Genomic DNA, 57,671 nt, shown 5'->3' with positions numbered 1-57,671 from the left:
CGGCTGCCTTGAGCTTGTCACCGGCGGCGTAGAATTCTTCGAGGGTGGTCGGGTTCTTGGTGATACCGGCTTTCTTGAAGACTTGCGGGTTGATCCACAGCCAGTTGACGCGGTGAATGTTCACCGGAACGGCCACGTAATCACCGTCGTACTTCACGGTATCGGAGACTTTCTTGTCGAGCAGGCTGTCCCACTTCTCTTCTTTGGCGACGTCCTTGAGCACGTCAGTGTCGAGCAGACCGGTCGACGCCCATTCCTGGATGTCCGGGCCTTTGATCTGGGCAACGCCTGGAGGGTTGCCAGCGACAGCACGGCTTTTCAGTACGGTCATGGCAGTCGCACCGCCACCACCGGCGACAGCGCCGTCTTTCCAGGTGAAACCGTCTTTTTCGACTTGGGCCTTGAGTACATCAACAGCGGCTTTTTCACCACCGGACGTCCACCAATGCACGACTTCCACCGAACCTTTGGATTCGGCAGCGGACACACTGAGGGGCAGAATTGCGAGCGGGAACAGGGAGGCGACAGAAATGACAGTAGCGAGGCGAGAAATCGCATTCATCTGAGATGTACCTTTCTTGTTGTTATGCGTTGCAAGTCTGGTGCTTGCGCTGCACAGGAGTTTAAACAGGACGTTTCGCTTCGCAGGTAACGAAGGGACGCGCGAATGTCACGACATGGTTACATGACTGATTACATAGCAGCGCTCTGGGACAACTGCGCCAGCGCACTCGCCATACTCGGCGACAAGGGTAGACGAGGGATCAGTACGGCTTGCCAGGCGTGATACAGATCGGGTTTGCCCGGCCAGATATCGGCACTTGGGCGGTTATGTGAGTCGAGTTCGTGGTGCCAACTGCCGTTGCAGCGGTCAATGAAATGGCTTTCACAAAAATCCCAAAACAGCCGATACCAGGTTTCGTACTGCGCCTCGCCCGTGCGTTTGAGCAAGGCACTGGCCGCGGCGCTGGCTTCGGCATGTGTCCAGTGCAGACGATGGCGGACCACGGCTTTGTTGTCCCAGTCGAGGGTGTAAACAATGCCCGGCGCACCATCGACATCCCAACCGTGACGGCAGTTGTTTTCGAACAGTTTCTGCGCGTCGGTCGCCAGCCAGCCGGGAGTGAGCATACCGGCCTGCACCCGCGCGGCCTCAAGATGCAGCAGCAGCCGCGCCCACTCAAAACCGTGGCCTGGGGTGGTGCCGTAAGGGCGAAAACCGTCGGCGCGATTGTCTTGGTTGTACTCGCGCAGCGGTTGCCAGTCGCGGTCAAAGTGCTCGATGACCATGTAGCCATTGGCGCCAGCATGGCCGTGGATCACGCGTTCAACGATGCGCTGGGCGCGCACCAGCCAGCGCGGATCTTCCGTGACGTCGGCCAGCGCGAGGAAAGCTTCGGTGGCGTGCATGTTGCTGTTGGCGCCGCGATAGGCTTCTTCTTCGCTCCAGTCGCGATTGAAGCATTCGCGCATGGCGCCCTCTTCTTCGCTCCAGAAATACGTGTCGATGATGTCGATCGCGTCATCGAGTAAAGCTTGCGCGCCGGGGCGCTGCGCGACCACCGCAGAACTCGCCGCCAGGGCGACGAAGGCGTGCAGATAAGCGTTCTTGCCCGTGTTGCCATCGCGGTGTTCGGCGACCGCGAACCAGCCACCGTGCAGCGCGTCGCGCAACGGCCCGCGCAGGGCCGCGATGCCGTGATCGACCAGCTCGGCGAACCCTGGCAGGCCCTGAATATGGGCCATGGCGAAACTGTGAGTCATGCGTGCGGTGTTCATGGTTTCGGCCTGCGCGTTTGCAGGCAACTGGCCGCGCTCGTCGAGATTGCCAAAACCTTCGGGCAGTTTTGCCGCCTTGGCGAAATCCAGCAGGCGCAGGCCTTCGGCGGCGAGCCATTGCTGATGGGCAGGGGCGTTCAGCCAACTGCTGAAGCCTGGGTGAAAGAGATCCATGGGTGGCCTTTTTTGTTGTTATGACGGCGGGCAGTCTAAACAACGGGCCGGGGCAGGCTTGTAACGAAGGGGACAGGTTTTGTCACCAACCTGTGACATGGATATCGATGTTGAATGGGCCGACGCCTTCGCGAGCAAGCCCGCTCCCACAGGGGACCGCGTTTCTCCAGATGGAATACAGTCACCTGTGTGCGGGCTTGCTCGCGAAGAACGATAACGCGGTCTATCTAGTCGGCACTGCGCGGCAATTGCAACGTCACCCGCAACCCACCCTCACGCAAATTCTGCAACGTCACCTCACCGCCATGGCTATGGGCGATGTTGCGCGCAATCCCCAAGCCCAATCCGTAACCCTGCTGCTGCCCCGCCAAGCGGAAGTGCGGCTCGAACACCTGCTCCAGGCGCTGCTGCGGCACGCCCGGCCCTTCATCGTCGACGTGCAGGACAAACGCATGCTCGTCGTCATCGATGTGCAGATGCGCGTTCTGTCCGTACTTCAACGCGTTGTCGATCAGGTTGCCGATGCAACGCTTGAGCGCCAACGGTTTGCCCGGATACGCCGCCAGCGCTCGTCCGTTCTGGGTCACGCGGCCATTGCCGTTCGGTGCCAGATACGGCTCCACCAGACAATCGAGCACATGATTGAGATCCACCGGTTCGATGTTCTCGTGGATGTCGGTGTCTTTCACGCATTGCAATGCGCCTTTGACCAGCAACTCCAGCTCGTCGAGATCGCGACCGAACTTGGCTTGCAACTGTTCGTCTTCCAGCAACTCGACGCGCAAGCGCAGGCGGGTGATCGGTGTGCGCAGGTCATGGGAAATCGCGCTGAACAACTGGCTGCGTTCGGTCAGATAACGGCTGATGCGCTCGCGCATGGCGTTGAACGCACGGCCCACCTCGACCACTTCACTGCCGCCGCCCTCGGCCACCGGTTCGACATCGGCGCCCAGCGACATCTCCCGCGCGGCCCGCGCCAGGCGCTTGAGCGGTCGGCTTTGCCAATGCACCAGCAAACCGATGAACAACAGCAGAAAACCGCTGGTGAGGACGATGAACCACACTTGCTGCGAGGGCAGGCCTTGCTCTTCAAGACTGGTGTAGGGCTCGGGCAACAAGGAGGCGATATACAGCCATTCGCCCGGCGCCATTTGAATCTGGGTGACCAGCACGGGCGGATTGACCGGCTCCAGCGTCAGCGCGTAATGCGCCCAGGAGCGCGGCAACTCATCGAGTTTGAGCCCCGCGTTGAAAATCCGCAGATCCTCGGGGCTGACGAAACTCACGGAAATGTCGGTGTCCTGTCCCAGCGATTGACGCAGCACTTCATCCACGGCTTTCATCACGGCGGCTTTACGCGGCGTGACCGGCAACACGTCCATGCCCAGCGGTTTGTCGTTGAGCGTCACGACAAAACGGGTGCCGCCCATGCTGCGCAACTGGTCGAGCACCAGCGGCCGATACGCCACCGGCAGCGAACGGAAATAACTGACGCTGGCCGTCATCGAATGCGCCAGGCTGCGGGCGCTGGTGACCAAGCCTTCCAGTTGCGTGGCACGCAGTTGCGATACCCAGATCACACTCGACAACGTCTGGGCGAACAGCATCGCCAGAAGCGTCAGCAACAACATCCGCCCCAACAGCGAACGCGGCACCGGCGCTCTGGCTGCGAGCTTGCGCAGGGACTCAGTGACCATTGCCGGCAACCACATTGGCTGCCAATTGGTAGCCGCTGCCGCGCACCGTGCGGATCAGTCGCGGCGGTTTTTCCGTATCGCGCAGGCGCTGGCGCAAACGGCTGACCGCCATGTCGACGATACGATCGAGGGGCATCAGATCACGGCCACGGGTGGCGTTGCCGATGGTGTCGCGGTCGAGGATTTCCTGCGGGTGATCGAGGAACAGTTTGAGCAAGGCGAAATCGGCGCCGGAGAGAATCACTTCCTCACCGTCGGTGTGGAACAGCCGATGGCTGACCATGTCCAGCCGCCATTCATCGAAGGCCAGCACTTCACTGCCGCTGCGCTCCTGACCGAATTGCGCCCGACGCAGCAAGGCTTTGATCCGTGCTTGCAGCTCACGAGGGCTGAACGGTTTACCAAGGTAATCGTCGGCGCCCAGTTCCAGACCGATCACTCGATCGGCTTCGTCGGAACTGGCGGTGAGCATGATGATCGGCACCTGCGCCTGACGCGGATGCTGACGCACCCAGCGGCACAGGCTGAAACCGTCTTCATCGGGCAGCATGACATCGAGGATCACCAGATCGCTCGGCGCCTCGTTGAGCGCCTGACGAAAACTGGCGCCATCGGCTGTGGCCCGGACCTGAAACCCGGCGCGGGTCAGGTAGGTGTCCAGCAACTCGCGTATCTCCTGGTCGTCATCGACCAACAAAATCGACTTGTTGACTGAGCTCACTTCGAAGGCATCCTTGTTGTTGGAATTGGGGCGGATTATGCCTCAAGCATCGAACGTACAAACACCACAGAACCATTGTGGGAGCAAGCCCGCGCCCACATTTCTGGCCGTGTTTCAGGCCCGAATCGATTGATCGAGGGCCACACCGGCACCGACAAGGCCGGAATACGGCGCTGTCACCAGCCACACCGGAATGCCCTTGAAGTAATCGCTCATGCAACCCTTGTCGGCAAAGCTGTGGGCGAAACCGCTTTGGACAAAGAAATCGGCAAAGCGTGGAATCACGCCGCCAACGATGAATACCCCGCCGCGCGCGCCCGTGGTCAGCACGTTGTTGCCGGCCACACGCCCGAGCCAGCAGCAGAATTGCTCCAGCACTTGCAGGGCAATCGGGTCACCCGCCAATCCTGCAGCGGTGATCGCTTCCGGCGTATCGAGTGTTGGCTCATGCCCATCCACCGCGCAGATCGCCCGGTAAACCCGAGGCAAGCCGCCGCCGCTCAATGCGGTTTCCGCGCTGACGTGGCCGATCTCGTTATGGATGTGCTGCCACAGCTGGGTTTCACGCAGGCTGCTCAACGGCAGATCAACGTGACCGCCCTCGCCCGGCAACGCGGCAAAACGACCGTCACCGAGATCGAGCAAGGTGCCGACGCCAAGGCCTGTGCCTGGGCCGATCACCACGGCCGGACGCAACGGCTCCGGCGTGCCTTCGCACACCACGCGGAATTCGCCGGGCTGCAATCGGGTCATGCCCAACGCCATCGCCGAGAAGTCGTTGATCAGCAGCAGTTGCTCGACCTGCAAGGTCTTGCAGAACGCCGTGCGGCTAAGGCGCCAGTGATTATTGGTGAACTTGAATTCATCGCCACTGACAGGGCCGGCCACCGACAGGCACACCGAACCGATCGAACCCGGCGCCAGACCGAGGCCGCTCAGGTACAGGCTGATTGCCTCTTCCGGGCTGGCATGGTCGGCTGTGGCCAGCACCTGAACCGATGCCAGCTGCTGGTTTTTCCACAACGCAAACCGCGCGTTGGTGCCTCCGATGTCACCGACCAAAGCCAGTTTCAATTAAGCGTCTCCAGGGCAGAAGTGAAGGCGCTGGCGCCCTGCTCCGCCGAGCTGAAGGCCATACGCATGAAGCCGAACAGTTCGCGACCGCTGCCGATGTTGTTGCCCAACAGGCCTTTGGCGGGTTCGCGCGCGGCAAATTCTTCGGCGTCCACTTTGAGTTCCAAAGTACCTTTGACGCCATCGACGCGGATGATATCGCCCTCTTGCACCCGCGCCAAAGCCCCACCGACATAAGCTTCAGGACTGACGTGAATCGCCGCCGGGATTTTCCCCGAGGCGCCGGACATGCGCCCGTCAGTCACCAGCGCGACTTTGAAGCCACGATCCTGCAGCACGCCAAGGAACGGCGTCATCTTGTGCAGTTCCGGCATGCCGTTGGAACGCGGCCCCTGGAAGCGCATCACCGCGACAAAATCCTTCTCCAGCAAACCGGCCTTGAACGCGTCGGCCAGGTCCTGCTGATCCTGGAACACCATGGCCGGTGCTTCGACGATCTGGTTTTCCAGCGCCACGGCGGACACCTTCATCACGCCGCGTCCGAGGTTGCCTTCCATCACCCGCAGACCACCCTCCGAGGAGAAGGCACGGGCCACTGGACGCAGAATATTTTCGTCGAGGCTTTCGATCGGGCCTTCGCGCCAGACCAGTTCGCCGTTATCAAGGAACGGCTCTTTGGTGTACTGGCTCAAGCCATGGCCGAGCACGGTATTGACGTCTTCGTGCAGCAGCCCGGCTTCGAGCAGTTCACGGATCAGGAACGACATGCCGCCCGCCGCCTGGAAGTGGTTGATGTCGGCTTTGCCGTTCGGATAGACGTGGCTGAGGGTTGGCACGACTTCGGAGAGGTCGGCCATGTCTTGCCAGGTCAATTGAATGCCCGCCGCCATGGCGATGGCCGGCATGTGCAGGGTGTGGTTGGTCGAACCGCCGGTGGCGTGCAGGGCGACGATCGAGTTGACCAGCGACTTCTCGTCGACGATTTCGCCGATCGGCATGAAGTTGCCGTTCTGCTTGGTCAGACGCGTGACTTGATGCGCGGCTTCGCGGGTCAGGGCGTCGCGCAGCGGTGTGTTCGGGTTGACGAAGGAGGCGCCTGGCAGGTGCAGGCCCATGACTTCCATCAGCAACTGATTGGTGTTGGCCGTGCCGTAGAAGGTGCAGGTGCCCGGGCTGTGGTAGGACTTCATCTCCGATTCCAGCAGCTCTTCGCGGGTCGCCTTGCCTTCGGCGTACTTCTGCCGGACGTCGGCTTTTTCCTTGTTGGATATGCCCGAGACCATCGGCCCGCCCGGCACAAAGATTGTCGGCAGATGACCGAAACGCAGCGAGCCCATCATCAGGCCCGGCACGATCTTGTCGCAGATGCCGAGCATCAGCGCGCCGTCGAACATGTTGTGCGACAACGCCACCGCCGTGGACATGGCGATCACTTCGCGGCTCGGCAGGCTCAACTCCATGCCCGGCTCGCCTTGGGTCACGCCGTCGCACATCGCCGGTGTACCGCCGGCAAACTGGCCGACCGAGCCGATTTCGCGCAGGGCATTTTTGATTTGTTCCGGAAATACTTCGTACGGCTGATGCGCCGAGAGCATGTCGTTATATGAAGAAACAATGGCGATATTCGCCGAGTTCATCATCCGCAGGCTGTGCTTGTCTTCGCTGCCGCACCCGGCCACGCCGTGGGCGAAGTTGGCGCATTGCAGCTTGCCGCGCATCGGCCCGTCAGTCGCGGCGCCGTGAATCAGTGCAAGGTAAGCCTGACGCGTGGCGCGGCTGCGGGCGATAAGCCGTTCGGTGACCTCAAGGACGCGGGGATGCATGTGTAGAACTCCAGGCTAACGGATGTGGCGACCTGATTGTCTATGCTGATCAAACACCGTTGTTGTTGGAATGACAGACGGTGTTTTTGATCATTCGGACCAGTTGATTCAGGTCACTCGTTGTAGATAAAACAAAATATTGCCACTAAAAAGGCTTGTTTTCTATTTTTATGCGAATAATCTTGTAATTCCAACAACAAAACGACGGCGGCGCTGTTTCATGACTCTTCGAATCGCAATCAATGGTTTTGGCCGCATCGGCCGTAATGTCCTGCGCGCACTGTATACCCAAGGCTACCGACAGGATTTGCAGATCGTCGCCATCAACGATCTGGGCGACAGCTCGATCAACGCGCATCTGCTCAAATACGACACCGTTCATGGCACGTTCGACGCCGAAGTGGCGCATGACAACGAAAGCCTGACCGTCAACGGCGACCGCATTGCCGTCAGTGCCATTCGCAACCCGGCCGAACTGCCATGGGCGGCGGAAAAAATTGACGTGGTGTTCGAATGCACCGGGCTCTTTACCGACCGTGCCAAAGCCGCCGCGCATATTACTGCCGGCGCGCGCAAAGTCATCATTTCGGCCCCGGCCAAAGGCGCCGACGCCACCGTGGTCTATGGTGTGAACCACGACATTCTGCGCCAGTCGCACCAGATCATCTCCAACGCTTCGTGCACCACCAACTGCCTGGCGCCTGTGGCGCAGGTGTTGCACCGCGAGCTGGGAATCGAAAGCGGCCTGATGACCACCATTCACGCCTACACCAACGATCAGAACCTGACCGACGTCTACCACACCGACCCGTACCGCGCTCGCTCGGCCACGCAGAACATGATCCCGAGCAAAACCGGCGCCGCTGAAGCGGTGGGCCTGGTGCTGCCGGAACTGGCCGGCAAACTGACCGGCATGGCCGTGCGTGTACCGGTGATCAATGTGTCGCTGGTGGACCTGACCGTGCAGTTGAAGAAAGAAGCCAGCGCCGAGGAAGTCAACGCGCTGCTCAAGGCTGCCAGCCAGCATTCGAAAATTCTCGGCTACAACACCTTGCCGCTGGTTTCCAGCGACTTCAACCACAACCCGCTGTCGTCGATCTTCGACGCCAACCACACCAAATCCAGCGGCAAACTGCTGAAGGTGCTGGCCTGGTATGACAACGAGTGGGGCTTCTCCAACCGCATGCTGGATAACTGCCTGGCGTTGTGCAACGCGGAGTAAGCCGCACTCCCCATGTGGGAGCGGGCTTGCTCGCGAAAGCGGTGGTTCAATCGATCGATGAGTCACCTGACACGACGCCTTCGCAAGCAAGCCCGCTCCCGCAGGTTGGCGATTTCAATCTGAAATCAAGGCTTGACCATTTGACTGGATGATAAGCATTATCATTCGCCTCAAATGGATCAGGTCCTCCCGTGAGTCAATCGCGCTTCAACCATGTCTTCCTCACCCAGCGCACTTCGTTGCTGCGCACGCTGGAACGGATGGTCAACAATCACAGCACCGCTGAAGACCTGTTGCAGGAAACCTACCTGCGCGTGACGCGGGCGCTGAGCGAACGGGCCATCGACCACCTCGAACCCTTTGTCTTCCAGACCGCGCGCAATCTGGCGCTGGATCATTTGCGTGCGCGCAAGATCCATTCGCGCACCATGGTCGATGACGTGCCGCAGGACGTCGTGCACAGCATCGCCGCCCCTGCCAGCAGCGCCGAAGACGCCGCCCACGCCGAACAATTGCTCGAACGCTTGAACGTGAGTCTCAGTCAATTGAGCCCCCGTCAGCAGCAGATTTTCATCCTCAGCCGTCTGCACGGGCACAGCTATCAGGAAATCGCCGACGAACTGAAGGTGTCGCTCAGCACCGTGCAAAAAGAATTGAAACTGATCATGACCATTTGCATCGGTGTCGCCGAACGCTTGAATGGCGACTGAGGCTGTAGGCTCTTTCCGTAAGCGCCAGGTTCGACTGCACTGAGCTTTGTGCTTTGTTACCCTTGCCCGACTTTTACGCTTCACTAAAAAAACAGCCGTGCGCAGACACTGCCGAGGAAACACCGTGACGGACACCCACCGCTCGCCTTCGCCGGAATCGGCGCGGGACGCTGCAAACGCAATGGACCAGGCACTGGACTGGCTCATCGTGCTCGGCAGCCCGGACGAGGAACAGACCCGGCAATTTCATGCCTGGCTGGCGGCCGATCCGTTGAATGCCGAGGCGTTCGCCAAAGCCCAGGCGATCTGGGATGGCCCGCAGATCGCTCAGTGCGCGCAAACCCTGGCGGCGGCGCCTGCGAAAGTCAGCGTCCTCAGCCGTCTGCGTCCACACTGGAAACCACTGGCCACCGCTGCGGTATTGCTGCTCGGTCTGTTCAGTTTCAGCAATGTGCCCCTGCGCATCCAGGCCGATCACCTGACCGTGGTCGGCGAGCGTCAGCGTCTGCAACTGGAGGACGGCTCGAAAGTCCTGCTCAACACCAATTCGGCATTCTCCAGCACCATCAACGATCAACAGCGCGTCGCGCGGTTGTTCCAGGGCGAGGCGTTTTTCGAGGTTGCCGGCAGCCGCAAGCAACCGCTGGAAATCGACGCAGGCCCGGTCAAGGCCAGCGTGCATGACACCGCCTTCGCCGTGCGTTACCTGGACGGCGTAGCGCAGGTCAACGTGCAACGCGGCGATGTCGATTTGCGCGCTACGCATAACGATGCCCGGGTGCGTTTGTCTGCCGGGGAAAGTATTCGCATCGGCCCCAACGGATTCGACCGCCCGGCCAAACTTGATGCATCGACCGATCTGGCCTGGGTGCAAGGCCGACTGGTGTTCGAGAACTGTCCGCTGAATCAGGTGCTGGCCGAACTGCGCCGCTACTATCCGGGCTGGATCATCAACACCAACGAGCAGTTGGCTGATGTCGCCGTGACTGGCAATTACCGCCTCGACCAGCCACTGGACGTGGTGCGTTCCCTCGCTCACATCACCTCGGCGCGCCTGCAGGAATTCCCGGCGCTGGTGATCCTGAACTAAATGAGAATTATTTTTACTCGATAGCCAAAGCGCGTTCGTCTCGTTATAGCCAATGCAATTGATTCGCATCTTCGGACGCCAATCAGCACCTATAAAGATTCGTGCGACACGGAGCGCTATCGATGTCCTCTCGCCTTACCCGCCAGACTGCTTCCCCTTCCCGCGTGTTGTCGCTGCTGACCGCTGCCATCCTCATGGCCGGCACCGCACCGCTCATGGCTGCCACCGAGCAACCGACACGCAACATGGGTGATTACTCGTTCTCGATTGGCCAGCAACCGCTGGTGTCGGCACTGAATGCCTTCACCGCCGTCACGGGTTGGCAAGTCGGCCTGCCGGCAGAATTGGCTCAGGGCGTGTCGTCGCCGGGCGTGCGTGGCTCGCTGTCACCGGAAAAAGCCCTGGAGCGCCTGTTGGTGGGGACCAACCTGAGCGTTCGCACATTGAGCAAAAACAACGTCGTGCTGGAGATGCGCCGTACCAGCGGCGCACTGAATCTGGATCAAGTGACCATCAGCGCCACCCGTCAGGAACAATCGGTCAAGAGCGTGCCGGCCACCGTCAGTGTGCACACCCGTGAAGAACTGGATCACAACAACGTCAACACCCTCAAGGATCTGGTGCGCTATGAGCCGGGCGTCTCCGTCGGCGGCGCCGGCCAGCGTGGCGGCATCAGCGGTTACAACATCCGCGGCATCGATGGCGACCGCATCCTGACTCAGGTTGACGGTGTCGAAGTACCGGACGGGTTCTTCAACGGCCCGTACGCCAAGACCCAACGCAACTACGTCGACCCGGAAATCGTCAAACGCGTCGAGATCCTCCGTGGCCCGGCCTCGGTGCTGTACGGCAGCAACGCCATCGGCGGCGCGGTCAGCTATTACACCCTCGATGCGGACGACATCATCAAGCCTGGCAAAGACGTCGGCGCCCGCCTTAAAACCGGTTACAGCTCGGCCGATGAGAGCTGGTTGAAGTCCGCCACCGTCGCCGGCCGCGCCGATCAGTTCGACGGTTTGCTGCATTACAGCCAGCGGGACGGCCATCAAACCGATGCCTACGGCAGCAACCACGGCACAGGCCTTGAGCGCACCGCCGCCAACCCGGAAGACGTCAAGGCGAGCAACGTACTGGCCAAGATCGGCTGGAACTACAACGAAGATTCGCGCTTGGGCCTGACCTACGAAAAGTACAAGGACGACCGCGACACCGATCAGAAAAGCGCCTACGGCGGCCCGTACTTCAATGGCGCCCCGACCATCCCCGACAGCCTGCTGCCCGGCGGCATGTACCAGTGGCGCACCGGCAACGACACGATCACTCGCGAGCGTTTCGGCATCGAACACAGCTTCGCCCTCGACAGCCTGCTGGTCGACAACGTGAAGTGGAGCCTGAACCACCAGATCGCCAAGACTGACCAGCGCACCGAAGAGTATTACTACCCGATGACCCGCAAAGTGCTGCGTACTCGCGACACGATCTACGAGGAAAAGCAGTGGGTGTTCGATGCGCAACTGGACAAGGCTTTCGCCCTCGGTGAGACCGATCACGTCCTGACCTACGGCACCACCCTCAAGCAACAGAAAGTCACCGGCTCACGCAGCGGCGACGGCAAGTGCCTGGCCGTGGGGCGTGGCTGCAGCGCAATCGGAGCGACCAGTGCCGCTGACGTACTGAAGAAGGCCAGCGACTTCCCGGACCCGACCATCAACACCTACAGCGTGTTTGCTCAGGATCAGATCAGCTGGAACGACTGGACCTTCCTGCCGGGCCTGCGCTACGACTACACCGAGCTCAAGCCGCACATCACCGAGCAATTCCTCAATACCGTAAACGCCGATCGCCAGGGGACGGTCAGCGACAAGAACAAGACCTGGCATAAGGTCTCGCCCAAATTCGGCCTGACCTACGCCTTTAACGAGCACTACACCTGGTACGGTCAGTACGCCGAGGGCTTGCGCACACCCACCGCGAAAGCGCTGTACGGTCGCTTCGAGAACAACACCACCGGTTACACCGTGGCGCCGAATCCGGGCCTTGAGCCGGAAAAAAGCAAAAGCTATGAAACCGGTCTGCGCGGCAATTTCGAATCCGGCTCGTTCGACGTGGCGGTGTTCTACAACAAGTACCGCGACTTCATTAATGAAGACGCGGTCAAGCCGGGCGACGACGCGTTGACCTTCCAGAGCAACAACATCAAGCACGCGACCATCAAGGGGGCGGAAGTCAAAGGCCGTCTGAACCTGGACTCGTTTGGCGCCCCACAAGGCCTGTACACCCAAGGCTCGATTGCCTATGCCTATGGTCGCAACAACGACAACGGCGAACCGCTCAACAGCGTCAACCCGCTGACCGGCGTGTTCGGCCTGGGTTACGACCAGGACCACTACGGCGGCCTGCTGAGCTGGACCGTGGTGAAGAAAAAGGATCGTGTCGACGACAGCAACTTCAAATCGCCGGATGGCGTCAGCAGCCAGTTCAAATCGCCGGGCTTCGGCATTCTGGATCTGACCGGGTTCTACAAAGTCACCAACGACGTCACCGTCAGCGGCGGCATTTACAACCTGACCGACAAGAAATACTGGCTGTGGGATGACGTGCGCGGTTACGACAGCGTCGGCGAAGCCTCGGTAACGCAACCGGCCAACCTTGATCGACTGACCCAACCGGGCCGCAACTTCGCGATCAATCTGATCTGGGACATCTGACCCGGCCGACCTCACGGCGCGTGTACACGCACCGCGCCGTGATTTTTTTTTACGCGCCAGCGCTGGCCCGTTCGTCTCGTTATCAAGCGCCTCTTCTATCAAGGACAACTCATGACCCCTTCGGGAAAAGCCCTGCGTTCGCAACGCCTGAACCAGATCACTCACGCACCGCACACCAAGCTCGACGCGCTGGTCAAAGCCCACGCACCGTTCGAAACCCGCGCCAACTTCGCCCGTTTTGTCATTGCGCAGTACCTGTTCCAGTCGGAACTGGTTGAGCTGTACAACGATGCCGAACTGACCGCGATCATGGCTGACTTGCCGGCTCGGTGCCGCGCCGAAGCGGCCAAGGCTGACCTGGCGGATCTGCACACCGACGTGCCGGCCCCAGTGGCCGGCGCGCTGAAAAATCCGAGCAAGGCCCGCGCCCTGGGCTGGCTCTTCGTCTGCGAAGGTTCCAAACTCGGCGCGGCGTTTTTGATCAAACGCGCCGAGGCGCTGCAATTGAGCGAAACCTTTGGTGCCCGTCACTTGGGTGAACCGCAAGGTGGACGCGCCGAAGGCTGGAAGCGTTTCGTCAAAACCCTCGACTCATTGGTGTTCACCGCAGAGCAAGAGGCCGACGTGGAGCAAGGCGCAATCGACGCCTTTAACCGCTTCACCGTGCTGCTGGAACGGGCTTATGCGACTGAAGCAGAAATGGCCTGACACTTCCCCTCTGGGAGTTGCATAAGCCTGTAAGATCCCGATCCAGCTTCATAAACCACGCGCTGAGCCCATGCCGCCACCCGCCTCCTCCAAACTCGCCCGCCTGCTGTTCGGCCTCTTGGCCTATGTCAGCCTCGGCATCGGCCTGATCGCCATCGTCGTGCCCGGCCTGCCGACCACCGAGTTCATCCTGCTCGCGGCCTGGGCGGCGACCCGCAGTTCGCCGCGCCTGAGCGCCTGGCTGGAGAACCATCGGCTGTTCGGACCGATCCTGAGCAATTGGCGCAACGGCAAGATCATTGCGCGCAAGGCCAAGGTCAGCGCCACGATCAGCATGCTGCTGTGTGCGACGTTGATGCTGGTGCTGCTCGATCACGGCTGGCCGGTCTATCTGGCCATTGCCGGGATGAGCCTGGGCAACCTGTGGATCTGGTCGCGACCGGAAACCACCCCGTCACCACGCTGAAACTTCCCTGTAATCAAGCCTTTTTTCGGCACATTCTCCTGCGCAAACGTTTAACGATGACCGTTCGTCGACACTGCCCTCATGCGCCCCCGCCTCGCGCCGATGTGCATTGAAAGGCGCTGAATGGATTTGGCGATCAGGGTCACTCCCGCCGTGGCCAACCGCTCATTCATTCGCGAGAACGCCCATGTTCGACTCTCTTTCCATTCGCCTGAAAATCGTCCTGCTCTCTGGTTTGTGCCTGCTCGGTGTGGTCGCGCTGATCGTCGGCATGAACATTTACCAGACCAACCAGAACGACAAACTGCTCAGCCACTCCAGCAGCAAGATGCTCACCGCCAGCGTGGAGAACCTGCTGCAAGCCAAAGCCGCCGAGCAAGCGGTGCGTGTGCAGAAAACCTTCGGCGAAAGCCTGACCGTGATCACGGCGCTTGCCGACCAGATCAAGGACATGCGCGTGATGGCCGCCAAGCGTTCGCTGGAGGCTGGCGCGCTGCGTGAAGAGTTGAACCAGAGCCTGAAAACGGCCTTCGAGCGCAACGACAAAGTGCTCGGCATCTGGCTGGCATTCGAACCCAACGCGCTGGACGGCAAGGACGGCGAGTTCGCCAATGACGCCGCCCGTCAATCCAACGAAGCCGGACGGTTTGCCAGTTACTGGAGCCGCGCCGCCGGCTCGGCGCTGAACACGGTCATGGTCGAAGAAGACATGACCAAAACCACGCTGAGTGTCAGCGGTACGCCGTACAACAGTTGGTACACCTGCCCTCGCGACAACAAGCGTACCTGCCTGCTCGACCCGTATGCCGACACTGTCGGCGGCAAGGAAATGCTCATGACGACCATTTCCGTGCCCTTGATCGTCGACGGCAAAGCCATCGGCGTGGTCGGTGTCGACATCGCCCTCAACGCCCTGCAGGCCGCCGCAGTGGACTCCCAGCGTGACTTGTTCAACAACGCCGGGCACATACTGATTGTCTCGGGCAGCGGTGTGCTGGGGGCCGACAGTGCCGACGCCACCAAGGTCGGCAAGACGATCATCGACACCCTCGGTGCCGATGGCAAAGACGTGCTGCAACTGATCGGCAGCGGCACACCGAAGATTCTCGAACAGGGCGACCTGATCCGTGCGGTGTATCCGGTCGATCCGATCGGCAACTCCCGGGCCTGGGGCGTGGTCATTGATCTGCCCAAACAAGTGTTGCTGGCCGACGCGGTCAAGCTGCAAGCAGTGCTGGATGAGGCGCACACAACCGGCATGATCACGGCGCTGTTGGTGGCCGTTGTGGCCGGCGTGATCGGCCTGCTGCTGATCTGGCTCACCGCTTCGGGCGTCACCCGCCCGATCAACAGCGTCGCCCAGATGCTGAAAAACATTGCCAGCGGCGAAGGCGATCTGACTCAACGTCTGGACTACACCAAGAAGGATGAACTGGGCGAGCTGGTGAACTGGTTCAACCGTTTCCTCGACAAACTGCAACCGACCATCGCTCAGATCAAGCAGAGCATCACCGAAGCCCGTGGCACCGCTGATCAGTCCTCGGAAATTGCCCGCCAGACCAGTGAAGGCATGCAGGTGCAGTTCCGCGAAATCGACCAGGTCGCCACCGCGTCCAACGAAATGAGCGCCACCGCCCACGATGTTGCCAACAGTGCCTCGAACGCGGCCAATGCGGCGAAAGGAGCCGACCAGTCGGCGAAGGACGGTATGTCGATCATCGAACGCAGCACCCGCGATATCAGCCAACTGGCCGACGAAGTCAGCAAAGCGGTGACCGAAGTCGAGGAGTTGGCGGTCAACAGCGAGCAGATCGGCTCGGTGCTGGAAGTGATCCGCAGCATCGCCGAACAGACCAACCTGCTAGCCCTCAACGCTGCCATCGAAGCGGCCCGCGCCGGTGAGAGCGGTCGCGGCTTTGCGGTGGTGGCAGACGAGGTGCGCAACCTGGCCAAACGTACCCAGGACTCGGTGGAAGAAATTCGCGTGGTCATCGAACGCATCCAGACCGGCACCCGTGGCGTGGTCGCGACCATGCATTCAAGCCAGACCCAGGCGCACAACAACGCCGGGCAGATTCGTCAGGCTGTGGATGCGCTGGGCAAGATCAGCGATGCGGTGACCGTGATCAGCGACATGAACCTGCAAATCGCCAGCGCCGCCGAACAGCAAAGCGCCGTGGCCGAAGAGGTCAATCGCAACGTTTCGGCGATCCGTACGGTGACTGAAACCTTGACCGAGCAAGCCACTGAATCGGCGGCAATCAGCAGCCAGCTCAATGCCCTGGCCAGCCAGCAGATGAAGTTGATGGATCAGTTCCGCGTCTGAACATCGCCACGGCCACCTGTGGGAACGGGCTTGCCCGCTCCCACAGGGTCAGCGTTCATCCGTCAGCACTTTCATCTGACCAGACAACGTTTTGCACTATCATCGCCCTCTCGCTCCGGAGGGCCTTCGATGACTGATTTACTCACGTCCATTCAAGCCGCACTCGGCCTGCCGCACACGCCGATTGCCTTCACCGCCAGTGGCGCCCTGCCCTCGGCGTTCGCCGTGACCGACCTGGCCTGCGCCAGCATTGCCGTTGCCGGGCAGGCCATCAGCCAATTGCTCAATCAACAGACGGGCCGTTTGCCGGCCGTTGAAGTCGACCGCCGGTTAGCCTCGTTCTGGTTCGCCACCTCGCTGCGCCCGATTGGCTGGCAAGTGCCGCCGCTGTGGGACCCCATCGCCGGTGACTATGCCACCCGGGACGGCTGGATTCGCCTGCACACCAACGCCCCGCATCATCGTGCTGCCGCTGAGAGCGTGCTGGGTATCTGTGCCGATCGTGCAGCGATGGCCGCAAAAGTCGCGCAATGGAACAGCCAGGATCTGGAGCAAGCAGTCGTTGACGCCAAGGGCTGTGCCGCGCAGATGCGCAACTGGGCGCAGTGGCAACAGCATCCGCAAGGGTTGGCGGTGAATGCCGAGCCGCTCGTCCATTTCATCTGCGATCAGCACCCATGCGGCAAACCCTGGCAGGGCTCGGTGGCGCAACCGTTGGCCGGGATCAAGGTTCTGGACCTGACCCGCGTACTCGCCGGCCCGACCGCCAGCCGGTTCCTCGCCGGTCTCGGCGCCGACGTGCTGCGTATTGATCCACCGACCTGGAACGAACCCGGGGTTGTGCCGGAGGTGACGCTCGGCAAGCGCTGCGCCCGCCTGGATTTGCAGGTGCCGGCGGATCGCGCGGTGTTCGAGACGTTATTGCAGGACGCCGACATTCTGCTGCACGGCTACCGCGCCGATGCGTTGGAGAACCTTGGGTTTGGCGTTGAGCGGCGGCGGCAACTGGCGCCGGGGCTGATCGACGTCGGCCTCAATGCCTATGGCTGGAGCGGCCCGTGGCACAACCGCCGCGGCTTTGACAGCCTGGTGCAAATGAGCAGCGGCATCGCCGAGGCGGGACAGCGCTGGCAGCACGCAGACAAACCGACGCCTTTACCGGTGCAGGCGCTGGATCACGCGACCGGTTATCTGATGGCGGCGAGTACGATCACCTTGCTCAGCGAACGGTTGCGCAGTGGTCGCGCAGGATCGGCACGGTTGTCGCTGGCGCGTACGGCGAAGCTGTTGATCGAGCATGGACGGGGCACCGATGAAGCGCTACGCGCCGAAGATGATCAGGATAAGGGCCTGCTCGTGGAACAGACCCCGTGGGGGCCGGCGCATCGCGTGCAAGTGCCGGTGAAGATCAGCGGCACACCGCTGCAGTGGGCGTTGCCGGCCACCGAACTGGGTTCGCATCAAGCGCAGTGGCGATGAACTTTCGGGCCCCTTCGCGAGCAAGCCCGCGCCCACATTTGACCGAGTTTCTTCTGACGGAACGCGATTGAGTGTGTGTGCGGGCTTGCTCGAGAAGACGGCCGCACCGACACCTGCGATTCAGGGTCAATCTGTGCGGCTCGTCAGCCTCACAACGACAGCACCCCGCTGTACAAGCCGTAAGCCGCCAGCCCCGCGCCAATGATCACGCAGGTGAAAATCCCCTTCTCGACAGGGGTGAACAGCGGCTCGCCCTGTTCATGCTTGGCCTTGGCAAACAGGATCACCCCCGGCGCATACAACAGCGCCGACAGCAGCAGATATTTCACCCCGCCGGCGTACAACAACCACACCGCATAACACAGGGCGATGCCACCGATCAGCAGGTCCTTGGTGCGCTCGGCCGAGGCGTGTTCGTAGGTTTCGCCGCGTCCGCTCAACAGCACGGCGTAGGCGGCCGACCACAGGTACGGCACCAGAATCATCGACGACGCCAGATAAATCAGACGGGTGTAGGTGCCGGCCGAAAACAGCGTGATCAACAGGAAAATCTGGATCATCACGTTGGTCAGCCACAACGCATTGACCGGTACATGGTTGGCGTTTTCCTTTTTCAGGAACGCCGGCATGGTCTTGTCCCGGGCCGTGGCGAAAAGAATTTCGGCACAGAGCAACGCCCACGACAGCAATGCGCCCAGCAACGAGACCGCCAGGCCAATGCTGATCAGCAACGCGCCCCACGGCCCGACGATGTGTTCCAGCACCGCCGCCAGTGACGGGTTCTGCAGGGTCGCCAGTTCCGGCTGGCTCATGATCCCCAGCGACAACACGTTGACCAGCACCAGCAGCGCCAGCACACCGATGAAACCGATCACCGTGGCACGGCCAACGTCGCTGCGTTTCTGCGCCCGCGCCGAGTACACGCTGGCGCCCTCGATGCCGATGAACACGAACACCGTCACCAGCATCATGTTGCGTACCTGATCCATCACCCCGCCGAAACTCGGATTGCTGTGGCCCCAGATATCACGGGTGAAGATGTCAGCCTTGAACGCCAGGGCGGCGATGACGATGAACAGGATCAGCGGCACAATCTTGGCCACCGTGGTCACCTGATTGATGAACGTCGCCTCCTTGATCCCGCGCAGCACCAGAAAATGCACGCCCCACAGCAGCACCGACGCGCAGCCGATAGCGATGGGCGTGTTGCCCTGGCCGAACACCGGAAAGAAGTAGCCGAGGGTGCTGAACAGCAGAACGAAATAACCGACGTTGCCCAGCCACGCGCTGATCCAGTAACCCCACGCCGAGGAAAACCCCATGTAGTCGCCAAATCCGGCCTTGGCATAGGCATAAACGCCTGAGTCCAGTTCGGGCTTGCGATTGGCCAGGGTCTGGAACACGAACGCCAGGGTCAACATGCCGATCGCGGTGATCCCCCAGCCGATCAGAATCGCCCCGGCATCGGCGTGCGCCGCCATGTTCTGCGGCAGGGAAAAAATTCCCCCGCCAATCATCGAACCCACCACCAGGGCGATCAACGCCCCCAGTTGCAGCTTTTGCGTCGGTTGCGACATTTCAATCTTCCTTTTTCCCGGATCGACGGTGGCCGCTCACTCATCACATAGTCGCTATTTAACTAAACGGGTAAAGCGCAATTACGTTTATTGAATAACACCGATTAGCGCCTTTTATAGAAAACGGCCGTGCACTTTCTACGCGCTGATCCGGATTATTCGATTCTGTACTGAAAACAGATGCTGAAATTTGCCAAACCCTGAAAAAGAACTAGCGTCATAGCTCCAAAGAAACAAGGACAATTCTCAATCATATTGATCGAAAGCCTCTGGAACGGGACTTTCCGGCGAAAGCTTTATGCCATCAGTCATTTCGTAAGTCATTCATTAACAATGAAATGTGACCTTCAACTGATCCACGTCAGCAGTTTGAACAGATAACAGAACTACGCTGTGATCTCTTCTCTCCTGCAATGGAGTCATGCAATGTCTGAAACTCCCGGAAAACTACGATTAGGCGCATTGGTTGCCTTGGTAGTCGGATCAATGATCGGTGGCGGGATATTCTCTTTGCCACAAAACATGGCCGCCAGTGCCGACGTCGGTGCGGTGCTGATCGGTTGGGCCATTACCGCTGTCGGCATGCTCACCCTCGCTTTTGTTTTCCAAACCCTCGCCAATCGCAAGCCTGACCTGGACGGCGGCGTGTACGCCTACGCCAAGGCCGGATTCGGCGATTACATGGGGTTCTCGTCGGCCTGGGGTTACTGGATCAGCGCTTGGCTGGGTAACGTCGGCTACTTTGTTTTGCTGTTCAGCACGCTCGGTTACTTTTTTCCGGTGTTTGGCGAGGGCAATACCGTCGCCGCGGTGATCGGCGCGTCCGTGCTGCTGTGGGCGGTGCACTTTCTGGTGCTGCGCGGGATCAAGGAAGCGGCGTTCATCAACCTGGTGACCACCGTCGCCAAGGTGGTGCCACTGCTGCTGTTTGTATTGATCGCCGTCTTCGCGTTCAAACTGGACATCTTCACTGCTGACATTTGGGGCGTGAAAAACCCTGATCTGGGCAGCGTGATGAACCAGGTGCGCAACATGATGCTGGTCACCGTGTGGGTGTTCATCGGCATCGAAGGCGCGAGCATCTTCTCGGCGCGGGCGGAAAAACGTTCCGACGTCGGTAAGGCCACCGTGATCGGCTTCATCACCGTGCTGCTGTTTCTGGTGCTGGTGAACGTGCTGTCGCTGGGCATCATGACTCAGCCGGAACTGGCCAAACTGCAGAACCCGTCGATGGCCGCCGTGCTTGAACATGTGGTCGGTCACTGGGGTGCAGTGCTGATCAGCGTCGGCCTGATCATCTCGCTGCTGGGGGCGCTGCTGTCGTGGGTGCTGCTGTGCGCAGAGATCATGTTCGCCGCCGCCAAAGACCACACCATGCCGGCGTTCCTGCGCAAGGAGAACGCCAACCACGTCCCGGTCAACGCCTTGTGGCTGACCAACGCGATGGTGCAGGTTTTCCTGATCATCACCCTGTTCTCGGCCAGCACTTACCTGTCGCTGATCTACCTCGCCACGTCGATGATTCTGGTGCCCTACCTGTGGTCGGCGGCGTATGCCCTGCTGCTGGCGGTGCGCGGCGAAACCTACCAAGGCTTCGCCGCTGAACGGCGCAAGGATCTGATCATCGGCGCGATCGCCGTGATCTATGCGGTCTGGCTGCTGTATGCCGGCGGGATCAAGTACCTGCTGCTCTCGGCCCTGCTCTACGCCCCCGGCGCGATCCTGTTCGCCAAGGCCAAACTGGAACTCAAACAAGTTGTTTTCACGAACGTCGAGAAGCTGATTTTCGCCTCGGTGGTCGTCGGTGCCCTGGTGGCAGCCTACGGCCTGTATGACGGCTTCCTGACTCTGTAGCACCTGATTGATTTGTTATCTGGAGGATCACTGAAATGACCACGGAAAAAGTTAAGTACGGCGTCCATTCCGAAGCCGGCAAACTGCGCAAAGTCATGGTTTGCTCCCCAGGTCTGGCCCATCAGCGGCTGACCCCGAACAACTGCGATGAACTGCTGTTCGACGACGTGCTGTGGGTCGCCCAGGCCAAACGCGACCACTTCGACTTCGTCACCAAGATGCGTGAACGCGAGATCGACGTGCTGGAAATGCACAACCTGCTGACCGATATCGTCGCCATCCCTGAGGCACTGGACTGGATCCTCGACCGCAAGGTCACCGCCGATTCGGTGGGCCTGGGCCTGATCAGCGAAGTGAAGTCCTGGCTGCACAGCCTCGAACCACGGCACATTGCCCAATACCTGATCGGCGGCGTCTCCGCTGATGACCTGCCGGACAGCTTCGGTGGCAAGACCATTCAGATGTTCCGCGACTTCCTCGGCCACTCCAGCTTCATTCTGCCGCCGCTGCCCAACACCCAGTTCACCCGCGACACCACATGCTGGATCTACGGTGGCGTGACGCTGAACCCGATGTACTGGCCGGCGCGTCGTCAGGAAACCCTGCTGGCCACCGCCATCTACAAATTCCACCCGCAATTCACCAACGCCGATTTCGAGATCTGGTACGGCGACCCGGACAAGGATCACGGCAGCGCGACCCTTGAAGGCGGCGACGTCATGCCGATCGGCAACGGTGTCGTTCTGATCGGCATGGGCGAGCGTTCTTCTCGCCAGGCCATCGGCCAACTGGCGCTGAACCTGTTCAAGAACAAAGCCGTGGAGAAAGTCATCGTGGCCGGCCTGCCGAAGTCCCGCGCAGCGATGCACCTGGACACCGTGTTCAGCTTCTGCGACCGCGACCTGGTGACGATATTCCCGGAAGTGGTCAACCAGATCGTGGCGTTCACTCTGCGACCTGACGAAAGCAAACAGGGCGGCATCGATATCCGCCGCGAAGAATCGAGCTTCCTCGACACCGTGGCCAAAGCCCTCAACCTCAAAGCGCTACGTGTGGTGGAAACCGGCGGCAACAGCTTTGCCGCCGAACGCGAGCAATGGGATGACGGCAACAACGTGGTAGCCGTGGAGCCGGGCGTGGTCATCGGCTATGACCGCAACACCTACACCAACACCCTGCTGCGCAAGGCGGGCGTTGAGGTCATCACCATCAGTGCCGGGGAACTGGGCCGTGGTCGTGGCGGCGGCCACTGCATGACCTGCCCGATCATCCGCGACCCGATCGACTATTAATTTTTTGACTAATGACGACCCGACGCTGTGAACGCGTAGCGAGCGCAGGAAAGACAAGGCGAAGGCGCACAGCCTGCAGTCGCTTTCCCAGTGTCGGGCAAGGAGATCCATCATGGCTTTTAATATGCGCAACCGCAGCTTGCTGAGTTTGATGCACCACACCACTCGCGAGATCAACTACCTGATCGACCTGTCCCGCGACCTCAAACGGGCCAAGTACACCGGCACCGAGCGTCCACACCTGCAAGGCAAGAACATCGCGCTGATCTTCGAAAAAACCTCGACCCGCACCCGCTGCGCATTCGAAGTCGCGGCCCACGACCAGGGTGCCCACGTCACCTACATCGATCCGGTGTCGTCGCAGATCGGCCACAAAGAAAGCATGAAAGACACCGCCCGCGTTCTCGGCCGGATGTTCGACGCCATCGAATACCGTGGCTTTGAGCAGGAAATCGTCGAAGAGCTGGCCAAGTTTGCCGGTGTGCCGGTGTTCAATGGTTTGACCGCCGAATTCCACCCGACGCAAATGATCGCCGACGCGCTGACCATGCGTGAACACAGCGACAAGCCAATGCACGAGATCAGCTACGCCTACCTCGGCGACGCTCGCTACAACATGGGCAACTCGCTGTTGATGATCGGCGCCAAGCTCGGCATGGACGTGCGCATCGCCGCGCCGAAAGCGCTGTGGCCGCACGCTGACTTCATCGCCCAGTGCATGGCGTTCGCCGAAGAAAGCGGCGCACGCATCACCATCACCGAAGACCCGAAAGAAGCGGTCAAGGGCGTCGACTTCATCCACACCGACATCTGGGTGTCGATGGGTGAGCCGGTGGACGCCTGGGACGAGCGCATCGAGCAACTGCTGCCGTACCAGGTCAACCCCCAAATGATGAAAGCCTCCGGCAACCCGCGCGTGAAATTCATGCACTGCCTGCCGGCGTTTCACAACAGCGAAACCAAGGTCGGTAAAGACATCGCCGCGCGCTATCCGCACCTGGCCAATGGCGTTGAAGTGACCGAAGACGTCTTCGAATCCCCGGCCAACATCGCCTTCGAGCAAGCGGAAAACCGCATGCACACCATCAAGGCGATTCTGGTGTCGACGCTGGCTGATCTCTAAGACCCGGCCCGCTCTCACTGAAGAAACCGGCTGTAAATGTGGGAGCGGGCTTGCTCGCGAAGGGGCGATATCAGGCGACATTGATGGAGCCTGACACACCGCCTTCGAGAGCAAGCCCCCTCCCACAAGGGCCCGGTTCCGACAGCAAGATCGAGTCGTTTGCCATTCCTCTGTCTGAGAAGGACTGCACCATGCGTATCGTCGTAGCGTTGGGCGGTAACGCCCTGCTTCGCCGTGGCGAGCCGATGACCGCTGACAATCAGCGCGCCAACATCCGCGTCGCCGCCGAACAAATCGCCAGGATCCATCCCGGCAATCAATTGGTCATCGCCCACGGCAATGGCCCACAAGTCGGCCTGCTGTCGTTGCAAGCGGCGGCCTATACCTCCGTCAGCCCGTACCCGCTGGACGTGCTCGGTGCCGAAACCGAAGGCATGATCGGCTACATCATCGAACAGGAACTCGGCAATCTGCTGGACTTCGAAGTGCCGTTCGCCACCCTGCTGACCCAAGTCGAAGTCGACGCCAACGACCCGGCGTTCCAGAACCCGAGCAAACCCATCGGCCCGGTTTACGACAAGGCTGAAGCGGAAAAACTCGCCGCTGAAAAAGGCTGGGCGATTGCACCGGACGGCGATAAATACCGCCGTGTGGTGGCCAGTCCTCGGCCCAAACGCATCTTCGAGATCCGCCCGATCAAGTGGCTGCTGGAAAAGGGCAGCATCGTGATTTGCGCCGGTGGTGGCGGCATCCCGACCCTCTATGACGAACACCGCAAACTCAAGGGCATCGAGGCGGTGATCGACAAGGATCTATGCTCCTCGCTGTTGGCCGAACAACTGGACGCGGATTTGCTGGTGATCGCCACCGACGTCAACGCCACGTTCATCGACTTCGGCAAACCCAGCCAGAAAGCCATCGCCCAAGCGCATCCGGACGAACTGGAGCGCCTGGGCTTTGCCGCCGGCTCCATGGGGCCCAAGGTACAGGCAGCCTGCGAATTCGCCCGCCATACTGGCAAGGTCGCCGTGATCGGCTCGCTGGCGGACATCGAAGCGATTGTCCAGGGCAATGCGGGTACGCGAGTCAGTACAGCGAAACCCGGTATCACTTATCGATAATCAGAAACTCCGGGGGCAGGCGTAAGGTCTGCCCTTCTCCCATGCCTTGAAAGGAGAGATCCATGGCCCAGTTTGTACCCGGTCATCTGCACATCGAACGGCACGCGCTGAACAAGGACGATGTCAGCTACGACCTGTGCCTTGACTACGAAGTGTTCACCGATCCCAAAGAGGGCAAAGGAATGCAGTTCACAATGCACGGCAGCATTCAGGGCAAGGACATGAAAGAGACGTTCTTCCTGCCCAAGGATCAGGCTTACAACTTCGCCAGAGACATGACCAGAATTGCCGAGAAGTACGGGATTCCCAAGACGCATGCCAGCATTGGCTCGGTGCACAAGCACTACGACGCGATGTTTGAAGATGTACGGGCGCAGTTGAATATGAAATCCGGGGACCCGGTGAAGCCCGAACACCTCGAATAACCCGGCGTTCCTGTGGGAGAGGGCTCGCGCGCGACGACGTCGTGTCCGGCGATATCAATGTGGCTGAGCCACGGCATTCGCGAGCAGGCCCGCTCCCACAGGGCAACCAGATCGACCGGAAAATCGCCGCCGATTTCACCATTGCCCCGCCCCAAGGCATACTTGCCACCCTCCGCATTGCAGAACACTGAACCGCCCCATGCGTATCCACGTCAGCTTCATCGACCGCGTCGGCATAACCCAGGAAGTCCTGGCCCTGCTCGGCGGGCGCAATCTCAATCTGGATGCGGTGGAAATGATCCCGCCGAACGTCTACATCGACGCCCCGACGTTGAGCCCTGAGGTGCTGGAAGAACTGCGTGACGCGCTGTTCAGCGTGCACGGTGTGCAAGCGGTGAAAGTGGTCGACATCCTCCCGGGCCAGCGTCGGCACTTGCAGCTTGATGCGCTGCTCGCGGCGATGACTGACCCGGTGCTGGCCCTCGACAGTGCCGGCAAGGTGCTGCTGGCCAACCCGGCATTGATTGCGTTGTACGGTCGCGAACCGGCCGGTGAAACTGTCGCTGAGCTGTTCAGCGATCCGGGCCTGCTCGACACGTTGCTCGAAAACGGCTTCCGCCTGCCGCTGCGCGAGATCACCGTCAACGGCCAGACGCTATTACTCGACGCCACGCCGATCACTGACGCCGGCGCCCTGCTCACCCTGTATCAACCCAACCGCATCGGCGAACAGCTCTCGGCGCTGCACCACGACCACGCCGAAGGGTTCGACGCGCTGCTTGGCGAATCCCCGGCAATCCGCACCCTCAAGGCTCGCGCACAGCGCGTTGCCGCCCTTGATGCGCCGTTGCTGATCCAGGGCGAAACCGGCACCGGCAAAGAGCTGGTGGCCCGCGCCTGCCACGCCATCAGTGCGCGGCACAGCGCGCCGTTTCTCGCACTCAACTGCGCGGCCCTGCCGGAAAACCTCGCCGAAAGCGAACTGTTCGGCTACGCCCCTGGTGCCTTTACTGGCGCGGCACGCGGTGGCAAACCGGGGCTGATGGAACTGGCCAACCAGGGCACGGTGTTCCTCGACGAGATCGGCGAGATGTCGCCGTACTTGCAGGCAAAACTGCTGCGTTTCCTGAATGACGGCAGCTTCCGCCGGGTCGGCGGTGATCGCGAGGTCAAGGTCAACGTACGCATCCTCAGCGCCACCCACCGCGATCTGGAAAAAATGGTCAGCGAGGGGCTGTTTCGCGAAGACCTGTTCTATCGCCTCAACGTGCTTAACGTCGAAGTGCCGCCGCTGCGAGAGCGCGGTCAGGACATTCTGTTGCTGGCGCGTTATTTCATGCAGCAGGCGTGTGCGCAGATTCAGCGCCCGGTCTGTCGCCTCGCCCCCGGTACTTACCCGGCGCTGCTCGGCAACCGCTGGCCGGGCAATGTCCGCCAGTTGCAGAACGTGATTTTCCGCGCCGCCGCGATTTGCGAAAGCAGTCTGGTGGATATCGGCGACCTCGACATCGCCGGGACCTCGGTCGCGCGTCAGACCGACAGCGACGTCGACAGCCTCGAACAAGCGGTCGAAGCCTTCGAGAAATCGCTGCTGGAAAAACTCTACGTCAGCTACCCCTCGACCCGCCAACTGGCCAGTCGCCTGCAAACCTCGCACACGGCCATCGCCCATCGACTGCGCAAGTACGGCATCCCCAACAAACTTTAAGCCTTGCCCGCTCCCACAGGGGTAATGCTCCGGATTGTAAAATCCGCTCAAAAACGACCTGCATCTGTACTGAAAGCGCTACAGCGGAACGATATCGCTACACACTCCTCTGATCACCGCTGTGCAAGGCTTTGATCCCGTTAAGCTTTTTTCCTTGCCCTACGCTGTAGCGATTTCGCTACAGACGCGCCATCACTCAATCAACACAAAACGTTCAAGACATTGATTTATAACGATAAATCAACATTGGCCGCATTCTTGCTAACGAACCCTTCATCAATAAGGGCTTTACCGCCCCAGCCTTCCACCGCGTCCACCAGACGAGTCTGGCCCCCTGAGGAGTTTCCATGAGCGAGTTGCGTTTTACTGAAGATCACGAATGGCTGCGCACTGAAGCCGACGGCAGCGTCACTGTCGGCATCACGGCTTTCGCGCAGAACGCCCTGGGCGACGTGGTGTTCGTGCAACTGCCTGAGCTGCAGACTTACGAAAAAGGCGCTGAAGCCGCCACCGTGGAGTCAGTGAAAGCCGCCAGTGGCGTGTACATGCCCCTCGACGGTGAAGTCCTGGCCACCAACCCAGCGCTGGAAGACAGCCCTGAGCTGGTCAACGAAGATCCGCTGGGCGAAGGCTGGTTCTTCCGCTTCCAGCCAGCCGATGCTTCGGCCGTCGCCAAACTGCTCGATCAAGACGCCTACGACCGCCTGATCAAAGCCCAAGCCGAAGCCTGAGGACAATCGACATGACTCAAGTAAACCTTGGCACCGCCAACGAATTCATCGCCCGTCACATTGGCCCGCGCGCCGGTGACGAACAAGCCATGCTCAACAGCCTCGGCTTCGATTCGCTTGAAGCCCTGAGCGCCAGCGTCATCCCGGAAAGCATCAAGGGCACCAGCGTGCTCGGCATGGACGACGGCCTGAGCGAAGCCGACGCCCTGGCGATGATCAAATCCATCGCCGGCAAAAACCAGTTGTTCAAAACCTACATCGGCCAGGGCTACTACAACTGCCACACGCCGTCGCCGATCCTGCGTAACCTGCTGGAAAACCCGGCCTGGTACACCGCTTACACCCCATACCAGCCAGAAATTTCCCAGGGCCGTCTCGAAGCGCTGCTGAACTTCCAGACCCTGATCAGCGACCTCACCGGCCTGCCGATCGCCAACGCCTCGCTGCTCGACGAAGCCACCGCCGCTGCCGAAGCCATGACGTTCTGCAAACGCCTGAGCAAGAACAAGGGCAGCCACGCTTTCTTCGCCTCGATCCACAGCCACCCGCAAACCCTCGACGTGCTGCGCACCCGTGCCGAGCCGCTGGGCATTGACGTGGTGGTGGGCGATGAGCGTGAACTGACCGACGTCACCCCATTCTTCGGTGCGCTGCTGCAATACCCGGCCAGCAACGGTGATGTGTTCGATTACCGCGAACTGACCGAACGCTTCCACGCGGCCAACGCGTTGGTGGCCGTGGCGGCCGACCTGCTGGCCCTGACCCTGCTGACCGCTCCAGGCGAGTTCGGCGCTGACGTTGCGATCGGCAGCGCTCAACGTTTCGGCGTGCCGCTGGGCTTCGGTGGCCCGCACGCGGCTTACTTCTCGACGAAAGATGCGTACAAGCGCGACATGCCGGGCCGTCTGGTCGGTGTGTCGGTTGACCGTTTCGGCAAGCCAGCGCTGCGTCTGGCGATGCAGACCCGCGAGCAACACATCCGTCGCGAGAAGGCCACCTCCAACATCTGCACCGCGCAAGTGCTGCTGGCCAACATCGCCAGCATGTACGCCGTCTACCACGGCCCGAAAGGCCTGACCCAGATAGCCAACCGCGTGCATCACCTGACCGCGATCCTCGCCAAGGGTCTGACCGCGCTGGGCCAGAAGGTCGAGCAGGAAAGCTTCTTCGACACCCTGACTCTGGCCACTGGCGCGCTAACCGCCGCGCTGCACGACAAGGCTCACGCCCAGCAGATCAACCTGCGCGTCGTCGATGCTCAGCGTATCGGTCTGTCGGTCGACGAAACCACCACGTCGGCTGACATCGAAACCCTGTGGGGACTGTTCGCCGACGGCAAGACCCTGCCGGACTTCGCTGCTCTTGCCGCTTCGGTTCAAAGCACCATTCCTGCTGCACTGGTACGCCTGTCGCCGATCCTCAGCCACCCGGTGTTCAACCGCTATCACTCGGAAACCGAGCTGATGCGCTACCTGCGCAAACTGGCGGACAAGGACCTGGCACTGGATCGCACCATGATCCCGCTGGGCTCGTGCACCATGAAACTCAACGCCGCCAGCGAAATGATCCCGGTGACCTGGGCCGAGTTCGGCGCCCTGCACCCGTTCGCGCCAGCCGCACAAAGCGCCGGTTATCAGCAACTGACCTTTGAGCTGGAAGCGATGCTCTGCGCCGCCACCGGTTACGACTCGATCTCGCTGCAACCGAACGCCGGTTCGCAAGGTGAATACGCTGGCCTGCTGGCGATCCGCGCTTATCACCAGAGCCGTGGCGACGAGCGCCGCGACATCTGCCTGATCCCCTCGTCCGCCCACGGCACCAACCCGGCCACCGCCAACATGGCCGGCATGCGCGTGGTGGTGACCGCGTGCGATGCCCGTGGCAACGTCGATATCGAAGACTTGCGCGCCAAGGCCATCGAGCACCGCGAACACCTCGCCGCGCTGATGATCACCTACCCGTCGACCCACGGCGTGTTCGAAGAAGGCATCCGCGAAATCTGCGGGATCATTCATGACAACGGCGGTCAGGTGTACATCGACGGCGCCAACATGAACGCCATGGTCGGCCTCTGCGCGCCAGGCAAGTTCGGCGGCGACGTTTCGCACCTGAACCTGCACAAAACCTTCTGCATCCCCCACGGCGGTGGCGGCCCGGGCGTCGGCCCGATTGGCGTCAAGTCGCACCTGACGCCGTTCCTGCCGGGCCACGCCCAGATGGAGCGCAAGGAAGGCGCGGTCTGCGCAGCACCGTTCGGCAGCGCGAGCATTCTGCCGATCACCTGGATGTACATTCGCATGATGGGCGGCGCGGGTCTCAAGCGCGCTTCGCAACTGGCGATCCTCAACGCCAACTACATTTCCCGTCGCCTCGAAGAGCACTACCCAGTGCTGTACACCGGCAGCAACGGTCTGGTGGCGCACGAATGCATCCTTGATCTGCGCCCGTTGAAAGACAGCAGCGGCATCAGCGTCGATGACGTCGCCAAGCGCCTGATCGACTTCGGCTTCCACGCCCCGACCATGTCGTTCCCGGTTGCCGGCACGCTGATGATCGAGCCGACCGAAAGCGAATCCAAAGAAGAACTGGACCGCTTCTGCGACGCCATGATCCGCATCCGCGAAGAAATCCGCGCGGTGGAAAACGGCACCCTGGACAAGGACGACAACCCGCTGAAGAACGCGCCGCACACCGCAGCCGAACTGGTTGGCGAGTGGACTCACCCGTACAGCCGCGAGCAAGCGGTGTACCCGGTGGCGTCGTTGATCGAAGGCAAATACTGGCCGCCGGTCGGTCGCGTCGACAACGTGTTTGGCGACCGCAACCTGATCTGTGCCTGCCCGTCGATCGAAAGCTACGCTTAAACCTGTGTGGGGGCATTTATTTGCCCCCACTCTCAACAACACCACAGATCCAATGTGGGAGCGGGCTTGCTCGCGAATGCGGTGAATCAGTCACATTTGTATTGAATGACCCACCGAATTCGCGAGCAAGCCCGCTCCCACAGGCAATGCTACAAACCTGATATTTCGCCAATTCCTATAACAAGAAACCGGAGAACCACTCATGTCGTTAAGCGTGTTCGACCTGTTCAAGATTGGCATCGGCCCCTCCAGCTCCCACACTGTCGGCCCGATGCGCGCCGCTGCGCGCTTCGCTGAAGGGCTGCGCCGGGATAGCCTGCTGACTGCCACCGCCAGCGTGCGCGTCGAGCTGTACGGCTCGCTCGGCGCCACCGGCAAAGGCCACGGCAGTGACAAGGCCGTGTTACTCGGCCTTGAGGGTGAACACCCGGACACCGTCGACACCGAAACCGTCGCCGCCCGCCTGCAAGAAATCCGCAGCAACGCTCGCCTGAATCTGCTCGGTGAACACAGCATCGCGTTCAACGAGAAAGAACACCTGGCGATGATCCGCAAGCCGCTGGCCTATCACCCTAACGGCATGATCTTCCGTGCGTTCGACGCGGCGGGCATCCAGATCCGCAGCCGCGAGTACTACTCGGTCGGTGGGGGTTTTGTCGTCGATGAAGACGCCGCCGGTGCCGATCGCATCGTCGAAGACGCCACACCGCTGACCTTCCCGTTCAAAAGCGCCAAGGACCTGCTCGGTCATTGCAGCACCTATGGCCTGTCGATCAGCCAGGTGATGCTGACCAACGAGAGCGCCTGGCGCCCGGAAGCGCAAACCCGTGCTGGCCTGCTGAACATCTGGCAAGTGATGCAGGACTGCGTGGCGGCGGGTTGCCGCAACGAAGGGATTTTGCCCGGTGGTTTGAAGGTCAAACGGCGCGCGGCGGCGCTGCATCGGCAACTGTGCAAGAACCCGGAATCAGCGTTGCGCGATCCATTGTCAGTGCTCGACTGGGTCAACCTTTATGCGCTGGCGGTCAATGAAGAAAACGCCAATGGCGGACGCGTGGTAACGGCACCCACCAACGGTGCGGCGGGGATCATTCCGGCTGTGCTGCATTACTACATGCGCTTTATTGCCGGCGCCAATGAAGACGGTGTGGTGCGTTTTCTGCTGACCGCGGCGGCCATTGGCATTCTGTACAAGGAAAACGCTTCGATCTCAGGCGCCGAAGTCGGCTGTCAGGGCGAGGTCGGCGTGGCCTGCTCAATGGCGGCCGGCGCGTTGTGCGAAGTGCTGGACGGCAGCGTGCAGCAAGTCGAGAACGCCGCGGAAATCGGCATGGAACACAACCTCGGCCTGACCTGCGACCCGATTGGCGGGCTGGTGCAGGTGCCGTGCATCGAGCGCAACGCCATGGGCTCGGTGAAAGCGATCAACGCAGTGCGCATGGCCATGCGTGGCGACGGACAGCATTTCGTCTCGCTCGACAAGGTCATCCGCACCATGCGCCAGACCGGCGCCGACATGAAAAGCAAATACAAGGAGACCGCCCGTGGCGGTCTGGCGGTCAACATTATCGAATGCTGATGCTTGCGCATCGGCGGCTGCACATTTTTCAGGAGTTGAAGATGTCTACCGAACAACTGTCGAAAACCCCGCTGCACGCTCTGCACATCGAACTCGGCGCACGCATGGTGCCATTCGCCGGCTACGACATGCCGGTGCAATACCCGCTGGGCGTGATGAAGGAACACCAGCACACCCGCGAGCAGGCCGGACTGTTCGACGTCTCGCACATGGGCCAGATTCGCCTGACAGGTGCCAATGCCGCCAAGGCCCTGGAAACGTTGGTGCCTGTAGACATCATCGATCTGCCAGTAGGCATGCAACGTTACGCGATGTTCACCAATGACAACGGCGGCATTCTCGATGACCTGATGGTGGCCAACCTCGGTAACGACGAGTTGTTCCTGGTGGTCAACGCCGCGTGCAAGGATCAGGATCTGGCTCACCTGCAAAAACACATCGGCGATCAGTGCACCATTACGGCGCTGTTCGAAGAACGCGCCCTGCTCGCCCTGCAAGGTCCGGCGGCCGCTACCGTGCTGGCGCGCCTTGCTCCGCAAGTGGCGCACATGACCTTTATGCAGTTCGCCCGCGTCAATCTGCTGGGTGTCGACTGCTTTGTCAGCCGTTCGGGTTACACCGGTGAAGACGGTTTCGAAATCTCGGTGCCGGCCGCCGATGCTGAAAAACTCGCCCGCGCCTTGCTGGCTGAACCGGACGTTCAGGCCATCGGCCTCGGCGCTCGTGATTCGCTACGCCTGGAAGCCGGCCTGTGCCTGTACGGTCACGACATGAACACCCAAACCACACCCATTGAAGCCAGCCTGCTGTGGGCGATCTCCAAGCCACGTCGCGCCGATGGCGCGCGGGCCGGCGGTTTCCCGGGGGCATCGAACGTTTTCGCACAGCAACACAATGGCGTCGCCCGCAAGCGCGTCGGCCTGCTGCCGCAGGAACGCACCCCGGTGCGTGAAGGCGCAGAAATCGTCAATGAGGCGGGCGACATCATCGGCAGCGTCTGCAGTGGCGGCTTCGGACCGACCCTGGGTGGGCCGTTGGCGATGGGTTACCTCGACAGCGCGTATGTCACGCTTGAGACACCGGTTTGGGCCATTGTTCGTGGGAAAAAGGTGCAAATGCTTGTAAGCAAAATGCCATTTGTTCCACAACGCTACTATCGCGGCTGATTGACTGTTTCTATAAGTAACGCGATTGCGTTATGCGTGCACTAATGTGTAACGCAATCGCCATAAAACAGTGCACCTTCTATCAATCGATTCGAATATGAACGTTGCTTATAACGTTCGAAAACAACTGAACAAGCCCATCATATAAGCCTGTACTAACCAACCGATTAAGTTCCTGCAGGCTCAGCAAAACCGGGCACTTCACAGGGCTTGTTTTTTCTCCCGAAGTTGGCGTAGAGTTTCCCCACTGTGTTTGCATGGGTCAGCTTGGAATCGTGACCTGGGCAGTAGCCTACAAGTTAGCTACATCCCGTTCGACGTCTTCTTACTCTCCTGCAACCAGCCCCAGTACTCTTTCATGAGAAGGAGACTGTCATTAATTTTTTGCGTCAAAGGAAATAAGAAATGTCCACACGTCAGAGCGGTACCGTCAAGTGGTTTAACGACGAGAAAGGTTTTGGTTTTATCACTCCAGAAAGCGGTCCGGATCTGTTCGTGCATTTCCGTGCCATTCAGGGCAACGGCTTCAAAAGCCTGAAAGAAGGCCAGAAAGTGACTTTCGTTGCTGTGCAGGGCCAGAAAGGCATGCAGGCTGACGAAGTACAAGCAGAAGCCTGATCTTCTGTAACGAAAAAGCCCCTGATATTGATATCAGGGGCTTTTTTGTGTGCGCGAATCCGTAAAATGGCGCTTCCATTTGCGTCCAGAGGCTGCCATGTCGAAACATCTGCTCACTCCCCAGGGCGACTTTCCTGCCGTTGGCCTTGGCCGTCGACTGGCAGCGATGTTCTATGACTTCCTGCTGTGTACTGCCTTGCTGATCGTCACCGGATTCGTTTACAAGCTGATCCAGGCGGCAATCATCGGTGAAGAACGCCTGCGCGTGCTGACCGACGCCGGGAAAATGGATGGCGATCCGCTTTACTCTACGGTACTGCTGCTGGTGCTGTTCGCGTTCTTCGCCAAGTTCTGGACCCACGGCGGGCAGACGCTGGGTATGCAAGTGTGGGGGATTCGTGTGCAGAACGCCGACGGCAGCGCGATCAGCCTGTGGCAGGCGCTGCTGCGCTTCATGGTGTCGATCGCTTCGTGGCTGTGCGTGGGGCTTGGGTTCTTCTGGTCGCTGTACGACAAGCAGAAGCGCACCTGGCACGACATCTATTCCGATACCCGCATCGTCCGGATCCCCAAGAAGCACAAATAATTTCCAAAGACCGAAAACCAAAGTGGGAGCGGGCTTGCTCACGAAAGCGGTGCATCAGTCTCTATCTGAGTCGACTGAGGTACCGCATTCGCGAACAAGCCCGCTCCCACTGGTTTTTGTGCGTGGCAGAAAGATCTCAGGCGTTACCCGCCAGCTTCATCCGCGCTGCCTGGGTGAAATCCAGCATGCGTTTGAGTGGCCGAATCGCCTGCGGAATCAGCGCCGGATCAACAAAGATCTCGTTCGTCCCTTCCTTCAAGCTCCTGAGCGTGCGCTCAAGGGTGTTCATGGCCATCCAAGGGCAATGTGCGCAACTGCGGCACGCTGCGCCGTTACCGGCCGTTGGCGCCTCAATGAAGACCTTGTCCGGGCATAGCTGCTGCATCTTATAGAAGATACCCCGGTCGGTGGCGACGATCAGCGTCTTGTTCGGCAGGCTCTGCGCGGCAGCAATTAACTGGCTGGTAGAGCCAACGGCGTCTGCCAGCTCGATCACCGACGTCGGCGATTCCGGGTGCACCAGAATGGCTGCGTCCGGGTACAACGCCTTCATGTCTTCGAGCTGCTTGGACTTGAACTCTTCGTGAACGATGCAGGCACCGTCCCACAGCAGCATGTCGGCGCCGGTCTTGCGCTGGATGTAGGTGCCCAGGTGCTTGTCCGGCCCCCAAATGATGGTCTCGCCGTTGTCCATCAGGCTTTCGACGATCTCCAGCGCGCAACTCGACGTCACGACCCAGTCAGCCCGAGCCTTAACGGCGGCGGAGGTGTTGGCATAAACCACCACCGTGCGCTCCGGATGTTGATCGCAGAACGCCGAAAACTCGTCGACCGGGCAACCCAGATCCAGCGAACACGTCGCGTCCAGGGTTGGCATCAGCACACGTTTTTCAGGATTGAGAATCTTCGCGGTCTCGCCCATGAACTTCACACCGGCGACTACTACAGTCTTGGCCGGGTGGGCGTTGCCGAAGCGAGCCATCTCCAGGGAGTCGGACACACAGCCGCCGGTTTCTTCGGCCAGGGCCTGAATCACCGGATCGCAATAAAAGTGGGCCACCAGCACCGCGTCCTGAGCCTTGAGCTCGGCGGCAATGGCGGAACGGTAGTAGGCCTCTTCCTCGGCAGTCAGCGGTTTGGGCTGTTTGGCATCGAGGTGGGCTTGAACCAGAAGGCGTTCGGAAATCTGCGTCATGTTCGCAAGACCTGCAGGCGCTTTCGCGCGAAAGTCGAGTATACACCCGGCTCCGGACCGCTTGAGGGTACCGCCGGGAGAGTGAGTAGTATCAGGCACGGACAACGTTGAAGCTGCGCAAGGCTACAGAATATCCGGAGGATACAAAAGATGATTCTGACCTGTGTCAGAACTGTGGACAGTGAAGGAACATGTGCCCGAATTGCAGGCAAAAAAAAACCCGGAAATCCTCACTTTCGTGGGCCTTCCGGATTTTCTAAACCGCCAAATATGGTGGGTCGTGTGGGATTCGAACCTACGACCAATTGGTTAAAAGCCAACTGCTCTACCAACTGAGCTAACGACCCGCTGTGTGGTGGCGCGTATAATACTGATTTTTAAGGACTATTCAACACCTTTTTTAAAATAATCAAAAATAAGGTGTTGGATCGCTCACGCCAGCCGCTGCAAAGCCTTCCGCACGCAGGCGGCAGCTGTCGCATTTGCCGCAGGCACGGCCGTCATCATCGGCCTGATAGCAGGAAACAGTCAGCCCATAATCAACGCCCAGCTTCACGCCCGCCTGGACGATCTGCGCCTTGCTCAGATTCTGCAGCGGTGCCTGAATGCGGAAGCCGTTGCCTTCAACGCCGGCTTTAGTCGCCAGATTGGCCATGCGCTCGAACGATTCAATGAACTCGGGACGGCAATCCGGGTAGCCGGAGTAATCCACCGCGTTGACGCCAATAAAAATGTCTCGCGCGCCAAGCACTTCTGCCCAACCCAAAGCGAGCGACAGGAAAACGGTATTGCGCGCCGGCACGTACGTAACCGGAATGCCCTCGCCCAGCGCCTCTGGAATGTCGATGCTGGTGTCGGTCAGGGCCGAACCGCCCATGCCGTTGAAGTTCAGGCCAATCACCTTGTGTTCGACCACACCCAGGTCGCGAGCGACACGCGCCGCAGCGTGCAATTCTGCGTGCGAGCGCTGGCCGTAATCAAAACTCATGGTGTAGCAGCTGTAGCCTTCGGCCCTGGCCATGGCCACGACGGTCGCCGAGTCCAGGCCGCCGGACAGCAGGATGACCGCACGCTTTTCGGTGGTGTTCAGTTGCTCAGTCATATCAGCGCCCCGGCTCGTCATTCCAAAGATATTTATGCAGCTGCAATTGCAGGCGCACAGGCAGGTTGTCCGCCACCACCCAGTCCGCCAGATCCCGAGCATTCAGATCATGGTGACTTGGTGAAAACAAGACTTCGCCAGCGCGTCGATCAAGACCGTACTGGATCAGCTTGGATACCGCCCAGTCGTAATCTTCCCGCGAACAGATGACAAACTTCACCTGATCGTTGGGAGTCAGCCGTTCGATGTTCTCGTAAAGATTGCGATGAACTTCTTTCGAACCTGGGGTTTTCAGATCGACCACACGACTGACGCGCGGGTCCACTGCCGAGATATCTAAGGCACCACTGGTTTCCAGCGAGACCTCGTAACCGGCATCACATAACTGTTTAAGCAAAGGAATGGCATTCGGCTGCGCCAAAGGCTCACCGCCCGTGACACAGACATAGCGCGGACGATAGCCGGCTACTTGCTCGAGGATATCGTCGAGGGTGCGAATCGTACCACCCGTGAACGCATAGGCGCTGTCGCAGTACTGGCAACGCAAGGGGCAACCGGTCAGGCGCACAAAAACGGTGGGCAGCCCGGCAGTCCGCGTTTCCCCCTGCAACGAGTAGAAAACTTCGGTAATTCTCAATGTGTCTTGCATAGTCGCCACGGGCGTAACAGCTAAACAGGCTGTCCGCCTCCGTCAGGCACTTCAGGCAGCCTCGCCAACGCGCAGGCCTCAAGAAGCGTGTTTCAGAAAAAGGGCGTGAATTCTAACGAAAAAACCCGCGACAGGCGCGGGTTTCTTCAAAACAGTCAAACAGGCTTACATGCGCTGCAGATCGCGTTGAGCCAACTGAGCGGCGGATGTGCCCGGATATTGGGCAACCACCTGCTGCAGAATGCCTTTCACCTTGTCGGTATGACCGAGGCGGCGCTCTACATCAGCCAGCTTGTACAGCGAGTCCGGCACTTTGGCGTGCTTGGGATATAGCTGCGAAACCTTGGCGAAAGCCTGACCCGCACCTTGCAGATCGCCCTTTGCCAGGTTTACCTCACCCAACCAGTACTGGGCATTGCCCGCGTATTGGCTGTTCGGGTATTTGCGCAGGAACGCGGCAAAAGCCTGGCTGGCCTTGTCGAAATCCTTGGCTTTGATCAGGTCGAAAGCGGCATCGTAATACAGCTTTTCCTTGGCCGGATCAGCCGGTTCGCTACTTGCAGCAGGCGCTTGGGCAGCCGTACCGGCAGCAGCACTTGCGTCGCCACCGGCAGAAGAATTCTCAGGAGTCGCGGCAGGTGCAGCACCGGATCCTATGCGCCGATCAAGATCCTGGTATCGCTCCAGGGATTCTTGTTTCATGCGCGCAACCTGATTTTGCAGTTCTTCAATCACACCTTGCTGGCGCGATATCTGATCCTGCATTTGTTGCAGTTGATTGAACAGCATGCCTTGTGCCGAGGTAGGGGCCGAAGCCGCTCCCCCGGCATAGGCGCCGTTCGTACCGTAACCCGCAGGCGGATAACTACTCCCGCTATTGTTATAACCGGAGTTGTCATCGACCACAGGAACCGCAGCCCACGCCGCAAGCGGCAGGAGGCTGAGAGCCAGAACAGTTACAGCACGACGGCACGTTCGCATATCGAATTACTTACGCAGTTCGACGCGACGGTTTTGAGCCCAGGACTGCTCGTCGTTGCCGGTAGCAACTGGACGCTCTTCGCCGTAGGAAACCAGTTCCAGCTGAGCTGGGGAAACACCTTGCAGTACCAGGTAGCGCTGAACGGCTTTCGCACGACGCTCGCCCAGTGCCATGTTGTACTCACGAGTACCACGTTCGTCGGTGTTGCCTTCCAGAACAACGCGAGCGCCGTTTGCTTTCAGGTCTTTGGCGTGAACATCCAGAGCGCGCATGGCTTCTGGCTTCAGGTCCGAGCTGTCGTATTCGAAGTAGAAGGTGGTGATTGCGCGCAGAGCAGCTTCTTCGCTCAGGGAACCGTCAACGGCACCAGTGTTTGCGCCGTAACCAGCGTTTGGATCAACAGCGCCTTCACCGGCGTTGTCGCCGCCTTTGGACGAGCAACCTACAGCTACAGCCATGGCCAGAGCCAGCGCAGCAAATTTACCAAACTTCAGCATTTCCATCGTGAAACTCCTAATGAACCCCAGTGTGTTAAGTAAAACGTGTAGCGCCCGCTCACTTCAGGTAAGGGGACCAGGACGGTTCTCTGACTTCGCCTTGAGCGGTAGGAAGCGGGAGCCTAACGCGTCCATTAATGGACACGAGCATCAAGACTCCCCGGCCCTGCTGGCGGGTGGCGTAGATTACCATGGTGCCGTTGGGCGCAACAGTGGGTGACTCGTCCAGAGTGCTATCAGTGAGGATCTTTACACTGCCGCGCTGCAAATCCTGGGCCGCCACCTTGAAATTGGTGAAACCGTCCTGGCGATGGATCATCACCAGGGTCTTTTCATCAGCCGAAAGCTTCGGGTTGGCATTGTAGTTGCCAATGAAGGTCACACGCTCAGCACCACCACCGCTTACGCTGGTTTTGTAGATCTGCGGCTTGCCGCCACGGTCGGAGGTGAAGTAGATGGTCGAGCCATCTTTGCCCCAGAACGGTTCGGTATTGATGCCCGGACCTGCGGTTACACGGGTGATCTGACGCGATGCAAGGTTCATCACGTAAATATCCGGGTTACCGTCTTTGGACAGCACGAATGCCAGGCGATCGCCATTCGGCGACCAGGCTGGCGCGCCGTTCAGGCCTTCGAAGTTGGTGATCTGCTCACGGCGACCGGTGTCGATGTTCTGCATGAAGATGCGCGGACGCTTCTGCTCGAACGACACATAGGCGATGCGTTTGCCATCCGGAGCGAAACGCGGCGACAGGATCGGCTCACGCGATTGCAGCAGAGTCACGGCCCGGGCACCATCGTAGTCCGAACGCTGCAGGGTGTAGCGAGTGTTCTTCTCGGAGAAGCGCTCCGCCGTCACGTAAAGCAGACGGGTCGAAAACGCACCCGGGATACCGGTGAGCTTTTCGAACGACTGGTCAGCGATGAAGTGCGCCATGTCGCGCAGTTGCTCGGTGGTACCGGAAACACTGCCGTCAGCCACTTTCTGTTCGGTGGCAACGTTGAACAGTGCCCACTGGACCTGCAGGCGACCGCCTGCTGGAGCGATGCTGCCGACCATCATGTATTGCGCACCTACCGCCTTCCAGTCACGGAAGATGATTTCGCTCGGCTGGCTTGGCTGACTGATCATGTTTTGCTTGGGAATCGGCGAGTAGTAGCCCGAGTTCCGCAAATCGTTACCAATGATTTCAGCTATGTCGTCCGGCAGAACAGCACCGCCCTGGAAACCGAACGGTACAACAGCGATCGGGGTGGCCCGATCACTACCGCTGGTGACCAGAATGTTTTTTTCCTCAGCCATCGCGATCCCTGCCATGCAGCAGATCACGACCAGCATTCCTCGAAGAAGGTTTCTCACAAGGCTAGATCCTCAGGTGTGAATGTCATCTTGAATGAACGATACGGAGCGAAATCGCTCGGCTTCATTCCCTGCATTTCTGTCAAACGTCCAATATTCTTCACTGCCGCCACTGCCGAAGCATCGAACGGACCATCGCCACTGGACTTGGACACGTTGACCGTAGTCACCGTGCCGTCCGGCAACATGCCGATTTGCAGCACGACCGTCATGCCTTTGCGCGCTGAAGGTGGACGTGCCCACCCCTCTGCGGCTCGCGCACGAATCAAGTCATCGAAACTGCCCGCGACTTCGTCACCCTGCTCATCAGCCAAGGCCTGCTGGCGCTGCGGCGTGTCGGAAAGCAAATCTGCCAGGGCCTGAGCCTTTTTCTCTTCGGCGGATTTACGTGCCGCTTCCTGCGATTTCTTCTTCGCAGCATCGGCAGCAGCTTTCTTCTTCGCGTCGTCGGCGATTTTCTTCTTCGCCTCTTCAGCTTCAGCTTTCTTCTTGGCGTCTTCGGCGGCTTTCTTCTTCGCGTCTTCGACGATCTTCTTCTTGGCTTGTTCAGCGGCCGCTTTCTTGGCCTCTTCTTCAGCAGCCTTTTTCGCTTCTTCTTCGGCTTTCTTCTTGGCTATATCAGCCAATTGTTTCTCTTCTGCCTTCTTGGCTTCGGCGGTCTTCTTCGCTTCATCGGCTTTCTTGGCTTCATCAGCCTTTTTCGCCTCGTCCGCTTTTTTGGACTCGTCGGCCTTCTTGGCTTCCTCGGCCTTTTGAGCCGCTTCTTCTTTCTTTTGTTCCGCAGCTTTCACCGCTTCCTGCTCGACCTTTTTCTGCTCCATCTGTTCGACTTCGGTCTGACGTGCGGCGGACTTCTTCGCCTCACCCGCAATCTTCTGATTGGTCTGGGTGGTTGCCTGACTTTTCGATTTCAGCTGGTACAGGGTCGCCTGGACAATCGGCTTGGCCGGAGGCAGTTCCGGTGTGAAGGCAAAACTGACAAACAGCATGCCGAACACCAGCACGTGCAAGACAATCGCCCAGACACTAGGCCAGAAGAAGCTCTCCGAGGCGGACGGCTCTCTCTGTTGCCGCATCAGGGGGCCTCGGTAATCAAACCAACATTACCGACCCCGGCTTTCTGCAACCCGCCCATGGCACCCATGACGGCACCATAGTCAACGGTTTTGTCGCCACGGATAAAGACCTGAGTACGCTTGCCGCCTTCGTTGCCGGCACGAATGATCTTGGTCACCGCATCGGTCATTTGCGGCAGGGTCATGGCCCTGTCCTGTTGCTTCTCGGTGTCGACTTCACTGCCAAGGTTCCAGTAGTAGGTCTTGTCAGCCTTGATCGAAATGGTCAGGACCTGGGTGTTGTTGTCCTGCGGCAAGGCTTCGCTGGAAACCTTGGGCAGATCAACTTTCACGCCCTGATTGAGCATCGGCGCGGTCACCATGAAGATGACCAGCAGCACCAACATCACGTCGATGTAGGGCACTACGTTCATCTCGGCAACCGGCTTGCGCTTTTTGCGAGCTCGAGCGATTAAAGCCATTGGAAATTACCTGCTTATTCTTCGCTGGTGTGCACTTTGCGGTGCAGGATCGCCTGGAATTCATCGGCGAAGGTGTAGTAGCGGCTCAGCAAGGTTTCGCTGCGTGCAGAGAAACGGTTGTAAGCAATAACGGCCGGAATCGCGGCGAACAGACCGATCGCCGTGGCGATCAAGGCCTCAGCGATACCCGGGGCCACCGTGGCGAGGGTCGCTTGCTGGGCGCTGGCCAGACCGCGGAAGGAGTTCATGATGCCCCAAACGGTACCGAACAGACCGATGTACGGGCTGACCGACCCCACAGTGGCGAGGAACGGCAGGCTTTGCTCCAGTTTCTCTTCTTCACGGGAAATGGCTACGCGCATGGCACGGGCCACGCCTTCCATCACGGCTTCAGGATCGACGCCGGGCTGCTGACGCAGACGGGAGAACTCCTTGAAACCGGCGCGGAAGATCTGCTCGACGCCGGAATCCGGATCCGGGTTGCTGCCGGCCTGACGATACAGTTTGGACAGATCGATACCCGACCAGAAGCGCTCCTCGAAGCTCTCCAGGGCACGTCGACCGGCACGCAGCAGATTACTGCGCTGAAAGATCATGATCCATGAGGTCACCGATGCGGCTACCAGGGTCAACATTACCAACTGCACCACGATGCTGGCATTGCTGACCAGGCTCCACATGGAGGAATGGTCGACGACGTTAGCTTCCACGCTTTATCTCCTGCTTAGAGTGTGTACCCGGGCCGCCCACGTCGGCAAAGGCCGCACGCAGGTCTTCGGGAAGGGCCCGGGGTTTCAAACTGTTAGTGCGCACACAGGCCACCAAAAACTGCCCTTCACAGAGCAGCACATTATCCGTAGCCCGCCTGACCTGCTGTTTAAAGCGCAGGCTGGCACGGTTCAATTCGATTACTTCAGCGCTTACCAGCAGTTCGTCGTCCAGTCGCGCCGGCGCGTGGTAACGCGCTTCGCTGGAATGCACGACAAACAACAGGTCATCCCCTGCCAGCTGCGATTGGGCAAAGCCCAGCTCGCGGAGCCGCTCGGTTCGAGCCCGTTCCATAAACTTGAGGTAATTAACGTAATACACGATGCCGCCCGCATCGGTGTCCTCGTAATAAACGCGACAACGATGTGCGAACGGCTCAAGCCCGTTTTGCGCGCGCATACTCTAGTGCTTACTCCTCAGGTTGCCAATCCGGCCAGGCAACTGTTTTTTCGTTGTTCAAAGGCTTTACCGTAAAAGTACCGTCCTCTGACAGTACAAACCCTGAATAAATCGACAACAAATGTGTATTAATCGTCCACGGCATCGAGAAACTCGTCTACCACGGGCATCTCACCCATTCGTGACGGAACATTTAAACCGAAATGCAGGTACGCATGGCGCGTCACTACCCTGCCCCGCGGTGTGCGCATGATGTAGCCCTGCTGAATCAGGTACGGTTCCAGCACATCTTCGATGGTGTGGCGCTCCTCGCTGATCGCTGCCGCGAGGCTGTCGATCCCGACCGGACCGCCATCGAACTTCTCGATCATGGTCAACAGCAAACGCCGGTCCTGATGATCGAAACCGTGTTCGTCGACATCCAGCAGGTTCAGCGCCAGATCGGCAACCGATTTGGTGATATGCCCCTTGGCCCGCACTTCAGCAAAATCGCGCACCCGGCGCAGCAGGCGGTTGGCAATGCGTGGCGTACCACGGGCACGACGAGCAATTTCGAAGGCGCCTTCCGGATCCAGCGGCAGGCCGAGGATATTCGCCGAACGACTGACAATCGTCGACAGATCCGCCGTGCTGTAGAACTCAAGGCGCTGGACGATACCAAAGCGGTCCCGCAGCGGGTTGGTCAGCATGCCGGCGCGGGTGGTCGCACCGACCAAGGTAAACGGCGGCAGGTCGAGCTTGATCGAACGGGCCGCCGGCCCTTCACCGATCATGATGTCGAGCTGGAAATCCTCCATTGCCGGGTACAGCACTTCTTCGACAATGGGCGACAGGCGATGGATTTCGTCGATGAACAGCACATCGTGCGGTTCAAGATTGGTCAACAACGCGGCCAGATCACCGGGGCGCTCAAGCACCGGGCCCGAAGTGCTCTTGATCGACACGCCCATTTCCTGGGCAATGATGTTGGCCAGCGTGGTTTTACCCAGACCCGGCGGACCGAAAATCAGCGTGTGGTCGAGCGATTCACTACGGCCACGGGCAGCCTGGATGAACAGTTCCATCTGCTCGCGCACGGTCGGTTGGCCAATGTAGTCAGCCAGGCTGACCGGACGAATGGCCCGATCCTGGACTTCTTCGCGCTCACGCGGGCTATGCGCGGCAGCGATCAGACGATCAGCTTCAATCACTTAAATCATTCCCTTCAGGGCGCGGCGGATCATGTCTTCACTGCTCAGATTCTTGTCCTTGATCGCGGAAATGGCCTTGCTGGCTTCCTGCGGCTTGTAACCCAGGGAAATCAGTGCGCTGACCGCATCGTTTTCGGCGGTATTGACCGGCGCCGGGCCATCCGGCTGGTTCGGCACCAGGGCAAACATGGCCGGCGAGGTTTCCCAGGCCTTGAAGCGATCTTTCAGTTCGACCAACAAACGCTCGGCGGTTTTCTTGCCGACGCCGGGCACCTTGGTCAGCGCCGAAGTGTCCTGGGACTGCACGCAGCGAATCAATTCATCGACTTCCAGACTCGACATCAATGCCAGCGCCAGTTTTGGCCCGACACCATTGAGACGGATCAACTCGCGAAAAAAGTCTCGCTCACGCTTGCCGGCAAAACCATAGAGTAACTGCGCGTCTTCGCGTACGACCAAATGGGTGTGCAGGGTCAGCGGCTCACCGACCGACGGCAGGCGGTAAAGGGTGGTCATGGGCACTTCCAGCTCATACCCGAGGCCGTTTACATCCAGAATCAGGTGCGGCGGCTGTTTCTCAGCCAGGGTGCCGCGCAAGCGTCCAATCACGTTTCAGATCCTTGAGCGTTGGCCAGCCGTTGGCTGGCGACAGTCAGAGCGAAGACGTCGGGCCGACAACACAGGCGCCAAACCTTTCGCTCCGTAAATTTGATGCTGATGCTATCAGAGACGCAGGCGCCCGCCACGACTGCGTGCTGTTCCCAGGCCATGCGGCAACAGGCTGGAGCGGGTGTGCGCGTGACAAATGGCAATCGCCAGGGCATCGGATGCATCGATTTGCGGTTTGCTGGTCAGCTTGAGCATGTGCATGACCATCATCTGCACCTGCTCTTTATTCGCCGCGCCAGTGCCGACTACGGCCTGTTTGACCTGGGTCGCCGTGTATTCGGCAATCTCCAGACATTCTTCCGCGCCGGCGACAATCGCGGCTCCACGGGCCTGTCCCAACTTCAGCGCCGAATCGGCGTTTTTCGCCATGAACACCTTTTCGATGCCCATGGTGACCGGGCCGTAGGTCTGAATGATTTCACGCACACCGCGATAGACGATTTGCAGACGCTCATGCAATTCGCCAGCACCGGTGCGAATGCAACCCGAGGCCACATAAATGCAGCCGCCGCGTCCGGTATCGCGAACAATGCCGTAACCGGTGATACGCGAACCGGGGTCGATACCAAGAATTAAAGTCATAACGCCTGCAGGTTCGGTGAAAACACGATTTTCAAAACGACGAATGACCAATACGGGAGCGGGCTTGCTCGCGAAAGCGGTGTGTCATTCAGCATGTAAATCTGCTGATACGCCGCATTCGCGAGCAAGCCCGCTCCCACATTCAAGCCTGGTCGCTCTTAACCGAGCTGAGCGGCCACGTCTTCCGGGATGTCCGCGTTGGAATAGACGTTCTGCACGTCATCCAGGTCTTCAAGCATGTCGATCAGCTTGAGCACCTTTTCCGCGCCGTCCAGATCCAGTTCGGCGCTGGTGGTCGGCTGCATGACGATTTCCGCGTCATCACCCTTGAACCCGGCCGCTTCCAGCGCGTTTCGTACGGCGTAGAAGCTGGTGAACGAGGTGAAAACGTCGATCGATCCGTCTTCGTGGGTGACCACGTCGTCGGCATCGGCCTCCAGAGCCGCCTCGGTCAACGCGTCTTCGTCAACGCCCGGCGCGAAGCTGATCTGCCCCTTGCGTTCGAACAGGTACGCCACCGAACCGTCAGTACCGAGGTTACCGCCACATTTGCTGAACGCATGGCGTACCGCTGCTGCTGTGCGATTGCGGTTGTCGGTCATGCATTCAACCATCACCGCCACGCCGCCAGGGCCGTAACCTTCGTAGGTCAGCTCTTCGACGTTGTCCGCTTCGGTCGCACCGGCGCCACGCGCAACGGCACGATCGATGATGTCGCGGCTCATGTTCGCGCTCAGCGCCTTGTCCAGGGCCAGACGCAGACGCGGGTTGGAACCCGGATCACCGCCGCCCTGACGGGCCGCAACGGTCAGCTCGCGGATCCACTTGGTGAAAATCTTGCCTCTCTTGGCATCCTGACGTTCTTTGCGGTGCTTGATGTTCGCCCACTTGGAATGACCTGCCATAACTCGCTCCGAATTCTCTTTGAAACGTCGCCCGCCGCGCATGTCGCGCAGCCAGCAAACAAAAAAATCTCGACCTGCTTTCTACAGAAAGAAAAAAGGCGCATCCGAAGATGCGCCTTCAGGCCCGTCTTACTCAGCCTTTGGCGTTTCACGCAAACGAATGTGCAGTTCGCGCAGTGCCTTGGCATCCACCACACCCGGTGCTTGCGTCATCACGTCGGCAGCACTCTGGGTTTTCGGGAAGGCGATCACTTCACGGATCGACTGGGCGCCGGTCATCAGCATCACCAGACGGTCCAGACCGAAGGCCAGACCACCGTGCGGCGGCGCACCGTATTTCAGCGCGTCGAGCAGGAAGCCAAACTTCTCTTCCTGTTCCGCTTCATCGATACCCAACAGACGGAATACCGACTGCTGCATTTCCTTGCGGTGGATACGGATCGAACCGCCACCCAGTTCGGTGCCGTTCAGCACCATGTCGTACGCACGCGACAGAGCGCCAGCCGGGTTGGCTTCCAGCTCTTGCGGCGTGCACTTCGGCGCGGTGAACGGGTGGTGCAGCGCGGAGAAGCTGCCATCGTCGTTTTCTTCGAACATCGGGAAGTCGACGACCCACATTGGCGCCCACTCGCAGGTCAGCAGCTTCAGGTCGTGACCGAGCTTGATGCGCAGTGCGCCCAGCGCTTCGCTGACGATCTTGGCCTTGTCGGCGCCGAAGAACACGATGTCGCCATCGACTGCGCCAACGCGATCGAGGATCACGTTCAGCTTGTCTTCCGGGATGTTTTTCACGATCGGCGATTGCAGACCTTCAACACCAGCAGCGCGCTCGTTGACCTTGATGTACGCCAGGCCCTTGGCACCGTAGATGCCGACGAACTTGGTGTAATCGTCGATCTGCTTGCGCGGCATGCTCGCCCCGCCTGGAACGCGCAACGCAGCGATACGGCATTTCGGATCGTTGGCCGGGCCGCTGAACACCTTGAAATCGACTTCTTTCAACTGATCGGCAACGTCGACCAGTTCCAGCGGGTTACGCAGGTCTGGCTTATCGGAACCGTAACGACGCATGGCCTCTTCGAAAGTCATGTGCGGGAAATCGCCGAACTCCAGACCCAGCACTTCCTTGAACAGATTGCGGATCATTTCTTCGGTCAGGCCCATGATCTCTTTTTCATCGAGGAAGCTGGTCTCGATGTCGATCTGGGTGAATTCCGGTTGACGGTCAGCGCGCAAGTCTTCGTCGCGGAAGCACTTGGCGATCTGGTAGTAACGGTCGAAGCCGGCCACCATCAGCAGTTGCTTGAACAGTTGCGGCGATTGCGGCAGGGCAAAGAACGAACCGGCATGGGTACGGCTCGGCACCAGATAGTCACGCGCGCCTTCCGGAGTAGCACGGGTCAGGATCGGTGTTTCGACGTCGAGGAAGCCGTTTTCGTCGAGGAAGCGACGGATGCTGGTGGTCATACGCGAACGCAGACGCAGCTTCTCGGCCATTTCCGGGCGACGCAGGTCGAGGAAGCGATAGCGCAGGCGGGTTTCTTCGCCAACGTCAGAGAACTCGTTCAGCGGGAACGGCGGGGTTTCCGACTCATTCAGCACTTCCAGCTCGTAGCCCAGGACTTCGATCATGCCCGACGCCATGTTGGCGTTGGTGGCACCGGCCGGACGCAGGCGAACCTTACCGGTGATTTTGACGACGTATTCGCTGCGCACGCGATCGGCGGCGGCGAAGCTCTCGGCGCGATCCGGGTCGAATACCACCTGAGCCAGACCATCACGATCACGGATATCGAGGAAAATCACCCCGCCGTGGTCGCGACGACGGTGAACCCATCCGCAAAGGGTAATTTCCTGGCCTTCCAGGCTTTCGTTCAGTTGGCCGCAATAGTGGCTGCGCATCATGGTAGTGGTTCGCTTCTCGTAATTCGAAATTCGGTGGAGATCCCGCCGCACTCAAGCATTGTGCGACTGACGGAAACTCACGCGTGTCGTTCGACCGGGGTTTGAACCCTAGTCAGATTTGTCGCCACCGGCCAGATTCTTCTTGGTTCCGGTCTTGAAATCGGTTTCGTACCAACCGCTGCCGCTAAGGCGAAAGCCGGGCATGGACAGCTGCTTCTTGAGCTCTGGCGCCTGGCAGGCAGGGCAGTCGACCAGCGGTGCCTCGCTGATCTTTTGAATGGCTTCCAACTGATGACCACAGGAAGCGCATTGGTAATCGTACATCGGCATGGGGGGTGTCTCGGCGATCAGATTGCCACCGCGCGCAGGGCTTTGCGGCGAAAGAGCGGGATTATATCCATTAAATGCGGCCTGTGCAGCCGTAAGACTGCACAGGCCGCGACCTCGTTTGCAACCACTGTGTCAAAGCGAATTGACCGGTGTGGCTTACTTGACCCCGTTCATGACGCACACCACTCGCACCAGAGCGCTGAAATTTTTCACGCCGCCATGACGCAGATGCACCTCACGATCAACGTGGGACAACAGCGAACTGATCGAACAACAATTATCTGCGGCCATATCGCCGAGGATATTCCAGTAAACCTGCTCAAGTCGCAGGCATGTCGCGTATCCGTTCAAACGCACGGATCGGGACAACGGCTGAATCAATGACATGTCGAATTCGTTGACGAACGGATCGACTTTCAACTCATGTGGCAAGCCGACAATCCTGTCGCCCCGCCTGTCTCCTTCTACCATATCGGTGACACTCCTTTGCCATCTCTGCTTGTTTTCAAAGCCACATCCTGTGACTTCATAAAAGCGCAGACGCAAAGTTATATCCAGATGACTTGGTGACCATCACCGTAGGATAAGCCAACGACACAGGTACGAATCCGGACAGCACGCGAGCAGTCCGCAGACCTGCTCGCATGCCAGGGTTATGCTTGGAGCAAAGCGCGCAGCATCCATGCGGTTTTCTCGTGAACCTGCATGCGCTGGGTCAACAGGTCGGCAGTCGGCTCATCACTGACCTTGTCGAGCAACGGGAAGATGCCGCGCGCGGTGCGGGTCACGGCTTCCTGCCCATCGACCAGTTGCTTGATCATGTCTTCAGCGCTCGGTACGCCCACCTCTTCCTTGATAGAGGACAGACGTGCGTAAGTGGCATAGGCGCCCGGTGCCGGAAAGCCCAGCGCGCGAATGCGTTCGGCAATCAGATCCACGGCCAGCGCCAGTTCGTTGTACTGCTCTTCGAACATCAAATGCAGCGTACGAAACATCGGGCCTGTGACGTTCCAGTGGAAGTTATGGGTTTTCAGATACAGCACGTAGGTGTCCGACAGCAGACGCGACAGCCCCTCGACGATGGACTTGCGATCCTCTTCACTGATACCGATATCGATTGCCATGTTTACCCCCTAACGGCGATTGAATTCATCCAACAGGTGCAGGCCCACTCTAGCAAGGCTGTCGCCAGCCCGCAGCCTCGAAAACCTGAACAGGCTGCGACAAAAAGACCGGCGCTGTGCCGCTGGCCGGGCTGATTTGAGTAGCAGCAGGCTTTGCTGTTAAATAGGCAGTGTGTCGCTACGCCCCGTTTTTCGGGGTTTCGCGCATAGGCTGATGCCGTGTACGTGTCCACCGCCTCTTATTTTGTCCCGAAGCGAACCGTGCATCTTCAGCTCTTCCTTGTGAGCCGTTATAAAGTGAGCCATTCAAAATGTTGAAAATCGTCCACCTGCTGATGGGCGCAGCGGCATTGCTGCTGTCGTTCATACCTAGCCTGAAATCCGAAGCCGTTCCTTACCTGCAACAACCCGATGCACTTTACCTGGCCTTTTTCGGCCTGCTGAACCTGGTGATTGCTCCAGTGATTCCTTACTGGAACAAAGGCCCGCGCCAGCATCTGCAAAACCTAGTCAGCGCGCTTCTGGTGCTGACTGTCGTCCTGCAAACCTTGACCCTGATCGCGCCGATGCCCGTCATCGCCGGCCAACCAGCGGTGTTGTTCAGCCTGGTGATTGCCCTGACAGCCGTAATCCTGCACCTGGCCGTCAGCTTCTATAGATCTTCACCTGCCGCCGCGCCAACCAGCTACGACATGACCAACCGCGATACCGGCACCGTCAAGTGGTTCAACACGTCCAAAGGCTTCGGCTTTATCTCCCGGGATTCCGGTGATGATATTTTCGTGCACTTTCGCGCGATCCGTGGCGAAGGCCACCGCGTTCTGGTCGAAGGCCAGCGCGTGGAGTTCTCGGTGATGAACCGGGACAAGGGCCTGCAAGCCGAGGACGTGATCGCGGCTTTGCCGCGTCGCTGATCCCAGGCAATAAAAAACCGCGAACAGCCAGACTGTTCGCGGTTTTTTTATGCCTGCACAAAACAGTGCTGTGGCTCAATAGTGCGGGGGTGGCGCCTCTTCCTCAAAGGATTCGAACTGCCCGACCATTTCTTCCTGACGCTTGAGCAGTGCGGCCATTTGCAATTGCAGGCGCTCGACCACCAGTTGCTGCGCCACCAGCACATCGTTCAAGGCCTGAATGGTGTCATCCTGAAACGCCAAACGGCTTTCCAGATCGTTAACGCGTTGTTCCAGACTCATGACTCAGCCCTCCAAAAAGGTGAAATCATCGGTCAGCACGACACGCAATCGATCGCGAATAGCGGCCACCTCTTCGCTGCCATAAGGCTTGGCCGGGTGCTTGCCCCACACAGGCGCTGGCCAGGCGGCGTCATCGCGTTTTCGCACTATCACATGCATGTGCAACTGGCTGACCACGTTACCCAACGCTGCGACATTCATTTTGTCGGCATCGAACAAGTCTTTGAGCAACTCGGCCAATGCGGTGGTTTCCAACCACAATTGCTGTTGATCGGCGACATCCAACTGAAACAACTCACTGATATCGTCACGACGAGGTACCAGGATGAACCAAGGGTAGCTGGCGTCGTTGGACAGCAGCAGCCGGCAGAGCGGGAAGTCGCCGATGGCAAGGGTGTCCTGTTGTAGTCGTGAATCTAAAGCAAACACTGCGCGCACTCCCGGCTGATCTACATAATTGAGCTTAGCGGCCTCGCCCGAGGGCGGCGCGCCAAGCGACAGACAGGCAGCATACCTGCGAATGCGCCCGTCTTCACGACGGCAATGCCGTTGGGCATTCTCCGAACGCCCCGAGATGGGACATTTATCGACACCCTGCACCAACGCGGGCCCCGGATTGAAGAGCAGCACACGAAAATGACCGAAAACCCTGAAACACTTGAGACCAACCTCAACCCGAACGGTATGAATCTGGTACAGCCGTAAAATTTTTTGCACCAAAACCGCACAATGCGTCTACGCTCAATGCGCAAGGCATCCGCCAAATACTCACCTGTGGGGTGAACCGGTAACGTTTTTGGTTGTCACGCGCTTGCAACGGCACGGCAACACCATAAGAACAATCGCGTCAAGCCCTGAGAACCGAGGGGCTTTTCGCCCAGTATTTATGAGGCTTTTACAGGTAAAAACAGGCGTTCAGAAAAAAAGCCACACCGAAATTGCGGTTTGTGCACGCTTGTTGCATTCGTACTCATATGGACTCTAAGCGCACCACGGGACGTGGGAGCCTTAAGACCAACAAAAACAGTGGCAAGGCTGCCCGATGGAGATTCAAGTGTTTTGCCAGGGACTCTTTTTTAGCGATGCAAAAGGCTAGAAAAACAGCGAAAAGTTGTCGGTCCGATTGCATCGGTACTGTGAATTTGCGACATCTACCCAGCCATCTGCGACAGTGTCGTAAAGAAGGTGAAAGGTTGGACTCGCAAGTATCGCCAACATTGTCAGCGTGATATAAGTTTGCGCCGACACAAAAAGAAAGAGCCGCCCAGATAATAAAACAGGTGGGACGGCAGTACTCTTCTAAAAACCAAAGGAGCAAATCACGATGCGCGTGATGAAGTGGAGCATGATCGCCCTGGCTGTTGCAGCAGGCACCTCGCAGTTCGCAATGGCGTCTTCCCAAGAGGAATCCAAGGGCTTTTTTGAAGATCAGAGCCTGAATGTTCACAGCCGTATGCTGTACATGAACCGTGATTTCAAAAATAACCCCAGCACTTCGCAAAGTTATCGCGAAGAGACGGGTCTCGGCCTACGTGCTACGTACGAGTCGGGCTTTACCCAGGGCACCGTAGGTGTCGGTGTAGATGCCTTGGCCAATGGCATGATCAAACTGGACAGCGGCCGTGGCCGTACCGGTAACAGCATGTTCGGTCGTGATAGCGAAGGCCGGCCAGAAGACACCCAATCGAAGGTTGGCGGTGCAGTTAAGTTCCGTCTGTCCGACACTGTCCTGAAATATGGTAACCAATACGTTGCCAGCCCTGTCTTCTCGACAGACGACAGCCGCGTGCTGCCAGAAGTTGCTACCGGCACCATCATCACCAGTAAAGAAATCAAAGGTCTGGAACTGACCGCCGGTCGCTTCTCCGCTCTGAGTTCGCAGACTGGTATGGGCCGCGACAGCATCAACGGACCGCACAACCCAGGCCTGACCAGCGCCAACATTGCCGGCGCTACCTACCAGTTCACCGACAACTTTGTAGCTGGCGTGGCTGCTTCCGATGTAGATGACTACTTCAAGAAGCAATACATAAACGCTAACTACACCCTGCCGATCAACGAAGATCAGTCCCTGAACTTCGACTTCAACGGCTATCGCTCCAAGAGCCAGGGTCAAGAACTGAGCGGCGATGTTGACAACCGCATCTGGTCCCTCGCAGCTGCCTATAGCATCGGCGCTCACAAGTTCACCTTGGCTCACCAGCGCTCTACCGGTGACACAGGTTATGTTTACGGCGTTGACGGCGGTGGCACTATCTTCCTCGCCAACTCCATCCAATACTCCGACTTCAACGGCCAAGATGAGCGTTCCTGGCAGGCTCGCTACGACCTGAACATGAAAACCTACGGCGTTCCTGGCCTGAGCTTCATGACTCGTTACGTCCGTGGTGACAACATCACCACTGGCGCCGAAGAAGGTAAAGAACACGAGTTCGACTTCGAAACCAAGTACGTTATGCAAAGCGGTCCGGCCAAAGACCTGTCTTTCCGCTTGCGTAGCGCGATCTACCGTGCAAACTCCTCTTATAACGGCATCAACGGCAACGACAACAACGACACCCGCCTGATCATCGAATACCCGCTGAGCATTTTGTAATTCAGCGCTAGTTCGAACACGGCAACAAAAAAACGCTCACCTGATCCAGGTGAGCGTTTTTTTTGTATCTGGTTTCATACAGTCTTTAATTGTTGCTAGTTAGATAGCAACCTAACAATGCAACACCGACGAAACCTTCAGGTTGTAACCCAGATGTTATTGCGGCGCGGTTTCCTGAACCACACGAATGACTCGCTGTGGAAACGGAATATCAATCCCTGCAGCCTTCAAGCGATCCCGTGATTGTTCGTTAAACATGAACATCACATCCCAGTAATCCGCGGTTTTAACCCACGCTCGCAGGGAGACCGTGATCGAGCTGTCGCCCAAGGTAGAAATCACCGCCTGTGGCGCTGGATCTTGCAGAACACGCTCATCCTTGGCCAGATCCAGCAGCACCTGACGCGCTTGCTGCAGATCGGCTTCGTAATCCACACCCACATCGAACACAACCTTGCGGGTTGGCTGACGGTTGGTGTTGGTAATGATGCCGTTCGACAGGTTGCCGTTCGGCAGGATGATGGTTTTGTTGTCGCCAGTCCGCAGCACGGTGTGGAAAATCTGGATGCTGTCGACCGTACCCGACACGCCTTGCGCCTCGATCCAGTCACCGATACGGAACGGACGGAACAGCAGAATCAGCACGCCGCCAGCAAAGTTAGCCAGGCTGCCCTGCAATGCCAGACCGATGGCCAGGCCGGCAGCACCGATGGCTGCAACAAACGAGGTGGTTTCCACACCGATCATCGAAGCGACGCTGACGATCAGCAGCACTTTGAGAATGACATTGGCCAGCGTACTGATAAAACCTTGCAGCGCCAGGTCGGCGTTACGCAGAGCCAATAAGCCACCGAGCTTGCGCGTGACCTTGTTGATCAGCCACCAGCCGATGGCCAACGTGATCACTGCCAGTAGCACGCGGCTGCCGTATTCCATGATCATCGGGATCCACGCTTGGGATGCCTTGACCAGGTTATCCACTTCAGCATTCAAATCCATGTTCTATCTCCTGATTTCCGGCTACGCGGCACGCAAAGAATAAGTAGCGCAAAAATCCGCCGGGGAAAATAAATCCGAGCGAGAGAGGGTTTGCCCGTGAAAGCGGTGTCTCAGTGAACCTTATTGCTCAATGACACACCGCGTTCGTGAGCAAGCCCACTCCCACAGATTGTGCGGATAGCGCTTAGTCGCGGAAGTTGTTGAACTGCAGCGGCATGCCGAACTCCTTGGCACGCAGGGCCGCGATGGCTTCTTGCAGGTCATCACGCTTCTTGCCGGTAACGCGCACCTGCTCGCCCTGAATGGCGGCCTGTACCTTGAGCTTGGCGTCCTTGATGTGGCCGACGATCTTCTTCGCCAGTTCCTTGTCGATACCTTCCTTGAGCACGGCATCCTGTTTCATCAGCTTGCCCGATGCGTAAGCGTCCTTGACCTCAAGACACTGCACATCGATCTTGCGCTTGACCAAGGCCAGTTTGAGGATCTCGATCATCGCCTCCAGCTGGAAATCGGCTTCAGCGGTCAGGTTGACGGTCAGGTCTTTTTCCTTGAACTCGAAGCTGCCTTTGCCTTTCAGGTCATAACGACGATCGAGTTCCTTCACGGCGTTCTCGACCGCGTTGGTGAGTTCGTGTTTGTCCAGTTCGGATACCACGTCGAACGACGGCATGTAATCTCTCCAATAAAAAGGCGCGCTCGATGAGGATGGAGCGCGCTTGGCTTGCGGTTAAAATCGGGCTCATTATAACGGGTCTTTTCTTACCGACACGGCGAGCCGCACATGCCTGCAACCAATCGAGCAAAAATCTGATGTCTATCCCTTGGCATGTTCTTGGCGCCGGCAGTCTCGGCACTCTTTGGGCTGCGCGCCTGGCTCGCGCTGGCTTGCCGGTCCGGCTGATCGTGCGGGACGCGATGCGCTTGCACAGCTATCAGGCAGCCGGCGGATTAACCCTCGTGGAACAAGGACAAGCCAAGACTTATGCAGTTCCCGGCGAAACGCCGGACAGCCCGCAACCAATCCGTCGCCTGTTGTTGGCCTGCAAGGCCTACGATGCCGAAAGCGCGGTCGCCCTCCTCGCTCCGCGCCTGGCGCCGGATGCCGAATTGATCCTGCTGCAAAACGGCCTGGGCAGCCAGGACGCTGTCGCCGCGCAAGTGCCGCAAGCACGCTGCATCAGTGCCTCCAGCACCGAAGGCGCGTTCCGCGATGGCGACTGGCGCGTGGTGTTTGCCGGCCACGGTTACACCTGGCTTGGCGATGCCGCTCACCCGGTAGCGCCGATCTGGCTGGATGATCTGGAGGCAGCGAATATTCCCCATGAATGGAGCACCGACATCCTCACCCGACTGTGGCGCAAGCTGGCGCTCAACTGCGCGATCAATCCGCTGACCGTGTTGCACAACTGCCGCAATGGCGGCTTGCAGGCGCACCACTGCGAAGTGGCCACGTTGTGCGCAGAACTGGCGGAGTTGCTTCAGCGTTGCGGCCAACCGGTAGCCGCCGACAACCTGCAACAGGAAGTGGAACGAGTGATCCAGGCCACCGCCGCCAATTACTCATCGATGTATCAGGACGTGGCCAACCAGCGGCGCACCGAGATCAGCTATCTATTGGGGCACGCCTGCAAAGTCGCCGCACGCCATCAACTCAACTTGCCGCACCTCAGCCAATTGCAACAACGACTGGTCGCTCATCTGCGCAGCCTCGGATTGCCCAGCGACTGAGCAGCGGCTACGCTGGCCACTTGTTCCCTTGCTGCGATAAACCTGATGCCATTGCGCCAGCGCCTCGAAAACCTGCCCGTCGGCCAGAAACTGCTGGCCGCCCTGCTGGTGCTGTTGACCACTGTCTTGCTCGTCGCCAACCTGACGTTTATCAGCGCCGCTTATTACATCTCCCAGGAAAGCATGGCCCCGCAAGCCTTGCAGACCATCGGCCGGCTGATTGCCAACCCAAGTCTGGTCAGCGAAGCCCTGCAATCGCCGCGCAGCGCCGAACGCCTGCTCAAGGAGCTCGACAGCTATTCACCATTGCGCGCCGCCGCCCTGTATGACGGCAATGGCGAACGACTGGCGCAAGTGCAGCATGGTGACAAGCTCAACTTGCCGGAACACGATCGGCACATCGAAGCCTGGCAACTGACCGAGTTTCGCAGCAATCAATTGATCACCCTGCCCCGCCCTGGCACTTCACCCGGTCATCTGTTGCTGGTGGCCAGCAGCGAATTGCCGATGGCGTTCTACACCGGCACGCTGACCGCGAGTCTCGGCATCCTGATTTTCAGTGTGCTGCTTTGGCTGGTGATTGCCCGGCAGATCAAACGCCTGATCACCCGCCCGATTCACGAACTTGAAGAACTCTCGCGCCAGGTCACCCGCGAAGAGAACTACGCCCTGCGCGCCTCGCGCGGTAACCACGACGAAATCGGCAGTCTTGCCGAGGCGTTCAACACCATGCTCTCGCGCATCGAAGCCCGCGAACAGCAGCTCAAACGCGCCCGCGACGACTCGCAAGCCGCTTTCGATCAAGCTCAGGGGCTGGCCGAAGAAACCCGCCACACCAACCGCAAACTGGAACTGGAGGTCCAGGTGCGCAGCAAGATCGAGAAAAAACTCACCGGTTTCCAGAACTACCTCAACAGCATCATCGACTCCATGCCCTCGGCGCTGATCGCCCTCGACGAGCAGCTCTACGTCACCCAGTGGAACCAGGAAGCCAGTGCCCTGTCCGGCACGCGACTCGACGAAGCGCTGAACCAGCCGATCTTCCTGGCGTTTGAACCGCTCAAGCCGTTTCTGCCGCAGCTCAAGGAAACCGTAGAGCAACACACGGTAGCGAAAATCGAGCGCGTAACCTGGTTCAAGGACGACGAGCCCAAGCACTACGCCCTGACGTTCTACCCGCTGATGGGCGGCGCCGGGCGTGGCGTGGTGATCCGCATCGACGACATCACCCAACGCCTGTCGCTGGAAGAAATGATGGTGCAGTCGGAGAAAATGCTCTCGGTCGGCGGCCTCGCCGCAGGCATGGCCCACGAAATCAATAACCCGCTGGGCGCAAT

At 59.3% G+C, this 57,671-nt stretch carries 53 protein-coding genes, 1 tRNA gene and 1 pseudogene (2 of these 55 cut by a window edge); 25 read left to right on the top strand and 30 right to left on the bottom strand.

Features of this window, described 5'->3' with window-relative positions:
• The 6 genes from AACY18_RS15055 to edd all read right to left on the bottom strand — a co-directional run.
• Positions 1-562, bottom strand: partial view of an ABC transporter substrate-binding protein gene (locus AACY18_RS15055; RefSeq protein ID WP_339430948.1) — the 5' portion only. The gene continues 740 nt to the left of window position 1, outside the view; the window shows 562 of its 1,302 coding nt (coding positions 1-562); it begins with the start codon at positions 560-562; the stop codon falls past the left edge of the window.
• A 131-nt stretch (positions 563-693) separates the two neighbouring features.
• Positions 694-1,953, bottom strand: a complete 1,260-nt coding sequence (locus AACY18_RS15050) for a D-mannose isomerase (protein ID WP_339465255.1) — start codon at positions 1,951-1,953, stop codon at positions 694-696.
• Positions 1,954-2,180: 227 nt separating this feature from the next.
• Entirely contained in the window at positions 2,181-3,650 is a 1,470-nt protein-coding gene (locus AACY18_RS15045; RefSeq protein WP_221730716.1) for an ATP-binding protein, read from the bottom strand.
• Complete coding sequence (locus AACY18_RS15040; RefSeq protein WP_221730715.1) at positions 3,640-4,371, bottom strand: response regulator; 732 nt, start codon at positions 4,369-4,371, stop codon at positions 3,640-3,642. Before AACY18_RS15040 ends, AACY18_RS15045 begins: the two co-directional genes overlap by 11 nt.
• Positions 4,372-4,485: 114 nt before the next feature.
• Positions 4,486-5,445: a glucokinase gene (locus tag AACY18_RS15035; RefSeq protein WP_339430950.1), complete on the bottom strand. Its 960-nt coding sequence runs from the start codon at positions 5,443-5,445 to the stop codon at positions 4,486-4,488.
• Positions 5,442-7,268: a phosphogluconate dehydratase gene (gene edd / locus AACY18_RS15030; protein WP_339430951.1), complete on the bottom strand. Its 1,827-nt coding sequence runs from the start codon at positions 7,266-7,268 to the stop codon at positions 5,442-5,444. The genes AACY18_RS15035 and edd overlap by 4 nt, the downstream gene beginning before the upstream one ends.
• 220 nt (positions 7,269-7,488) lie before the next feature.
• Between edd and gap the strand changes: the two genes are divergently transcribed.
• The 9 genes and pseudogenes from gap (at position 7,489) to AACY18_RS14990 (ending at position 17,977) form a co-directional block, all read left to right on the top strand.
• On the top strand, positions 7,489-8,490 hold the full coding sequence (gene gap / locus AACY18_RS15025; RefSeq protein WP_339430952.1) for a type I glyceraldehyde-3-phosphate dehydrogenase: 1,002 nt from the start codon (positions 7,489-7,491) through the stop codon (positions 8,488-8,490).
• A 191-nt stretch (positions 8,491-8,681) separates the two neighbouring features.
• Positions 8,682-9,200 carry an RNA polymerase sigma factor gene (locus AACY18_RS15020; protein ID WP_339430953.1) on the top strand — a complete coding sequence of 173 codons (519 nt, stop codon included), beginning with the start codon at positions 8,682-8,684 and terminating at the stop codon, positions 9,198-9,200.
• A 124-nt stretch (positions 9,201-9,324) separates the two neighbouring features.
• Positions 9,325-10,290, top strand: a complete 966-nt coding sequence (locus AACY18_RS15015) for a FecR family protein (RefSeq protein ID WP_339430954.1) — start codon at positions 9,325-9,327, stop codon at positions 10,288-10,290.
• 122 nt (positions 10,291-10,412) lie between these two features.
• Positions 10,413-12,998: a TonB-dependent receptor gene (locus AACY18_RS15010; protein WP_339430955.1), complete on the top strand. Its 2,586-nt coding sequence runs from the start codon at positions 10,413-10,415 to the stop codon at positions 12,996-12,998.
• A 111-nt stretch (positions 12,999-13,109) separates the two neighbouring features.
• On the top strand, positions 13,110-13,706 hold the full coding sequence (locus AACY18_RS15005) for a biliverdin-producing heme oxygenase (protein WP_339430956.1): 597 nt from the start codon (positions 13,110-13,112) through the stop codon (positions 13,704-13,706).
• Between the two features lie 70 nt (positions 13,707-13,776).
• Entirely contained in the window at positions 13,777-14,172 is a 396-nt protein-coding gene (locus AACY18_RS15000) for a YbaN family protein (protein ID WP_339430957.1), read from the top strand.
• Between the two features lie 187 nt (positions 14,173-14,359).
• A pseudogene (locus AACY18_RS28080) lies at positions 14,360-15,640 on the top strand (PDC sensor domain-containing protein); the annotation flags it as partial.
• A gap of 102 nt (positions 15,641-15,742) precedes the next feature.
• Positions 15,743-16,498, top strand: a complete 756-nt coding sequence (locus AACY18_RS28075; RefSeq protein WP_401159821.1) for a methyl-accepting chemotaxis protein — start codon at positions 15,743-15,745, stop codon at positions 16,496-16,498.
• Positions 16,499-16,627: 129 nt separating this feature from the next.
• Complete coding sequence (locus AACY18_RS14990; RefSeq protein ID WP_339465253.1) at positions 16,628-17,977, top strand: CoA transferase; 1,350 nt, start codon at positions 16,628-16,630, stop codon at positions 17,975-17,977.
• A gap of 149 nt (positions 17,978-18,126) precedes the next feature.
• On the opposite strand, the gene arcD (AACY18_RS14985) is transcribed toward AACY18_RS14990, so the two are convergent.
• Positions 18,127-19,554, bottom strand: a complete 1,428-nt coding sequence (arcD, locus tag AACY18_RS14985) for an arginine-ornithine antiporter (RefSeq protein WP_339430960.1) — start codon at positions 19,552-19,554, stop codon at positions 18,127-18,129.
• 426 nt (positions 19,555-19,980) lie between these two features.
• Here arcD (AACY18_RS14985) and arcD (AACY18_RS14980) point away from each other — a divergent pair, with 426 nt between their 5' ends.
• From arcD (AACY18_RS14980) to AACY18_RS14925, 12 genes are all read left to right on the top strand, one after another.
• Entirely contained in the window at positions 19,981-21,408 is a 1,428-nt protein-coding gene (gene arcD, locus AACY18_RS14980) for an arginine-ornithine antiporter (RefSeq protein ID WP_339430961.1), read from the top strand.
• Positions 21,409-21,443: 35 nt separating this feature from the next.
• A complete protein-coding gene (arcA, locus tag AACY18_RS14975; protein ID WP_339465252.1) occupies positions 21,444-22,700 on the top strand; it encodes an arginine deiminase in 1,257 nt (418 codons plus the stop codon).
• A gap of 112 nt (positions 22,701-22,812) precedes the next feature.
• Entirely contained in the window at positions 22,813-23,823 is a 1,011-nt protein-coding gene (locus AACY18_RS14970; RefSeq protein ID WP_339430963.1) for an ornithine carbamoyltransferase, read from the top strand.
• A 191-nt stretch (positions 23,824-24,014) separates the two neighbouring features.
• Positions 24,015-24,944, top strand: coding sequence for a carbamate kinase (gene arcC / locus AACY18_RS14965; RefSeq protein WP_339430964.1), 930 nt, complete (start codon positions 24,015-24,017; stop codon positions 24,942-24,944).
• A 62-nt stretch (positions 24,945-25,006) separates the two neighbouring features.
• Positions 25,007-25,369, top strand: a complete 363-nt coding sequence (locus AACY18_RS14960) for a DUF5064 family protein (protein ID WP_339430965.1) — start codon at positions 25,007-25,009, stop codon at positions 25,367-25,369.
• 199 nt (positions 25,370-25,568) lie between these two features.
• Entirely contained in the window at positions 25,569-27,077 is a 1,509-nt protein-coding gene (locus AACY18_RS14955) for a sigma-54-dependent transcriptional regulator (protein WP_339430966.1), read from the top strand.
• Positions 27,078-27,424: 347 nt separating this feature from the next.
• Complete coding sequence (gene gcvH / locus AACY18_RS14950; RefSeq protein ID WP_339430967.1) at positions 27,425-27,808, top strand: glycine cleavage system protein GcvH; 384 nt, start codon at positions 27,425-27,427, stop codon at positions 27,806-27,808.
• Between the two features lie 11 nt (positions 27,809-27,819).
• On the top strand, positions 27,820-30,672 hold the full coding sequence (gene gcvP, locus AACY18_RS14945; protein ID WP_339430968.1) for an aminomethyl-transferring glycine dehydrogenase: 2,853 nt from the start codon (positions 27,820-27,822) through the stop codon (positions 30,670-30,672).
• 202 nt (positions 30,673-30,874) lie between these two features.
• Complete coding sequence (locus AACY18_RS14940; RefSeq protein WP_339465250.1) at positions 30,875-32,251, top strand: L-serine ammonia-lyase; 1,377 nt, start codon at positions 30,875-30,877, stop codon at positions 32,249-32,251.
• A gap of 41 nt (positions 32,252-32,292) precedes the next feature.
• Positions 32,293-33,417: a glycine cleavage system aminomethyltransferase GcvT gene (gene gcvT / locus AACY18_RS14935; protein ID WP_339430970.1), complete on the top strand. Its 1,125-nt coding sequence runs from the start codon at positions 32,293-32,295 to the stop codon at positions 33,415-33,417.
• 405 nt (positions 33,418-33,822) lie between these two features.
• On the top strand, positions 33,823-34,035 hold the full coding sequence (locus tag AACY18_RS14930) for a cold-shock protein (protein ID WP_003227496.1): 213 nt from the start codon (positions 33,823-33,825) through the stop codon (positions 34,033-34,035).
• A gap of 97 nt (positions 34,036-34,132) precedes the next feature.
• Entirely contained in the window at positions 34,133-34,621 is a 489-nt protein-coding gene (locus AACY18_RS14925) for an RDD family protein (RefSeq protein ID WP_339465249.1), read from the top strand.
• 136 nt (positions 34,622-34,757) lie between these two features.
• Here AACY18_RS14925 and nadA read toward each other — a convergent pair whose 3' ends face one another.
• The 19 genes from nadA to AACY18_RS14830 form a co-directional block, all read right to left on the bottom strand.
• Positions 34,758-35,816: a quinolinate synthase NadA gene (gene nadA / locus AACY18_RS14920; RefSeq protein WP_201228252.1), complete on the bottom strand. Its 1,059-nt coding sequence runs from the start codon at positions 35,814-35,816 to the stop codon at positions 34,758-34,760.
• A gap of 271 nt (positions 35,817-36,087) precedes the next feature.
• Positions 36,088-36,163 (bottom strand) — tRNA-Lys (locus AACY18_RS14915).
• A 62-nt stretch (positions 36,164-36,225) separates the two neighbouring features.
• Entirely contained in the window at positions 36,226-36,918 is a 693-nt protein-coding gene (gene queC, locus AACY18_RS14910) for a 7-cyano-7-deazaguanine synthase QueC (protein ID WP_339430972.1), read from the bottom strand.
• A gap of 1 nt (position 36,919) precedes the next feature.
• Positions 36,920-37,567, bottom strand: a complete 648-nt coding sequence (queE, locus tag AACY18_RS14905; RefSeq protein WP_339430973.1) for a 7-carboxy-7-deazaguanine synthase QueE — start codon at positions 37,565-37,567, stop codon at positions 36,920-36,922.
• A gap of 165 nt (positions 37,568-37,732) precedes the next feature.
• Positions 37,733-38,548, bottom strand: coding sequence for a tol-pal system protein YbgF (gene ybgF / locus AACY18_RS14900; protein WP_339430974.1), 816 nt, complete (start codon positions 38,546-38,548; stop codon positions 37,733-37,735).
• A 6-nt stretch (positions 38,549-38,554) separates the two neighbouring features.
• Positions 38,555-39,052 carry a peptidoglycan-associated lipoprotein Pal gene (pal, locus tag AACY18_RS14895; protein WP_003178634.1) on the bottom strand — a complete coding sequence of 166 codons (498 nt, stop codon included), beginning with the start codon at positions 39,050-39,052 and terminating at the stop codon, positions 38,555-38,557.
• A gap of 52 nt (positions 39,053-39,104) precedes the next feature.
• The gene (gene tolB, locus AACY18_RS14890; RefSeq protein WP_339431015.1) at positions 39,105-40,385 is read right to left on the bottom strand and encodes a Tol-Pal system beta propeller repeat protein TolB; all 1,281 of its coding nucleotides are present in this window, start codon (positions 40,383-40,385) and stop codon (positions 39,105-39,107) included.
• Between the two features lie 17 nt (positions 40,386-40,402).
• On the bottom strand, positions 40,403-41,482 hold the full coding sequence (gene tolA, locus AACY18_RS14885; RefSeq protein ID WP_221730688.1) for a cell envelope integrity protein TolA: 1,080 nt from the start codon (positions 41,480-41,482) through the stop codon (positions 40,403-40,405).
• Positions 41,482-41,934, bottom strand: coding sequence for a protein TolR (gene tolR, locus AACY18_RS14880; RefSeq protein ID WP_221730777.1), 453 nt, complete (start codon positions 41,932-41,934; stop codon positions 41,482-41,484). The genes tolA and tolR overlap by 1 nt, the downstream gene beginning before the upstream one ends.
• A 23-nt stretch (positions 41,935-41,957) precedes the next feature.
• On the bottom strand, positions 41,958-42,653 hold the full coding sequence (gene tolQ, locus AACY18_RS14875) for a protein TolQ (protein ID WP_007912733.1): 696 nt from the start codon (positions 42,651-42,653) through the stop codon (positions 41,958-41,960).
• On the bottom strand, positions 42,643-43,110 hold the full coding sequence (gene ybgC, locus AACY18_RS14870) for a tol-pal system-associated acyl-CoA thioesterase (protein WP_339465248.1): 468 nt from the start codon (positions 43,108-43,110) through the stop codon (positions 42,643-42,645). Before ybgC ends, tolQ begins: the two co-directional genes overlap by 11 nt.
• Before the next feature lie 128 nt (positions 43,111-43,238).
• On the bottom strand, positions 43,239-44,300 hold the full coding sequence (gene ruvB / locus AACY18_RS14865; protein ID WP_221730687.1) for a Holliday junction branch migration DNA helicase RuvB: 1,062 nt from the start codon (positions 44,298-44,300) through the stop codon (positions 43,239-43,241).
• Entirely contained in the window at positions 44,301-44,909 is a 609-nt protein-coding gene (ruvA, locus tag AACY18_RS14860) for a Holliday junction branch migration protein RuvA (protein WP_123467207.1), read from the bottom strand.
• Positions 44,910-45,023: 114 nt separating this feature from the next.
• Positions 45,024-45,551, bottom strand: a complete 528-nt coding sequence (gene ruvC, locus AACY18_RS14855) for a crossover junction endodeoxyribonuclease RuvC (protein ID WP_007962095.1) — start codon at positions 45,549-45,551, stop codon at positions 45,024-45,026.
• 158 nt (positions 45,552-45,709) lie between these two features.
• Positions 45,710-46,456, bottom strand: coding sequence for a YebC/PmpR family DNA-binding transcriptional regulator (locus tag AACY18_RS14850; protein ID WP_122589593.1), 747 nt, complete (start codon positions 46,454-46,456; stop codon positions 45,710-45,712).
• Between the two features lie 129 nt (positions 46,457-46,585).
• Positions 46,586-48,361 carry an aspartate--tRNA ligase gene (aspS, locus tag AACY18_RS14845; RefSeq protein WP_038366634.1) on the bottom strand — a complete coding sequence of 592 codons (1,776 nt, stop codon included), beginning with the start codon at positions 48,359-48,361 and terminating at the stop codon, positions 46,586-46,588.
• A gap of 108 nt (positions 48,362-48,469) precedes the next feature.
• Positions 48,470-48,691, bottom strand: coding sequence for an FmdB family zinc ribbon protein (locus AACY18_RS14840; protein ID WP_064119106.1), 222 nt, complete (start codon positions 48,689-48,691; stop codon positions 48,470-48,472).
• Between the two features lie 156 nt (positions 48,692-48,847).
• Positions 48,848-49,162, bottom strand: coding sequence for a ribbon-helix-helix domain-containing protein (locus AACY18_RS14835; RefSeq protein ID WP_339465273.1), 315 nt, complete (start codon positions 49,160-49,162; stop codon positions 48,848-48,850).
• 182 nt (positions 49,163-49,344) lie between these two features.
• Positions 49,345-49,815, bottom strand: a complete 471-nt coding sequence (locus tag AACY18_RS14830) for a Dps family protein (RefSeq protein ID WP_339430978.1) — start codon at positions 49,813-49,815, stop codon at positions 49,345-49,347.
• A gap of 311 nt (positions 49,816-50,126) precedes the next feature.
• On the opposite strand from AACY18_RS14830, the gene AACY18_RS14825 reads away from it, so the two are divergent.
• Positions 50,127-50,729, top strand: a complete 603-nt coding sequence (locus AACY18_RS14825) for a cold-shock protein (protein WP_221730684.1) — start codon at positions 50,127-50,129, stop codon at positions 50,727-50,729.
• A gap of 75 nt (positions 50,730-50,804) precedes the next feature.
• On the opposite strand, the gene AACY18_RS14820 is transcribed toward AACY18_RS14825, so the two are convergent.
• Together AACY18_RS14820 and AACY18_RS14815 are read right to left on the bottom strand one after the other, a co-directional pair.
• On the bottom strand, positions 50,805-51,011 hold the full coding sequence (locus AACY18_RS14820; RefSeq protein ID WP_339465247.1) for a SlyX family protein: 207 nt from the start codon (positions 51,009-51,011) through the stop codon (positions 50,805-50,807).
• A gap of 3 nt (positions 51,012-51,014) precedes the next feature.
• Positions 51,015-51,440, bottom strand: a complete 426-nt coding sequence (locus AACY18_RS14815; protein WP_339465270.1) for an HIT family protein — start codon at positions 51,438-51,440, stop codon at positions 51,015-51,017.
• 895 nt (positions 51,441-52,335) lie between these two features.
• Here AACY18_RS14815 and AACY18_RS14810 point away from each other — a divergent pair.
• Positions 52,336-53,607: an OprD family porin gene (locus AACY18_RS14810; protein ID WP_339430981.1), complete on the top strand. Its 1,272-nt coding sequence runs from the start codon at positions 52,336-52,338 to the stop codon at positions 53,605-53,607.
• A gap of 156 nt (positions 53,608-53,763) precedes the next feature.
• Here the strand turns inward: AACY18_RS14810 and AACY18_RS14805 are convergent, their stop codons facing one another.
• The gene (locus AACY18_RS14805; RefSeq protein ID WP_339430982.1) at positions 53,764-54,606 is read right to left on the bottom strand and encodes a mechanosensitive ion channel family protein; all 843 of its coding nucleotides are present in this window, start codon (positions 54,604-54,606) and stop codon (positions 53,764-53,766) included.
• Positions 54,607-54,790: 184 nt separating this feature from the next.
• Complete coding sequence (locus AACY18_RS14800; RefSeq protein WP_027619814.1) at positions 54,791-55,276, bottom strand: YajQ family cyclic di-GMP-binding protein; 486 nt, start codon at positions 55,274-55,276, stop codon at positions 54,791-54,793.
• A 140-nt stretch (positions 55,277-55,416) separates the two neighbouring features.
• Between AACY18_RS14800 and AACY18_RS14795 the strand changes: the two genes are divergently transcribed.
• On the top strand, positions 55,417-56,334 hold the full coding sequence (locus AACY18_RS14795) for a putative 2-dehydropantoate 2-reductase (RefSeq protein ID WP_339465246.1): 918 nt from the start codon (positions 55,417-55,419) through the stop codon (positions 56,332-56,334).
• Positions 56,335-56,379: 45 nt separating this feature from the next.
• Positions 56,380-57,671, top strand: the 5' portion of a protein-coding gene (locus tag AACY18_RS14790; RefSeq protein ID WP_339465245.1) for a sensor histidine kinase. 745 nt of this gene lie beyond the right edge of the window; only the first 1,292 of its 2,037 coding nucleotides appear in the window; it begins with the start codon at positions 56,380-56,382; its stop codon lies off the right edge, out of view.

The organism is Pseudomonas sp. EA_65y_Pfl2_P74, from assembly GCF_963970575.1.
GTDB classification, from domain to species: domain Bacteria; phylum Pseudomonadota; class Gammaproteobacteria; order Pseudomonadales; family Pseudomonadaceae; genus Aquipseudomonas; species Aquipseudomonas baetica_A.
The sequence above is the reverse complement of the archived record's forward strand: the minus strand, read 5'-3'. Positions and strand labels throughout refer to the sequence as shown.

What these genes read in the sequence shown, in the direction of transcription:
- queE (WP_339430973.1), bottom strand. Translation starts at nt 37,567, where the DNA reads ATGCAAGACACATTGAGAATTACCGAAGTTTTCTACTCGTTGCAGGGG.
- AACY18_RS14970 (WP_339430963.1), top strand. Translation starts at nt 22,813, where the DNA reads ATGGCTTTTAATATGCGCAACCGCAGCTTGCTGAGTTTGATGCACCAC.
- gap (WP_339430952.1), top strand. Translation starts at nt 7,489, where the DNA reads ATGACTCTTCGAATCGCAATCAATGGTTTTGGCCGCATCGGCCGTAAT.
- AACY18_RS15005 (WP_339430956.1), top strand. Translation starts at nt 13,110, where the DNA reads ATGACCCCTTCGGGAAAAGCCCTGCGTTCGCAACGCCTGAACCAGATC.
- tolB (WP_339431015.1), bottom strand. Translation starts at nt 40,385, where the DNA reads ATGCTGGTCGTGATCTGCTGCATGGCAGGGATCGCGATGGCTGAGGAA.
- AACY18_RS14925 (WP_339465249.1), top strand. Translation starts at nt 34,133, where the DNA reads ATGTCGAAACATCTGCTCACTCCCCAGGGCGACTTTCCTGCCGTTGGC.
- gcvH (WP_339430967.1), top strand. Translation starts at nt 27,425, where the DNA reads ATGAGCGAGTTGCGTTTTACTGAAGATCACGAATGGCTGCGCACTGAA.
- gcvT (WP_339430970.1), top strand. Translation starts at nt 32,293, where the DNA reads ATGTCTACCGAACAACTGTCGAAAACCCCGCTGCACGCTCTGCACATC.
- AACY18_RS15045 (WP_221730716.1), bottom strand. Translation starts at nt 3,650, where the DNA reads ATGGTCACTGAGTCCCTGCGCAAGCTCGCAGCCAGAGCGCCGGTGCCG.
- gcvP (WP_339430968.1), top strand. Translation starts at nt 27,820, where the DNA reads ATGACTCAAGTAAACCTTGGCACCGCCAACGAATTCATCGCCCGTCAC.
- AACY18_RS14930 (WP_003227496.1), top strand. Translation starts at nt 33,823, where the DNA reads ATGTCCACACGTCAGAGCGGTACCGTCAAGTGGTTTAACGACGAGAAA.
- nadA (WP_201228252.1), bottom strand. Translation starts at nt 35,816, where the DNA reads ATGACGCAGATTTCCGAACGCCTTCTGGTTCAAGCCCACCTCGATGCC.
- ybgF (WP_339430974.1), bottom strand. Translation starts at nt 38,548, where the DNA reads ATGCGAACGTGCCGTCGTGCTGTAACTGTTCTGGCTCTCAGCCTCCTG.
- pal (WP_003178634.1), bottom strand. Translation starts at nt 39,052, where the DNA reads ATGGAAATGCTGAAGTTTGGTAAATTTGCTGCGCTGGCTCTGGCCATG.
- aspS (WP_038366634.1), bottom strand. Translation starts at nt 48,361, where the DNA reads ATGATGCGCAGCCACTATTGCGGCCAACTGAACGAAAGCCTGGAAGGC.
- AACY18_RS14840 (WP_064119106.1), bottom strand. Translation starts at nt 48,691, where the DNA reads ATGCCGATGTACGATTACCAATGCGCTTCCTGTGGTCATCAGTTGGAA.
- AACY18_RS14830 (WP_339430978.1), bottom strand. Translation starts at nt 49,815, where the DNA reads ATGGCAATCGATATCGGTATCAGTGAAGAGGATCGCAAGTCCATCGTC.
- AACY18_RS14940 (WP_339465250.1), top strand. Translation starts at nt 30,875, where the DNA reads ATGTCGTTAAGCGTGTTCGACCTGTTCAAGATTGGCATCGGCCCCTCC.
- AACY18_RS28075 (WP_401159821.1), top strand. Translation starts at nt 15,743, where the DNA reads ATGCAGGTGCAGTTCCGCGAAATCGACCAGGTCGCCACCGCGTCCAAC.
- AACY18_RS15010 (WP_339430955.1), top strand. Translation starts at nt 10,413, where the DNA reads ATGTCCTCTCGCCTTACCCGCCAGACTGCTTCCCCTTCCCGCGTGTTG.
- AACY18_RS14990 (WP_339465253.1), top strand. Translation starts at nt 16,628, where the DNA reads ATGACTGATTTACTCACGTCCATTCAAGCCGCACTCGGCCTGCCGCAC.
- AACY18_RS14810 (WP_339430981.1), top strand. Translation starts at nt 52,336, where the DNA reads ATGCGCGTGATGAAGTGGAGCATGATCGCCCTGGCTGTTGCAGCAGGC.
- queC (WP_339430972.1), bottom strand. Translation starts at nt 36,918, where the DNA reads ATGACTGAGCAACTGAACACCACCGAAAAGCGTGCGGTCATCCTGCTG.
- AACY18_RS14850 (WP_122589593.1), bottom strand. Translation starts at nt 46,456, where the DNA reads ATGGCAGGTCATTCCAAGTGGGCGAACATCAAGCACCGCAAAGAACGT.
- arcD (WP_339430960.1), bottom strand. Translation starts at nt 19,554, where the DNA reads ATGTCGCAACCGACGCAAAAGCTGCAACTGGGGGCGTTGATCGCCCTG.
- ybgC (WP_339465248.1), bottom strand. Translation starts at nt 43,110, where the DNA reads ATGCGCGCGCAAAACGGGCTTGAGCCGTTCGCACATCGTTGTCGCGTT.
- AACY18_RS14820 (WP_339465247.1), bottom strand. Translation starts at nt 51,011, where the DNA reads ATGAGTCTGGAACAACGCGTTAACGATCTGGAAAGCCGTTTGGCGTTT.
- arcC (WP_339430964.1), top strand. Translation starts at nt 24,015, where the DNA reads ATGCGTATCGTCGTAGCGTTGGGCGGTAACGCCCTGCTTCGCCGTGGC.
- AACY18_RS14955 (WP_339430966.1), top strand. Translation starts at nt 25,569, where the DNA reads ATGCGTATCCACGTCAGCTTCATCGACCGCGTCGGCATAACCCAGGAA.
- AACY18_RS14795 (WP_339465246.1), top strand. Translation starts at nt 55,417, where the DNA reads ATGTCTATCCCTTGGCATGTTCTTGGCGCCGGCAGTCTCGGCACTCTT.
- tolA (WP_221730688.1), bottom strand. Translation starts at nt 41,482, where the DNA reads ATGCGGCAACAGAGAGAGCCGTCCGCCTCGGAGAGCTTCTTCTGGCCT.
- edd (WP_339430951.1), bottom strand. Translation starts at nt 7,268, where the DNA reads ATGCATCCCCGCGTCCTTGAGGTCACCGAACGGCTTATCGCCCGCAGC.
- AACY18_RS14805 (WP_339430982.1), bottom strand. Translation starts at nt 54,606, where the DNA reads ATGGATTTGAATGCTGAAGTGGATAACCTGGTCAAGGCATCCCAAGCG.
- AACY18_RS14800 (WP_027619814.1), bottom strand. Translation starts at nt 55,276, where the DNA reads ATGCCGTCGTTCGACGTGGTATCCGAACTGGACAAACACGAACTCACC.
- arcD (WP_339430961.1), top strand. Translation starts at nt 19,981, where the DNA reads ATGTCTGAAACTCCCGGAAAACTACGATTAGGCGCATTGGTTGCCTTG.
- AACY18_RS14835 (WP_339465273.1), bottom strand. Translation starts at nt 49,162, where the DNA reads ATGGTAGAAGGAGACAGGCGGGGCGACAGGATTGTCGGCTTGCCACAT.
- ruvC (WP_007962095.1), bottom strand. Translation starts at nt 45,551, where the DNA reads ATGACTTTAATTCTTGGTATCGACCCCGGTTCGCGTATCACCGGTTAC.
- AACY18_RS15050 (WP_339465255.1), bottom strand. Translation starts at nt 1,953, where the DNA reads ATGGATCTCTTTCACCCAGGCTTCAGCAGTTGGCTGAACGCCCCTGCC.
- AACY18_RS14825 (WP_221730684.1), top strand. Translation starts at nt 50,127, where the DNA reads ATGTTGAAAATCGTCCACCTGCTGATGGGCGCAGCGGCATTGCTGCTG.
- AACY18_RS14960 (WP_339430965.1), top strand. Translation starts at nt 25,007, where the DNA reads ATGGCCCAGTTTGTACCCGGTCATCTGCACATCGAACGGCACGCGCTG.
- arcA (WP_339465252.1), top strand. Translation starts at nt 21,444, where the DNA reads ATGACCACGGAAAAAGTTAAGTACGGCGTCCATTCCGAAGCCGGCAAA.
- AACY18_RS15000 (WP_339430957.1), top strand. Translation starts at nt 13,777, where the DNA reads ATGCCGCCACCCGCCTCCTCCAAACTCGCCCGCCTGCTGTTCGGCCTC.